The organism is Pseudomonas sp. TR47, from assembly GCF_044143025.1.
Taxonomy (GTDB): Bacteria; Pseudomonadota; Gammaproteobacteria; order Pseudomonadales; family Pseudomonadaceae; genus Aquipseudomonas; species Aquipseudomonas putida_E.
The window spans coordinates 57,672-112,708 of record NZ_JBHFCS010000003.1 but is presented as its reverse complement, the minus strand read 5'-3'; the positions used below and the strand labels follow the sequence as shown (position 1 = coordinate 112,708).

Here is a 55,037-nt window from a genome sequence, read left to right as displayed (position 1 = left end):
GCTCAGGGCCAGGTCGTTCTGCCAAGTGACCTGGTCGCGATAGGTGTTGAACACCGAGCGTTCGTCACTGAGCTTGTCGCGCTTGTCGTCGCGGTTTTCGCTATGGCCCAGCTCCAGGCGTGAATGCCACACGTCATTGAGCTGTGCATCGAAGTAAGTACCCAGGCTGCTGACGCTGAAGTCGGTGTAGGGCTTTTGCCCGAAGCTTTCGAAGGTGACCGGGTCGAAGCCACCGAACGGATTGTCGTACTCGCTGCGCCCTCGGCTGTCGAGCAGGTTCAGGCCGGCTTCGAAACGTTCGCCAAAGGTGTGGCTCAGGCTCAGGTTGAACGACTTGTTGCGGTAGGCGTCATGATCGCCGTCGCTGGCGAAGGACGGGCCGGTCGAGTCGATGCCTGCCGTTTCGTCCAGGCTGGCGCCCAGGTTGAAGCGGGTCGCGCCCTCGCCTCCGGACAGGCCCAGGCTGCGTTGCCAGGTCTGGTTGCTGCCTGCCGCCATGCGCAGGCGCGGCTGCAGGCCCGTGCCGTTGCTGCGACGGGTGAAGATCTGAATGACACCGCCGATGGCATCGCTGCCGTAGATCGCCGAGCGTGAGCCGCGCAGCACTTCGACACGCTCGATCTGGTCGACGTGGAGAAACTGCAGGCCGCTGTCGCCCGAGGTGGCGTTGGCGATGCGCACGCCGTCGACCAGCACCAGGTTCTGCGCGGCCTTGGTGCCGCGGATGAAGATACCCGGCAGGCTACCGCGGCCACCGGTGGGCGCGACTTGCACGCCGGGCACGCGGGCGAGCAGGTCGGTGACGCTGGTCGGTTGCAGGCGGTCGATGTCGTTGCGGGTGAAAACGGTGTTGGCGGCGCTGGTGGCGGTGCGTGATTCGACCTGGCGGTTGGCGCTGATCAGCACGTCGGGGAGCTTCAGGGCGTCGTCGCGTTCGGCGGCCAGCAGCGGCAGGGGCAGGCAGAGCAGGGTGGCGAAGGTTGAGGTTTTCATGGGCAGTACCAGTTTGCGAGGGCTGCGCCCTCGATCGCGACACGAGTCCGCGGTCCTGTGTAGGAGCGGCCTTGTGTCGCGATGGGCCGCAAGGCGGCCCCAGGGATTACAGGCCGAGCCTGGCCATGCGGGCCTTCACCGAAGCTTCGATGCCGGCCGCATCCAGCCCACATTCAGCCAGCATCTGCGCAGGCTTGGCGTGCTCGACATAGATATCCGGCAGGCCCAGGTGCAGCAGCGGCTTGATCACGGCCTGGCTGGCCAAAAACTCACCCACCGCAGCCCCCGCACCGCCCATGATGGCGTTCTCTTCGAGGGTCACCAGCAGCTCATGACTGCCTGCCAGCTCCAGCACCAGTGCCTCGTCCAGCGGCTTGACGAAACGCATGTCGACCACGGTGGCGTTGATTTGCCCGGCAACCTGCAGGGCTTCGGCCAACTGCACGCCAAACACCAGCAAAGCGACCTTTTCGCCCTGGCGACGGATGACGCCCTTGCCGATTTCCAGCGGTTCCAGGTCACCACTGATCGGCGCGTTGGGGCCGGTGCCGCGTGGGTAGCGCACCGCTGCCGGGCCGTTGTACAGGTGGCCGGTGCTGAGCATCTTGCGCAGTTCGTTCTCGTCGCTGGGCGTCATCACCAACATGCCCGGGATGCAGCGCAGGTACGACAGGTCGTAGCTGCCCGCGTGGGTCGGGCCGTCTTCGCCGACCAGGCCTGCCCGGTCAATGGCGAACAGGACGTCGAGGTTCTGCACCGCCACGTCGTGGATCAGCTGGTCGTAGGCGCGCTGCAGGAAGGTCGAGTAGATCGCGACCACCGGCTTGCTGCCTTCGCAGGCCATGCCCGCCGCCAGCGTGACGGCATGCTGCTCGGCGATGGCCACATCGAAGTAGCGCTCGGGGTAACGCTCACTGAAGGCAACCAGGTCGGAGCCTTCCTTCATTGCCGGGGTGATGCCCACCAGACGGTTGTCGGCAGCGGCCATGTCGCACAGCCACTGGCCGAATACCGCAGAGTACTTCGGTCCGCTGGCCTTCTTCGGCGCGGCCGGCTTGTCGGCAGGCTCGAGCTTGGTGATGGCGTGGTAGCCGATCGGGTCGATCTCGGCCGGCGCGAAGCCTTTACCCTTCTTGGTCACCACGTGCAGGAACTGCGGGCCTTTGAGGTCACGCATGTTGCGCAGGGTGGCGATCATGGTCGGCAGGTCGTGGCCATCGATCGGGCCGATGTAGTTCCAGCCCAGCTCTTCGAACAGGGTGCCGGGTACCAGCATGCCCTTGGCGTATTCCTCGGTGCGGCGGGCAATCTCCCAGGCACCTGGCAGGCGCGACAGCACTTTCTTGCTGCCCTCGCGCATGCTTGCGTAGGTGCGGCTGGAAAGAATCTTGGCCAGGTAATTGGACAGCCCGCCAACGTTGCGCGAGATCGACATGTCGTTGTCGTTGAGAATGACCAGCATGTCGGCGTTGACTTCCTGGGCGTGGTTCAACGCCTCGAACGCCATACCGGCTGTCAGGGCACCGTCACCGATCACTGCAATCGACTTGCGCGCGCTGTTCTGCAGGCGGGCGGCAATGGCCATGCCCAGTGCGGCGCTGATCGAGGTGCTGGAGTGGCCGACGCCAAAGGTGTCGTACTCACTCTCGCTGCGGCGCGGGAAGGCGGCGATCCCGTCCTTCTGGCGCAGGCTCAGCATGCGGTTGCGCCGGCCGGTGAGGATCTTGTGCGGGTAGGCTTGATGGCCGACGTCCCACACCAGCCGGTCGTCCGGGGTGTCGAAGACGTAGTGCAGGGCGATCGTCAGTTCGATCACGCCCAGGCCGGCGCCAAAATGCCCACCGGTCTGACCCACGGTGTAGAGCAGCTCCTGGCGCAGCTCGTCGGCCAGGTGCTCAAGGTCGGCTTCGGCCAGCCGGCGCAGGCCGGCAGGCGTGTCAGCGCGGTCGAGCAGCGGCGTGACCGGGCGTTCGCGGGGGATCTCTTGAAACGTCGTGGGCATCAGGCGAGTCGTTATAGATGTTAAGACGCGGCAGTTTACCCCATTGTGGGAAAAGTGCCCATTCGACCAGAGGTTGCAGCCCCCTGTGTGCGGGTTTGGAACCAGTGCTTCTTAATGGCGGCGTTCGACGATGTAGCGCGCCAACGCCCGCAGAGGTTCTGCGTTTTCACCAAACCCTTCAAGTGCGACCAGCGCCTGGTCGCGCAGTTCGATCGCATAGGCCTTGGCCGCTTCCAGGCCAAGCAGGGCCGGGTAGGTCGGTTTGTCACGGGCGATGTCGGCACCCTGGCGCTTGCCGAGGGTGGCGGTGTCGCTTTCCACGTCGAGGATGTCGTCCTGCACTTGGAATGCCAGGCCAATGGCCTGTGCATAAGTCTGCAGGGCGTCCAGCTGCGCCTGCTCGGCGCGGCCGCTGGCCAGGGCGCCAAGGCGCACGCTGGCTTCGATCAGCGCGCCGGTCTTGTGCCTGTGCATGAACTCCAGGGCCTGCTGGTCCAGCTTCACGCCGACCGAGCCAAGGTCGATGGCCTGGCCTCCGACCATGCCGGCAGGGCCTGCAGCTTTGGCCAGGGCCTGGACCATGGCCAGGCGGATGGCGTCGGGCTGCGGGCTCAGCCGGGGGTCGAGCAGGGCGCTGAAGGCCAGGCTCTGCAGGCCGTCGCCTGCGAGGATCGCACAGGCTTCATCGAAGGCTTTATGGGTGGTCGGCTGGCCACGGCGCAGGTCGTCATCGTCCATGGCCGGCAGGTCGTCATGCACCAGCGAATAAGCATGGATCAGCTCCACCGCGCAGGCGGCGCCGTTGGCCTGCTCGGCCGGTGCGCCCAGCGCTTGGCAAGCCGCATAGGCGAGCAGCGGGCGCACGCGCTTGCCGCCGTTCATCACGCTGTAGCGCATCGCGGCGTACAGCCGCTCAAGCTCCTTGGTGGGCGCAATGAACAGGGGTTCAAGGGCCGCATCGACGCGCGCCTGGCTGCTGGCCTGGTAGGCGCCGATCATGCCTCTGGCTCCGCATCGAAGGGCTGAGCGGCGAGCTCGCCGTCGCGTTCCAGCAGTATCTGTACTTTTTGCTCGGCCTGGGCCAGGGCGCCCTGGCAATCGCGGGTCAGGGCGATACCTTGCTCGAAGGCGGCCAGCGAGTCTTCCAGCGACAACTCGCCGTTCTCCAGGCGTTCGACCAGGGCTTGCAGGTCGGCGAGGGATTGCTCGAAATCGATGGAGGCTTTTTTGCGGGCCATGGCGACGGGTCTCGGTGGCTGTTCAGAACGGCGCGACACTAGCAGAGCGGGGCGGGGGGAGCAAACTTGAGGGTGGTTTTTCCGGCCAACAGGTACAGCACAATGCCAGAAGGCTGTGCTGAACCTGTTGGAGCCGGCTTGCCGGCGATTGGGCCGCAAAGCGGCCCCGTCGATCAATCAGGCTGGCACAGCTTCCAGCTCCACCATTGCCTCGCGGCAGCGTGCCAGCTCGGCAATGGTCAGCACCGGCAGATTGTACTGGCGGGCATAAACCGCCACCTGCTCGCCGCGGGCCATGCTGCCGTCGGGGTTCATCAGCTCGCACAGCACCGCTGCCGGGCGCAGGCCTGCCAGGCGAGCCAGGTCCACCGAGCCTTCGGTATGGCCGCGACGGGTCAGCACCCCACCATCACGCGCCCGCAGCGGGAACACGTGGCCGGGGCTGACGATATGCCGTTGCTGCGCCGTCGAGCGCAGCGCTGCTTCGATGGTGGTGATGCGGTCCTGGGCGCTAACGCCGGTGCTCACACCTTCTGCCGCTTCGATGGTCACGGTGAAGCCGGTGCCATGACGCGCCTGGTTGTTCGCCACCATCGGTGCCAGTTGCAGGGCCTCGACGGTGGCTTCGTCCAGGCACAGGCAGACGATGCCGCTGCAATCGCGAATCATCATGGCCATGGTCTGCAACGACAGGTTTTCGGCGGCGGCAACGATATCTGCTTCGTCCTCGCGGTCGTCATCGTCGAGCAGCAGCACGGGGCGGCCTGCCTGGAAGGCGGCGATGGCAGCGGACACATTGGGGAATTGCTGGTGATGCTTGGGGGACATGAAACGCTCCTCGTGAATGATCGATGAACGTCTCGGGGCGAACAAAATGCGCGCGCAAGGGCGCCCGAATGGCCCTTGCCTGACGCCTTCTTTCATCCGGACTATGACCGTCGGCTCTGGAGTCGCACCAGATCTGCTGACCCCCGGCATGGCCGGGGCGCTCGCGGGCTCATCTTTCGATTTACCGCCGGTGGGGACTTTCACCCCGCCCTGAAGACCGGGCAAGCATACCGCACAGTGCCACCCTGCTGACAAGCCGATGATCTGCGACCTTTGGCGTATCAGGGGTGACAGGCCTGATGGAACGCGCAGGTCTAGCGAGACATATCCTCAATTACTTCTTGCAATGAAGCTGGCAGCATCGGCCCATGCCCCACCCCCTCGAACCGCTCGAAACGCACCTGCAACCCCGGCACCTTGGCCAGGTAAGTCGCCAGCTCCCGTGTCGGCCGCTCTACATCGCCTTGCACCGGTGCGCGCGGGCTCGACGGTTCGTCGCCACCGCGCATGAGCAACAGCGTCGGTCGGTTATTGCCCAAGCGCTGCTGTAGCCCCTGCGCTTGCCGAACGATAGCTCCATCGTGCCACCACAACGACGGGCTGGCCGCCGCATAGTCGCTGAACGCTCCAGGCCGAGTGAACAACGTGTGCAACACCGCCAAGCCGCCATAGGAATGCCCCCACAGCGTCTGCCGCTGCGCGTCGATGGGCGCCACACCGGCTACCATCGGCCGCATGCGCTCGGTAAGCAAGTCCAGGAATGCATCCACGCCACCGCTGGGCAGGTGGGTCAGCGGATCGCGCTGTTCTGCAAGCCCGGCAATTGCCGGTGTGTAGTCGTAGGTACGCCCGGTTCGCTCGATGCGCTGCTCGGTCTGATACCCAACCGCCACCAGCAGTGGTGCCTGGCCCGCTGCGAGTTTGCCCAGTTGCGCACTGTCCAAAGCACCGAGTGCGGCATTGCCGTCGAGCATCCACAACACCGGATAACCTGCGGCGGGCGCCGGGCGGTTTGGCTTGCCGACCCACAAGCGGTAATGGCGCTGGCCATCGGCCGAGTCCAGGTCGAGGTGGCTGAAACGATAGGCCAGGTCCTGGCGCTGCAGCAGTGAAGTGTCCATCTTCTGCTCGCGTTGCGGCTGCGCCAGGGCAAGCGGGGCCGCAAGGGCCAACGCCAATGCCAGGGACAGGGTGATCTTGCTCATCAGGCGCCTCATCGATGCTTTGCAAGGAGCGCAAGGCGGGAGAGCCCAGATGATAATCAGTCCTGATTGGGCGTAAAGCGTATTAACTTTCTAAACATTCCTGGGCAACAGGCAGCAACAGGTGCAGGCAAAGGCCGGGATGACCACTGCTGGCCCACAGCCGGCCGCCTTGCAGTTCGACCGCGCGGCGGGCGATGGCCAGCCCCAGGCCGAAACCTGCGCCGCTGTCGGGCAAGCGCTGGTAGGGCTTGAAGATGCGTTCGAGTTCAGCGTGAGGCACGCCGGGGCCCTGGTCACTCAGGCGCAAATGCCAGTGGTCGCCCTCACGCCAGCCATCGAGGCTGACCCGGCCATCGGCAGGCGAATGGCGGATGGCATTGCGCATGAGGTTTTCCAGCGCCTGGGCCAGGCTGTCCAGATGGGCCTGCACCACGCATTCGATGCCGAGCGAGCAGGGCAGCCGTGCACGGTCCCAGCCGCTCTCGAAGCAGGCGTCCTGGCATAACGCTTCCCACACGGACACCATCAGCACCGGTTCGGTGCGTAACTGCGGCTGCTCGGTGTCCATCCAGGCGAGGTCCAGGGTGCCCTCGAGCAGCTTCTGCATGTCATTGACCTCGTGGCCCAGGCGCTCGCGCAACTGGGCGGGGGGCAAGTCACTGTCATGGGCGATGCGCAGCCGCGCCAGGGGCGTGCGCAGTTCGTGAGACAAAGTACGCAGCAGCAGGCGTTGCTGCTCCAGGCTTTGGCGCAGGCGCCCGGCCATGTGTTCGAAGGCCTGCGCCAGTTCGCCCAATTCATCGCGGCGATCCCGCAGGGGCAGGCCAGGGCTGTCCAGGTCGTCCGCGCGCAAGGCGTCGGCGCGGTCGCGCAGGCGGTTGAGCGGTACCACCAGGTGCCGATAGATCGCCAGGCCAAGTAACAGCGCCAGCAGTGTGGGTGCAACGCCGTGAGTGATGAGGTGGGTCCAGGGGGTCAGGCCAGTGGGTAGCAGGCGCTCGGGCAGCTGCAACACCAGCCGGCCGTGTTCTGGATGCTGCGGGAACTCGATGCTGACGTAGGGCAGCTCATCCTGCAGGCGCCGGCTCATCGGCCAGTCGAGTTTGCGCATGAAGGTCAGGCGGCTGGCCTCGTCGGCATTCAGCGGCGCGGTGCCGAGGCTTTGCAGGTGCGGCCCGATCAATACCGCCCAGGTGTTCTCGGCGTGCTGCAGTTTTCTGCGAAAGGCTTCGGCGCCGGCCGCACCGCCTTGCTGCCAGGCCTGTTCAGCCTGCTGCGCATAGCGCGCCAGATAATCCTGGTCGGCCTGGGACAGAAAATAAGTGCTGCGCTCCACCGACAGGCCCCAGGTCCAGATCAGCCAGGTCATCAGCAGGCAGAAGCTGACTTGCAGTGCGGCCAGTTTCCACAGCAGGGGGTGGCGGCGCATCACAGGTGTTCCGTGTCGACCAGGATGTACCCTTGGCCACGTACTGCCTGTATCTGCACATGCTGGGCACCGATATCGGCCAGCTTGCGGCGCAGGTTGCACACATGCACGTCCAGCCCACGGTCCAGGCGGGTGTAGGCGCGGTGCAATACGGTCTGGTAGAGGAATGCCTTGCTCAAGGCCTCACCGGGGTGGGCGCTCAAGGTGGCCAGCAAGCGAAACTCAGAGGCAGTGAGGCCGGCAGCCTTGCCGTGGTGAATGACATCCTGATGGTCCTGGTCGAGCATTACCTTGCCGGTTTCGCTTGGTGCCGCCGGCCTGCGGTCAAAGGCCACCCGGCGCATCAGGGCATCGACCCGCGCGTCCAGTTCCGCCAGGCTGAAGGGCTTGGGCAGGTAATCGTCCGCCCCGCGGGTAAAGCCACTGATGCGGTCCTGCTCGGCCCCCAGCGCCGACATCAGTATCACCGGAACTGCCTGCTGGCGGCGCAATTCGTCGAGCAGGCTGAGGCCGTCCAGGCCTGGCAGCATGATGTCCAGCAACACCAGATCGAAGCCATTGTGTTGCACCGCGTTCAACGCCTGAAGGCCGGTGGCGCAGGCGTTGACCCCAAAGCCCCGGTTGAGGAAGTGGCGCTGGAGGTCCTCACGCAGGCGTGGGTCATCTTCGACGAGCAGGAGTGAGGTTGGCATTGGCAGTCTTGAATGAGAATTCGTATCAGTTGGCGATCATCCCATTGCAGGCAGGGGAAGGGCAATCGCCCCGTGCCGGGCCTAAGTGTTAAGAAGGTTAATCCTGCTGCACCCCTAGTTTTCGTCCGGTATCGTTCGCAAAAAGCAACGTGTTTCGTTTGCGATTAAATATCATTTGGGCGGAAGGTGTGTCATGAGCGGTTTCAAAGGTGTGGGAAGCCCCCGACGGGTGCGGGGCTGGCTGATGCTGGGGTTGTTGGCGCCGTTTTCTTTGTCGGCACTGGCCGAAACGGTCGCCAGTGAGGTTGCTGCGGACAGCTCGCTCGACCTGCCGGCGCTGACCATCGAAGGCAACCGCCTGTACGACATGCTGCCTTCGGAAGAAACCGGCGGTTACAGCGTCGACGCTGCCACGGTGGGCACCAAGACCCCAGCGTCGCTCAAGGAAATACCGCAGTCGGTCACCGTCTACACCCAGGACTACGTCAAAGACCGTCAGTTCGTGCACCTGGATGACCTGGCCAAGTACACCGCGGGGCTGCGCACCCTGACCAACGACAGCGGGCGGTCATCGATCTATGCCCGTGGTTACGAGTACAGCGAGTTCAACATCGACGGCCTGCCGGCGCCCATGGCCAGTATTTTTGGCACCGTGCCGTCGCTGGCGGCATTCGACCGTGTGGAGATCATGCGCGGCCCGGCGGGGTTGTTCAGCAGCACCAGCGAGCTTGGCGGTATCGTCAACATGGTGCGCAAGCGCCCGACCGCCGAGTTTCAGGGCCACGTCGAAGCCAGCTACGGCACCTGGGACACCAACCACGAAGAAATCGACCTGGGCGGGCCGCTGGATGATGCAGGCCGAGTGCGCGGGCGATTCGTTGCATCGCGGGACGACACCAATGGTGAAGTGGACTACAACGCCAACACCAGCAACAGCTACTACGGCGCGCTGGACATCGACCTTGATGACGACACCCAGCTGTCGTTCGGCCTGATCCACGAAGTGAAGAACATCACCCCGCACAACGGCTACCCGGCAACGCTGTCTGGTGAGGTCCCGGATTTCAGCCATTCGAAGTTCCTTGGCGCTGACTGGAACTACTTCGACGGCAAGACCACCGACCTGGTTGCCGAGTTGACGCACCGCTTTGACAACGGTGGTTATGGCCGTATCGCCGCCCGTGGCTCGCACCGCGACACCAACTACCTCTATGCCTTCACTGCGACCAATGCCACCACCGGTGCCAACTCCGAGCGCGCCAGCGCCCGAGACTTCACCCAGGATACCTATTCGCTGGATGCCAGCTACAGCCAGCCGTTCGAAACCTTCGGCCAGGTCAGCGAATTCGTGGTGGGTACCGACTACAAGAACTACGACACCGAGTACCTCAACGGCACCACCAACCTGGGGGCCATCAACGTCAACAGCTACTCGCCGACCCAGTTCGCCAAGCCGTCACCGAACTACAGCACCGAAACCGGTATGCAGGAGGAAGAGTACGGCCTGTACTCCAAGGTCACCTTGCGCCCGGTCGAGCGTTTGGCGCTGATTGCTGGTGGCCGCTTCAGCTGGTATCGCGGTGATTTCTACACCACTACCCTGAGCACTGCTTCGACTGTCGATGACAACAAACGCGTGGATGGACGGTTCACGCCGTACGGTGGCGTGGTCTACGACCTGACCGAAAACCATGCGCTGTATGCCAGCTATTCGCAGGTATTCAAGCCGCAGTCAGATACCGACAGCAATGGCCGCGTACTCAAACCGCGTGAAGGCGAGCAGTATGAGTTTGGCCTCAAGAGCAGTTACTTTGGCGGCGACCTCAATACGCGTGTCTCGGTATTCCGTTTGACCGACGAGAACCGCGCCAGCACCGAATATGATGAAGATGGCGTAGACACCGGTTTCTCCGTGGCATCGGGCAAGACCCGGGTGAAGGGCGCCGAAGTGGAAGTCAGCGGCAAGCTGACGCCGAACTGGGAGCTGCTGGTGGGCTACACCTGGATGGAAACCGAAACCCTCGACGGTGATGCCGAAACTACCTTCTTCATCATGCCGCGCAACCAGGCGTCGCTGTGGAGCAAGTACACCATCAGCCAAGGGCCTTTGACCGGGCTGGCCATTGGTGGCGGCGTCTCGGCGATGAGCAACTTCCATTCCGAGAGCGGCGGCGTGCGCATCGATGCACCGGGTTATGCCACGGTGGATGCGATGCTGTCGTACCCGGTCACCTCGAAGCTGACGGCCACCTTCAACGTCAACAACCTGTTCGACCGCGATTACCTGTCGCGGGTGGGGTCGACTTCGACGTTCAACTTCTATGGGCCTTCGCGCAGCATGATGGTTGGTGCACGTTACGATTTCTGACGTATTTCCCAGGAAATATTCAGATTTTTACCGTTGCTTGTAGTCCATTTCTGAAATAGCTTGCTACCGCCTTTTCGGCATTGTGCTGCTTTTCTCTGCGGCCTAGTCTGGGCCCGTCGTTGCCAAATCAGCGACCGGGCCTGCAAGCCCGCAGACGAATCCCAGCGCTATCCGAGGTGCCTAGTGTCGGCAGCTTCGGCCAATGGTGGCTGCGTGCTGGAGATCTTCGGATCTGCCGGTTCTCGTCTGTCCGGTCTTGCAGACCTGCACGTAGCCGCCACCCATCAAATGCAAGTGATGTCGTGGTGGTCCATCAGGACACAGACGAGATTACATCATGCTAAAAATTGTCCCCGATCCGCCCCACGATACCCATTCCCTTGAAGACACCCTGATCCAGGCCACGGACTATGCGCTGTGCGCCACGACCGTGGTGCACCAGGCACTGCTGCTGCACCCCAAGTCCCCGGTATCGATCTTGATGATGACCTCGCTGCATGAAATGGAGGCGCTACGGGTTTTGCTCGAATCGGCGCTGATCCAGGTGCAGATGCCCACAGGCCCTCGGACCTTGCATTAAGGCTTAAATGATCTGCCGCCTGAGCCGGCCCACAGGGTTCAGCAGCGCTGCGGGCATTGTAGGAGCCGGCTTGCCGGCGATGAGGCCAGGCCGGGCAGCGGAAATTTCAAGGAGATTGAGCAATGACCACTCACACGACCAAATTCACTGTCGGCAAGACCACCTTCTTCCAAGGTGAAGACCACAGCCACCCACTGTTCCGCATCGAAGCCGGCATTCCATGCCAGGATGCCCGGGAGCAAGCGTCGGAGTTGATGGGGTATGTGCGGGAACTGACCATAATCGGCCTGATGGATGAGAAACCCATGATGATCTGGGCTTCGCATTACCTCAGTGCCATGGCCAAGGCGCTGATGGATGATGCCGAGTTGGGCATGATGCATTAACAGCAGGCATTAAAAAGCCGGCTTGTGGCCGGCTTCTCGGGGACGCTTCCGGCTAATTTATGGTAAGCCGCAACCGCCTTAACTGTGTGGCCATCAAGGGCCTGAAAGAGATGGCGAACGTTCGTGTGAAACGTTGCCGAGCCCTCTGGACTGCGGCTTGCGCCGGTCGGGGCTGAATGTGGCGCGTAGCATACAAGGGCCTGCCCGGGATGCCCAGCAAAAAATGGCACACGGTGTTTCATTCGGGGCGTTGCTGACAAAAATGCGACCAGTGGAAAACCCAGCCGAGTATCTTCAAGTGCTGTGCCTGGCGCTGGGCAGGGGTGAAGCGTTCCACGGTGTAGTTGCGCCGGTCATGGCTGTGCAGGCACAGGGTGCCCTTGTGGCCGAGGCTGAGGCTGTTCACCCTGAGTGCGCCATTGTGCAGCAGGGCATAGGTTTCACCGTCCTTGACCCGGGTCTGGCTGACGTCAATGGCCAGTATCGCGTCGCGTGGCACCCACGGCGCCATGTTTTGGCTTGGCATGGCCAGGCAGACGACATTTTCTGTTGCCACGCCCAAGGCCTGCAGCGCTTCAATTGGGAGTTGCAGGTATTTGCCGTCCAGAGCCACCAGCTTGCCGTCGTGCACTTGCTGAAACGGCACTTGCAAGAGCCGGGTAGCCCGGGTCGATAGTGAGGTGGGCGAATTGTCCGAGGCGGGCGGCAGGGCGCAGGTGCGCAGGATCGAGCTGGGGTGTTTGGGGCCTTCGCCACAGCGTAGCCAGCGCCGGTGAACGCAGAACAGGTCGGCCAGTTCGTCCAGGCGAGCCAAGGGAACGCCGCGTTTGAACCAGTTGTTGACGTGCTGGGGCGTCACACCGCGCTGGGCGGCGAAGTCGGAAGGGGTCAGGCCACACTCGTGGAGGAGGGCCTTGAGGCGGTCACCGGAGGTTTTCATGCAGCCGAGTGTAGCGGCGCGGTGCCAGCAGGGATATGAACCGGGTGTTGACGTGATGTGTACGAAAAACGCCTAACGGTAGGACGCTGGATTAGGACTGCGTAGGATTTTTTACCATTACGGGGCGCGCACAAAAAAGCCCCGCCGAGGCGGGGCTTGGTGCAACCGGTATCAGCCCTTGTAGGCAGCGACCGATTTGGTGATCGCGGCGCGGGCGGCGTCGGCGCCTTCCCAGCCTTCGATCTTGACCCACTTGCCCTTCTCGAGATCTTTGTAGTTCGCGAAGAAGTGCTCGATCTGCTGGATCAGCAGTGCTGGCAGGTCGGTGTATTCCTTCACGTCAACGTACAGCTGCGACAGCTTGTCGTGCGGAACAGCGATGACCTTGGCGTCGCCGCCGCCGTCGTCGGTCATGTTCAGAACGCCGACCGGGCGGGCGCGGATGACCGAACCTGGGGCGACCGGGTAAGGCGTAACCACCAGCACGTCCAGCGGATCACCGTCGTCGGCCAGGGTGTTCGGGATGAAGCCGTAGTTGGCCGGGTAGAACATCGGGGTAGCCATGAAGCGGTCGACGAACAGGGTATCGCTGTCCTTGTCGATTTCGTACTTGATCGGCGCGTGGTTGGCCGGGATCTCGATGGCGACGTAGATGTCGTTCGGCAGGTCTTTGCCAGCCGGAATCTTGCTGTAGCTCATTGGGCAGTGCCCCCGTGTTTGATCAAAAAAGTGGCGGCGATTATAGGCACATTCGGCCAGGGCATGCCACGCCCGACCTGATGCGCGGGCGCCTCAGGCGTGGCTTTCGCGGTAGTCCGGGTGCTCGGCCTGCAACCGCGTCAGGCGCGCCAGAGGGTCCTGGCGGTAGAACAGCGAGAGTTGCCGGTACACCTGTGGATAAGCCTGCTGCAAGAGGTCGGGGGCGCTGAAGAAGTACTCGCTGGTGACGGCAAAGAATTCTGCCGGGTTTTCGGCCGCATAAGGGTCGATGGCCGTTTGCGTTTCAGGGTCGGCGTCCAGCTGGCGGTTGAGGTCGTCATACGCCTGCTGCATGGCCGTGGCCCAGTCTTCAACCTGCATGTCGCTGTGCAGCGGTGGCAGGCCATTGGCATCGCCATTGAGCATGTCGAGCTTGTGCGCCAGCTCGTGGATCACCAGGTTGTAGGCTTCCCAGCCGCCGCTGGCCAGCACCCCGGCCCAGGCCATGATCACCGGGCCCTGCTGCCAGGCCTCACCGCTGTGTTCACCATCCCAGACATGCTCCACGCCACTGGCGTCGCGATGGCGCTGCGGGCTCTTGAAGTCGTCCGGGTAGAGGATGATCTCGTGAAAACCCTGATACCAGTTGAGTTCCCCCAGGTGCAACAGCGGTAGCTGGGCCTGGGCGGCGAGGAACAGGCGTTGCTGGTCATCCAGCTCGACGCCGGGCAGGGTGGTCAGGTGCTTGTCGAGCAGGAACAGGATGCAGGCATCACGTAGCCGACGGTCTTCGTCGTCGCTGATGCCGTCGAGCATCGGCAGGCGTTCACGGACCACCTGCCATTGCTGTGGATCGACCGGGTAGCGCGCCAGCGTGCGCTTGCGCCGCCAGGCGCTGAAGGACCACATGGCGTTCGTCAGTGTGCCTTGGCGGTGCGGCCCAGGCGCCCGCGCAGCAGGCCCAGAACCATGGGTACCAGCGACAGGAAGATGATGCCGACCACCATCAGCGAAAGGTGCTGCTTGATGAACGGCACGTTGCCGAAGAAGTAGCCGAGGGTCACCAGGCCGCCGACCCACAACAGCGAGCCTGCAACGCTGAAGGCCAGGAAGCGTGGGTAATGCATGTGGGCGATGCCAGCGACGAACGGCGCGAAGGTGCGCAGGATCGGCAGGAAGCGCGCCAGGGTCACGGTTTTGCCACCATGGCGTTCATAGAATTCATGGGTGCGCTGCAGGTAGTCGCGACGGAAAATTTTCGAATCGGGTTTGTTGAACAGCCGTTCACCTGCCGTTCGCCCGATCACGTAATTGGTACTGTCACCCATGATTGCCGCGGCCATCAGCAGGCCGGCCAGCAGTACCGGGTCCATGCCGCCACCTGCGGCCACCGCGCCGGCGATGAACAGCAGTGAATCACCCGGCAGGAAGGGCATTACCACCAGGCCGGTCTCGCAGAAAATCACGGTGAACAGGATGGCGTAGATCCAGGGGCCGTAGTTGGTGACCAGCAGATCAAGGTAGGCATCGAGATGCAGGATGAGGTCCAGCGGGTTGAAATCCATGTACAGCACCTGTGTTCTTGACCCGCAGCTACGGGCGAGCGGACTTGCGGTAGGGTAAATTTTCAGACATGCCAGGAGCAGGCATTATACGGCCAAGTCGCGAGGATGCCCGGAGAGTTTGTAGCGGGGGGTTACTGAGGGTGCCGGTACTGGCCCGATCGCCGGCCAGCCGACGGTCGGGCCAGTACTGATCAGTCCTGGCTGATCGGCAAGATGTAGCTTTCGAACTCGGTATCCTTGCGAAAACCGATGGACTCATAGGTCCTCTGCGCCACCTCGTTGTTGGCGCTGGTCGAAACCCGCATGCGCACGGCCTGGGTGTCCTTGGCCATCTTCTTGGCTTCACGGATCAGGTGGTCAGCCACCAGCATGCGCCGTGAGTCTTCGGCCACATAGATGTCATTGAGAATCCACACCCGCTTGAGCGACAGCGACGAGAAGCTCGGGTAGAGCTGGCAGAAGCCCAGCAGTTTGGCGTCGTCATCGTCCGGCAGTGCCAGGTAGATGACCGACTCGTCGCGCTTGAGGCGCGTTTCCAGGAATTTGCGCGAGCTGTCCGGGTAGGGCAGTTGCCCATAGAACTCGCGGTATCGGACGAACAGCGGGGTGAGCAGGTCGAGGTGTTCCAGGGTTGCCTTGATGATGCGCATGTGCGGCCCTCAGAGTCCATTTGGGAAACAGCGGAATGCCAGCAGCTTTCAATCGCATGCTGCCCAATGCTGGCCAGAAGCGCAATCCGCCGTCCGTGACATGTTCTTTACCCTTCACCGAGTAGGAAATTGCCTTTTTGATTAGAGGTGTTTTCACTGTCGATGGTATGGACCTCCGCTTCGTCCTTGAGGTTCACGCCAGACAGCTGTCGGCGACAGGCCTCGCGCATCAGGTATAGCAGGCGATGCGCGGCCATGCCGTAGCTCAGGCCTTCCAGGCGCACGTTGGAGATGCAGTTGCGGTAAGCGTCGGTCAGGCCCACCTTCGGCGCGTAGGTGAAGTACAAGCCCAGGCTGTCGGGTGAACTGAGCCCGGGGCGCTCGCCGATCAGCATCACGGTCATGCGCGCCCCCAGCAGTTGGCCCACTTCGTCGGCCACGGCTACCCGGCCTTGCTCCACCAGCACCACCGGTGCGCTGGTCCAGCCATCGGCGGCGGCCTGCTCCTCGAAACGGGCCAGGAACGGCAAGGTGTGGCGATGCACGGCCAGGGCCGAGAGGCCGTCGGCCACCACGATGGCAAGGTCGCAGCCGCCAGGGTAGGTCTGGGCGTGCTGGCGCAACTGTTCCACCGAGCGCTCGTTCAGGCGCCGGCCCAGGTCGGGGCGTTGCAGGTACTGGTTGCGGTCGCTGGCGGCGCTGTGCAGTACCAGGCTGTCACGCCCGCGTTCCTTCAATTGTTCGCTCAGGGCCGCGTGGTCGAATGCCAGGTGCACGGCATCGCGGGCCTGGGCGTGGGCGAACTGGAAGTCCAGCTGGGCGCCGGTTGGCAGGCTGATGCCGCTACGGCCAAGGGCGATACGTGCCGGGGTCAGGCTGCGAAGGGCCTGCCAAGGGTTTTCGGGGGTGGGCGTCTGATGGGCCATGGTCACCTCTATGCCAACTGCGCCAAGGCCTGGCGGAACGCCGGCGGCAGGTTGTCGCCGAAGCGCACCCGGCCATCGGCCTGGGTGAATATGCCGGTGCGCTGCAACCATGCCTCGAACTCAGGCCCGGGCTTGAGGCCCAAGGTCTGGCGCGCATACAGCGCGTCATGGAACGAGGTGGTCTGGTAGTTGAGCATGATGTCGTCGGAACCGGGGATGCCCATGATGAAGTTGATCCCAGCCACACCCAGCAGGGTCAGCAGGGTGTCCATGTCGTCCTGGTCGGCCTCGGCGTGGTTGGTGTAGCAGATGTCGCACCCCATCGGCACGCCCAGCAGCTTGCCGCAGAAGTGGTCCTCAAGGCCGGCACGGATGATCTGCTTGCCGTTGTACAGGTACTCCGGGCCGATGAAGCCGACCACGGTGTTGACCAGAAACGGTTTGAAATGGCGGGCAACGGCGTAGGCGCGGGTTTCGCAGGTTTGCTGGTCGACGCCGTGGTGAGCGTTGGCCGACAGGGCGCTGCCCTGGCCGGTTTCGAAATACATGAGGTTCTGCCCGAGCGTGCCGCGCTTGAGCGACAACCCGGCCTCGTAACCTTCCTGAAGCACGTTGAGGTTGATGCCAAAGCCGGCGTTGGCCGCCTCGGTGCCAGCAATCGACTGGAACACCAGGTCCAGCGGCACGCCGCGGTTGATTGCCTCGATCGAGGTGGTGACGTGGGTCAGCACGCAGGCCTGGGTGGGAATGTCATAGCGCTGGATGATGGCGTCGAGCATTTCCAGCATGGCGCAGATCGAGGCGATGCTGTCGGTGGCCGGGTTGATGCCGATCATGGCGTCGCCATTGCCGTACAGCAGGCCATCGAGAATGCTGGCGGCAATCCCGGCCGGCTCGTCAGTGGGGTGGTTGGGCTGCAAGCGGGTCGACAGGCGCCCGCGCAAGCCCATGGTGCCGCGAAAACGGGTGACTACACGGATCTTCTGCGCCACCAGTACCAGGTCCTGTACGCGCATGACCTTCGATACGGCAGCGGCCATTTCCGGGGTCAGGCCAGGCGCCAGGGCGCGCAGGCTGTCCTCGTCGGCTTCGTCACTGAGCAGCCAGTCACGCAGGCCGCCGACGGTGAGGTGGCTGACCGGGGCGAAGGCCTGGGCGTCGTGAGTGTCGATGATCAGGCGGGTAACTTCGTCCTGCTCGTACGGGATGAGCGCTTCGCTGAGGAAGTGGCTGAGCGGAATATTGGCCAGTGCCATCTGCGCCGCCACCCGTTCACCATCGTTGGCGGCAGCAACGCCAGCCAGGTAATCCCCGGAACGTGCGGGGCTGGCTTTGGCCATCACGTCCTTGAGGCTGTCGAAGCGGTAGACCAGGTGGCCTACCGTGTGTACGAAACTTGCCATACAGAATCTCCAGAGTGCCGCGGGCGTGCCCGCGGCAGGTGTCGGCAATCAGTGCAGGGCCTCTTCGGCCTTCTGGATCGCGGCGAATTCCTCTTCCGGCGTACCCGCAACCAAGTGGTGGCGGCTGTAGAACGCAAAGTAGGCAATCAGTACTGCATAGATCACTGCGGCGCCAATCACCACCCGTGGGTCGACCAAAAAGCCTGCGACCACGGCGATGCATGCCAGCACCAGGGCTACGCCCGAGGTGAAGATGCCACCAGGGGTGCGATAGGGGCGTTCCATCTTGGGCCGGCGGATGCGCAGGGTGATGTGCGCGGCCATCATCAGTACATAAGACAGCGTCGCACCGAACACTGCAACCAGGATCAGCAGGTCGCCCTGGCCGGTCAGTGACAGGCCGAAACCGATGATGCCAGGGATGATCAGGGCCAGTACCGGGGCCTTGCTCTTGTTGGTTTCGGACAGCTTGCGCGGCAGGTAGCCGGCGCGGGAAAGGGCGAAGATCTGCCGCGAATAGGCATAGATGATCGAGAAGAAGCTGGCAATCAGACCGGCCAGGCCAACCAGGTTGACGAAGCCGCCCATCCAGGTGGAGCCGCCATACGCCTTGGAAAGTGCTTCTACCAGTGGGTTGCCGGAGGCTTTGAGCGCTTCGGAGCCCGCACCACCCGGGCCTACCACGAGGATCAGCAGGGCAAACGCCAGCAACACCAGCATTGCGCCAATCAGGCCGCGTGGCAGGTCACGTTTCGGGTTCTTGGTTTCCTCGGCCGCCAGCGGCACGCCTTCTACCGCCAGGAAGAACCAGATCGCGTAGGGTATTGCCGCCCACACGCCAACATAACCGAACGGCAGGAAGCTACTGGCGCCGACCGCGTCGGTCTGGGCGATGTCGAACAGGTTCGCCGCATCAAAATGGGGCACCATGCCCACAAGGAAGACAGCCAGGGCGATGGCGGCGACGGCGGTGATGATGAACATCAGCTTCAGGGCTTCACCGACCCCGAAGATGTGGATGCCGATAAAGACGATGTAGAACGCCAGGTAGATCATCCAGCCGCCAATGCCGAACAGGGACTGGCAGTAGGCACCGATGAACACCGCGATGGCTGCCGGAGCGATGGCGTACTCGATGAGGATCGCCGTGCCTGTCAGAAAGCCGCCCCACGGCCCGAAGGCGCTGCGGGCAAAGCCATAGCCGCCCCCGGCGGTAGGGATCATCGAGGACAGTTCGGCCAGCGAAAAGCACATGCACAGGTACATGGTGGCCATCAGCAGGGTGGCAAGGAACATGCCGCCCCAGCCACCTTGGGCGAGGCCGAAGTTCCAGCCGGCATAGTCGCCGGAGATCACGTAGGCGACGCCCAGGCCCACCAGCAGGACCCAGCCGGCGGCGCCTTTTTTCAGTTCACGTTGCTGGAAATAGTCCGAACCGACCTTTTCGAAATCGACGGAAGCGCCTGCCGGTGCGCCGGAGGATTGATCGCTTGGCATAGTTTCACCTGTTCTTTTTCTTGGTGGCCGGAAGGGTTCCGGCCGATGGTGATGGGTACTGCAGGAAGCGAGCCATGCAAGCTACAAGCCGCAAGCTACAAGCCTGAAGAAAAAGCAGGTCGGCGTTCTATCCGCTTTTTCTTGCAGCTTGCAGCTTGCCGCTTACCGCTTAGAAGAAGCCCAGCGGGTTGATGTCGTAGCTCACCAGCAGGTTCTTGGTCTGCTGATAATGGTCGAGCATCATCTTGTGGGTTTCACGGCCCACGCCGGACTTTTTGTACCCGCCGAACGCGGCGTGCGCCGGGTACAGGTGGTAACAGTTGGTCCATACGCGGCCAGCCTTGATGCCGCGGCCCATGCGGTAGGCGCGGTTGATGTCGCGGGTCCATACACCGGCGCCAAGGCCGAACTCGGTGTCGTTGGCGATGGCCAGTGCCTCGGCTTCGTCCTTGAAGGTGGTGACGCTGACCACCGGGCCGAAGATTTCTTCCTGGAACACGCGCATCTTGTTGTTGCCTTTGAGCAGCGTCGGCTGGATGTAGTAACCGGTCGCCAACGCGCCTTCCAGCTTCTCCACCTTGCCGCCGGTCAGCAGTTCGGCGCCTTCGTCCTGGGCGATCTGCAGGTACGACAGGATTTTTTCGAACTGTTGTTGTGAAGCCTGGGCGCCGACCATGGTGTCGGTGTCGAGCGGGTCGCCGCGCTTGATCTGCAGCACCTTCTTCATCACCACTTCCATGAACTGCGGGTAGATCGACTCTTGCACCAGCGCCCGCGACGGGCAGGTGCATACCTCGCCCTGGTTGAAGAACGCCAGCACCATGCCTTCGGCAGCCTTGTCGATGAAGCTCGGCTCGGCCTGCATGATGTCTTCGAAGTAGACGTTGGGTGATTTGCCGCCCAGCTCGACGGTAGACGGGATGATGTTCTCGGCGGCGCATTTCATGATGTGCGAGCCGACCGGGGTAGAACCGGTGAAGGCGATCTTGGCGATGCGCTTGCTGGTGGCCAGTGCTTCGCCGGCCTCGCGGCCATAGCCCTGGACTACGTTGAGCACGCCGGGCGGCAGCAGGTCGCCGATCAGCTCTACCAGCACGGTGATGCCCAGCGGGGTTTGCTCGGCCGGTTTGAGCACCACGCAGTTGCCAGCGGCCAGGGCCGGGGCCAGTTTCCAGGCGGCCATCAGGATCGGGAAGTTCCACGGGATGATCTGCCCGACCACGCCCAGTGGCTCATGGATGTGATAGGCCACGGTATTTTCGTTGATCTCGGCGGCACCGCCCTCTTGGGCGCGTATGCAGCCGGCGAAGTAGCGGAAGTGATCGACCGCCAGCGGGATGTCGGCGTTGAGGGTTTCGCGGACCGGCTTGCCGTTGTCCCAGGTTTCGGCGATGGCCAGCACTTCCAGGTTCTGCTCGATGCGGTCGGCGATCTTCAGCAGCACGTTGGAGCGGTCCTGCACCGAGGTGCGGCCCCAGGCATCGGCGGCAGCGTGGGCGGCGTCGAGCGCCTTGTCGATGTCTTCGGCAGTGGAGCGGGGGAATTCAGCGATCAGCTTGCCATTCACCGGGGAGGTGTTGTCGAAATACTGCCCCTTGACCGGAGCTACGAATTCACCACCGATGTAGTTGCCGTAGCGGCTCTTGAAGGAAACCTTCGCGCCTTCGGTACCGGGATGTGCATAACGCATGGTGTGTCTCCTGGTTAATTGTGTTTGTTGAGGAGTTGGAAAGCGTAGAGCAAAGGTTGGGCCAGCGTGGGGAGGGCCATTGGAATCAAGGGGTTGCGCAGTTTCTGGATGAGCCTGCAGAGTGGGCTGTCCCAGGAGTGGCACGGCCTGGGTGACACTTTGTACCGTTTGCGACACGCTTGATTGCGGTGCATTGCAAAGCCCGGGCGGGTGGAGGATGCTGGCAGGACGCTCTATCTGCGGAGAACAAAAACCAATGCAGAGCCACCACCTCAGTCGGCATGCCCAGCAAGTGCATACCGTTGCCCACGGCGAAGCCGGCGGTGCGGGTAGCGACCCGTCGATTGCCCGATCCTGGCTGCGATGCCTGGAGGACTATCATCTTGATCCCGAGGTGCTTGCAGCGCCGGTCGTGCTGGAGCACGGCCGCCTGCTCGAAAGCCGTGAGCGCCTGAACCAGGTGCTGAAAATCGCCGACAATGAAATGAACAGCCTGCACCAGCAGCTATCAGGTGCCGGGCACGCGGTACTGCTGACCGATGCGCGCGGTGTCATCCTCAATTGTGTCACCGCACCCAGCGAACGGCGCATTTTCGAGCGTGCAGGGTTGTGGTTGGGCGCTGACTGGAGCGAGGCGCGCGAAGGCACCAACGGCATCGGCACCTGCCTGGTCGAGCGCCAGGCGCTGACGATCCATCAGAACGAACACTTTCGCGGTCGGCATACCGGGCTGACCTGTTCGGCCAGCCCTGTTTTCGACCCGCATGGCGAGCTGCTGGCAGTGCTCGATGTGTCATCGGCGAGGCCGGATGTCTCGCGTCAGAGCCAGTTTCATACCATGGCGCTGGTCAACCTTTCGGCAAAGATGATCGAGAGCTGTTACTTCCTGCGCCACTTCGAGCAGCAATGGTTGCTGCGCTTCCATCTGCAGGCCGAGTCGGTGGGGTTGTTCAGCGAAGGGCTGCTGGCGTTCGACGCCGATGGCCGTGTCTGCGCGGCCAACCAGAGCGCCCTCAACCTCTTGGGCACCGTCCGTGGCGGGGTGCTGGGCAAGCCGCTGGAAATGTTTTTTGCCTGTAACCATGATGAGCTCTTCAGCCGTGCCATGCCCAATGGCAGCCCGGCCTGGCCGCTGTATACACGTGATGGTCGCCAGGTATTTGCCAGCTTGCGCGGTCAGGCGAAGGCACCGGTGTGGGCGGTGCCGGCGGGTTTGCCCGAAGCCCGGCCAGAGGCTGCCCCCGGCATTTGTCTGATGGACCCGGCACTGCAGGGTGACTTCCGGCGTGCGCTGCGGGTGTTCGAGCGTGATGTGCCACTGCTGGTGTCGGGCGAGACCGGTTGTGGCAAGGAAGCCTTCGCCCAGGCAGTGCACCAGGCTAGCCAGCGGCGCGGCAAGCCGTTCGTGGCAGTCAACTGCGCCTCGATTCCCGAAAGCCTGATAGAGAGCGAGTTGTTCGGTTACCGCGGCGGCAGTTTTACCGGGGCGCGCAAGGAAGGCATGCGCGGCAAGCTGCTGCAGGCCGATGGCGGCACATTGTTGCTCGACGAGATCGGTGACATGCCGCTGGCGCTGCAGACCCGTCTGCTACGGGTGCTGGAGGAACGTCAGGTGGTGCCGATCGGTGGTGAGCCGCAAGCGGTCGATGTGCGGATCGTCAGTGCTACCCACCGCGACCTGCTTGAGCGGGTGGAGCAGGGCACCTTCCGCGAGGACCTGTATTACCGGCTCAATGGCCTGGAAGTGACGATGCCGGCGGTGCGTGAGCGCAGTGACAAGGCTCAGTTGCTGGATTTCCTGTTGCGACAGGAAGCGCAAGGCCAGGCCATTGAAATCGAGCCAAGCGCCCGCCAGGCGCTACTGGATTTTGCCTGGCCGGGCAATGTGCGCCAGATGCGCAACGTGCTGCGTACGTTGGTGGCATTGTGTGAGGATTGTCATGTCGCGTTTGCGGATCTGCCCGCAATCGTGCGCAACACCTCCAGCCCTGTAGGAGCGGCCTTGTGTCGCGAAAGGGCCGCTGAGCGGCCCCAGGATTTCGATAGCGCTGCCCAGTTTGCGGGGGCCGCTTCGCAGCCCTTTCGCGACACAAGGCCGCTCCTACAGGCGGAGGGCCAGGCCCTGTTATCCGTACTGGAGGCAAACCGCTGGCACCTGACCCGTGTCGCCGAGCACTTGGGTATCAGCCGCAATACCTTGTATCGCAAACTGCGCAAACACGGCATCGCCAGGGGCGTCTGAGCGAAACAGCGAGTGCGATTTCCCGCGCCCTGGGCTACCCTGCCTCGAAGTTTTGCGAGGTCGACCATGCATATTCATATTCTCGGTATTTGCGGCACTTTCATGGGTTCGCTGGCGGTGCTGGCCAAAGAACTCGGCCACCGTGTGACCGGTTCGGACGCCAACGTCTACCCACCGATGAGCACCCAGCTCCAGGCCCAGGGCATCGAGCTGACCCAAGGCTATGACCCGGCCCAGCTGGACCCGGCACCGGACCTGGTGGTGATCGGCAACGCCATGTCGCGGGGCAACCCGGCGGTGGAGCATGTGCTCAACAAAGGCCTGCCTTATGTATCCGGCCCCCAGTGGCTGGCCGACCATGTGCTGCAGGGGCGTTGGGTGCTGGCCGTGGCCGGTACCCACGGCAAGACCACCACCAGCAGCATGCTGGCCTGGGTCCTGGAGCATGCCGGCATGAGCCCCGGCTTCCTGATCGGTGGCGTGCCGCAGAACTTCTCGGTGTCGGCACGCTTGGGCGATACGCCGTTCTTCGTGGTGGAGGCCGACGAATACGACAGCGCGTTCTTCGACAAACGTTCGAAGTTCGTGCACTACCGTCCGCGCACTGCGATTCTTAATAACCTTGAGTTCGATCATGCGGACATCTTCCCGGATCTGGCCTCCATCGAGCGCCAGTTCCATCACTTGGTGCGCACCATTCCGAGCGAAGGCCTGGTGATCCATCCGACCACCGAACAGGCGCTGGAGCGGGTAATCGGCATGGGTTGCTGGACGCCAGTGCAGACCACCGGCGAGGGTGGCCAATGGCAGGCGCGCTTGCTCAGTGCCGACGGCTCGCGCTTCGAAGTGCTGTTCGAGGGGCAAGCGCAAGGCGTTGTGGACTGGGCCCTGACCGGCCAGCACAACGTTGCCAACGCGCTGGCAACATTGGCCGCTGCCCGTCACGTGGGGGTGGTGCCTGCCATGGGCATTGCAGGCCTGAGCGCGTTCAAGAGCGTCAAGCGGCGCATGGAGAAGGTCGCAGAAGTTCAGGGCGTGACCATCTATGACGACTTCGCTCACCATCCGACGGCTATCGCCACCACCCTCGACGGCCTGCGCAAGCGGGTGGGCGAGGCACCGGTGATCGCCATCATCGAGCCTCGTTCCAACTCCATGAAGCTGGGCGCGCACCGTGACGGCCTGCCGGAAAGCGTCAACGATGCCGACCAGGTAGTCTGGTATGCGCCAGCCAACCTGGGCTGGGACCTGGCGGCGACTGCGGCGCAGTGCAAGGTGCCGAGCGTGGTCGCCGACAGCCTCGAAGCGATCATCGAGCGGGTCAAGGGCCAGGCGCGGCCGGGCACACACGTGGTGATCATGAGCAACGGCGGCTTTGGCGGCCTGCATGGCAAATTGGCCGAGGCCCTGAAGTGAGCGGGCCGGAACGCATCACCCTGGCCATGACCGGCGCCTCCGGCGCGCAGTATGGCTTGCGTCTGCTCGATTGCCTGGTGCGCGAAGACCGTGAGGTGCATTTTCTCATCTCCAAGGCCGCGCAATTGGTGATGTCCACCGAGACCGACGTGCTGCTGCCGCCCAAGCCCCAGGCCATGCAGGCCTTTCTGACCGAGTACACCGGTGCTGCCTATGGGCAGATCCGCGTGTATGGCAAGGAGGACTGGATGTCGCCGGTGGCCTCGGGCTCCGGCGCACCGGGGGCCATGGTGGTGGTGCCGTGCTCCACCGGCACCTTGTCGGCCATCGCCACCGGGGCCTGCAACAACCTGATCGAACGTGCCGCCGACGTGACCCTCAAGGAGCGTCGCCAGCTGATCCTGGTGCCGCGCGAGGCGCCATTCTCGACCATCCATCTGGAGAACATGCTCAAGCTCTCGCAGATGGGGGCGGTGATCTTGCCGGCGGCGCCCGGCTTCTATCACCAGCCGCAGACCATCGATGACCTGGTCGACTTCGTCGTGGCGCGCATTCTGAACCTGCTGAACATCCCGCAGGACATGTTGCCGCGCTGGGGGGAGCATCATCTTGGGGCGGATGATTGAAACGCACGTTGCCTGCAATGCTGGCCGTCCTGTTGCTCAACGGCTGTGCCACGGTGCGCACGCTTGATGCCAACAAGCCGGGCGCGCCGGTGGTGTATGCCGGCACCCGGCTGGACTTGTACGTGATCAATGGCGGGTGCTGCCCCAAGGATCATTTCGGGGCTCAGGCGCCGGCGTATCCGCGGCTGGACCTGCCTGGGAGCATGCTGCTCGATACCCTGCTGCTGCCATTATCGTTGCTGACGGCTGCCGGGATCGGCTTCCAGGCCACTGGCGGTCTGTAACGGCCCTGTCGCCGGCTTGCCGGCGACAGGGCCGTTCAGGCGGGCGCTATTTCTTGCCTAATCTACGCAGCTCATCCGACTCGACAACCCGAATCCCGTCCTCTTCCTCCAGCGCCAGGCGCCATAGCGCCCGCGCCAATGTGCAGGCTTCGATGCCCCGATACTTGCCCGGCATCAACCGCGCAAACGGGGAAGCCAGCCGTTCGCCCAAGCGCGGCGCAATGCGCTCACCCAGCAGCAGCGAAGGCCTGACAATCGTCAGTTGCGGCCAATCCTGCGCCTTGAGCGCCTCTTCCATTTCACCTTTGACCCGGTTGTAGAAGATCGACGACTTGGGATCGGCGCCGATGGCGCTGACCACCAGCAGGTGGCGCGCCCCCATCTCCCGTGCACGCTTGCTGAAGGCCACCACCATGTCCAGGTCGACGGCGCGGAACGCCTGCTCGGAGCCGGCCTGCTTCAAGGTAGTGCCCAGGCAGCAGTAAGCGATGTCCACGCGCCCGGCCAGTTGCGGTAGGAACACCGCAGGGTCACCGACCGGGTTTTCCAGGTGTGGGTGTTCGGCCAGGGGGCGGCGGGTGGGTGCCAGAACGCGGCTGATGGTGGGCTCGTTGAGCAGGCGGTCAAGCAGGTGTTCACCCGTCAGGCCCGTGGCTCCGGCAAGCAGGACATGCTGAGGCGTCAAGTACATGATGTCTCTCCTGTGTTACACACAAGTCTAGTGCGGGGCTGGCCTTTTTTCCTGCCCCTGCGAAGTCGCTTGTGCGGCATTGCGTAAGGCTTTTTCAGCTTGCTGCTGGCGCAAGCGTTGCCAATGTGCCAGTACGGTTGGTGGTGCCCAGATCTGTGGCTCGGAGGCTTCGAAACCTTCCCTCTGCTCCCGTTCGGCAACACTGCTGCGCGCCAGTTCGAACGCTTGTTCGAGGTCGTCGGTCTGGTTCAGCGCTTGGGCAAACAGAGCCTCGCCGAAATAGGTGAAATCGGCCTCTTCCGAGCAGCCGAATGACACCCTGTCCGCCCGTGCGGCAGTCATGATGATCGTCCGCTCATCTTTGAGCGGGGCGATGTAGCCCCCTGAATAGCAGGCGGAGATGACGATCACCTTGTCGCGCTCTTTGAGCGGCGCCAAGGCGCTGGCCAGTTCGTCGGCGGACAGGTCGGCAAGCTGCAGGCGTGGTTGGTCGAATACCAACTGGTGGTCCTGGCTGCCATGGCTGGTCAGGTAGATGAACACCAGGTCCTGCGGGCCGGTGCGCTCAGCCAGTGTGCGGGCGGCGCGGGTAAGGTTCTCGCGGGTTGCCATGGGGCGTGTGGACATCTGGTCGCGGTGGTTGACCAGCGTGATCTGGCCGTGGGCACCGAAGCGCACCTTCAAAAGATTGCTGACGTAGTCGGCCTCGCGCAGAAATACACTCTGCTGGCCGTCACCAGCGACCACCAGGCTATACAGCTCAATGGGCGGCGCGGAGCGCGGTACGCGCGCCAGCGCCTCATCCAGTAGCTTGCCCTGATTGAGCAGGGCCAGTTCCAGCGGGTCGGGGAGCAGTTTGCCGTTGTGGTCGCGAACGCGCACACCATTGACCCAGTAACCGCTTTGCACCTTGCCACTGGCCAGGGTCAGTTTACCCTGGCCCTGGTAGGCGTCGTTTTCGAAACCGCCGACGTAGCGGCTGCCATCGGGCAGTTGCAGGCTGCCCTGGCCGGCCAGGCGCCAGTCGACGAAGCTGCCCTTGTAGTGGCTGCCATCGCTGCCCAGCATTTCCCCCTCGCCAAGCAGCGAGCCGTCCTTGAACTCGCCGATCCAGACATCGCCTTCGGCGTTTTCATAGCGGCCACGACCTTCCAGGCGGTTGTCCTTGAACTCGCCGATATATTGCTCGCCATCGACGCTGTCGTAGGTGCCGCTGCCCTGCAACAGACCGTCGACGAAACGGCCACTGAACTGATTGCCGCTGGCATCGCTGCGTACGCCGGCACCATTGGGCTTGCCGCTGGCAAACAAGCCCTGGTAACGGCTGCCGTCCGCCAGTTCGAGCTCACCCGCGCCATGGTACTGATCGTCCTTGAACTGGCCGCGGTAGGTCTGGTCCGCCTGCTTGAGCGTACCTTCGCCGTCGCGACGGCCGTGGCTGAAGGTGCCTGCATAGTGGCTGCCGGGGGTGGTCAGGTCGCCCACGCCCTGGAACAGGCCGGCGGCGAACTGGCCGCGATAGACCTCGCCATTGCTGCCATGCCACTCGCCCTGACCATGCCATTGGCCATCCTTGAAGCCGCCGGCGTACCAGCTGCCGTTGGGATAGTCGATGCGCCCTTCGCCTTGCAGCAAGCCGTCAACCACCTGGCCCCTGTAGCGACCGCCGTCGGGCAGGCGCGCATCCGGTGGCAACAGCGATTCGCCATCGCCACAGGCAGCGAGCATCAGGGTCAGGGTGAGAGGCAACAGAGCACGCATGGCCGAATCCGGGCAAAAGTTATGCCGAGTATGCCGCACAATGGGGCGGATGAGACAGCCATGGCAGGGGCCGCGTGGCGACCCCCAAAAAAAGATCAGACGAAGCAGAGCGAAAGCGGCTCGGCGATATAGGCCGGCTTCTCTTCGCCTTCGATCTCCAGTGTCGCGGTAGCCTTGAGCAACCACTGCCCAGGTTTCTTCTCGGTCACCTCACCCAGATCCACCTTCAGGCGCACCTTGCTGCCGACTTTCACCGGCTGAATGAAACGCACACTGTCGAGCCCGTAATTGACCACCATCTTCAGGCCTTCAGGCAGCACCAGTATGTCTTCCATCAGCTTTGGAATCAGCGACAAGGTCAGGAAGCCATGGGCAATGGTGCAGCCAAAGGGTGTCTTGGCCGCTTTGTCAGGGTCGACATGGATGAATTGAAAATCGCCCGTGGCCTCAGCGAACAGGTTGATGCGTTGCTGGTCGATCTTCAGCCAGTCGGAACGTCCCAGTTCCTTTCCAACGTACTGCGAAAGCTCGGTAACCGGTACATAGGGCATCGCGACTCTCCAAGTTGTCATTTGGTACGAGTGTGCAAGATCAGCACGGCGAACAATTACAGTCAAGTTGCCAGCATCAGGGCGAATATCCGCCCATAGCCTTGCGCGTGCTTATAATGGCCGGCATGGCCGAAAGGAGATCCTTATGCTGTTGCGTGGTTTGACCTGGCTGGTGCTGTTCCAGCTGCTGGGTACGGCGCTCAATCATCTGTTGGTGCCGATACTGCCCGGGCCGATCATCGGCCTTTTGCTTTTGTTGTCGTTCCTCATGGCCCGCGGTGAGGTCGGCAAGCCGTTGAACGAGGCGGCGAGCAGTCTGTTGCGTTACCTGCCGCTACTGTTGGTGCCGCCAGCAGTGGGTGTGATGGTGTATGCCAAGGATATCGCTGCAGACTTTTGGGCCATCGCCGGCGCGCTTCTGATCTCCTGCCTGGCCACCTTGGTCTTTGTCGGCGTATTGATGCAGAAACTCATGCATCGCCAGGGCAAGCGCGGGGAGCAGCCATGATCCTCGATTGGCAGGGCGCGCTCGATGCGGTTGTCCACCATCCGCTGTTTGGCATTGGCATTACGCTGGGTGCCTATCAGGTGGTGTTAGCAGCTTACGAGAAAACCCGCTGGATCTTCCTGCAGCCGGTACTGGTGTCGATGGTCATGGTGATCGGTGTGTTGCTGGTCTGTGGTATCGACTACCGTGAGTACCGCAAGAGCACCGAGATCATGAACATCCTGCTGGGGCCGGCCACGGTGGCCTTGGCCGTGCCGCTCTACCTCAACCTGCGGCGTATCCGTCAGCTGTTCTGGCCGACATTTACTACGCTGGTAATCGGAGGCCTGTTCGCCACGCTCTGCTGCCTGTTGCTGGGCTGGTGGTTCGGCGCCGAACACATGATCCTGATGACCATGGCGCCGAAGTCGGTGACCTCACCGATTGCCATGCTTGTGGCCGAGCAAATTGGTGGTGTGGCGGCCCTGGCGGCGGTCTTCGTGTTGATCACCGGGGTGATCGGGGCCATTTTCGGCCCTGCGCTGTTGAGCCGTTTTGGTGTGCATAGCCCCGAGGCGCGCGGCATGTCCCTGGGCGTGACCGCGCATGCCGTGGGTACCTCGGTGGCCTTGCAGGAAAGTGACGAGTGCGGCGCGTTTGCCGCACTGGCGATGAGCCTGATGGGGGTGGCCACGGCGGTGTTCCTGCCGTTGGCGGTCAGCCTGGTGGCTTGAGGAGTTGTGATGACGCTACCGCTGTTTCCCCTCAATACTGTGTTGTTTCCCGGTTGCCTGCTGGATTTGCAGATATTCGAAGCCCGCTACCTGGACATGATTGGCCGCTGCATGAAGCAGGGCACAGGCTTTGGTGTGGTGTGCATCGTCGAAGGCGAGCAGGTCGGCAAGGCGCCGCCTGTGGTTGCATCGATCGGGTGCGAGGCGCTGATCCGTGATTTTGTCCAGCAGGACAACGGCTTGCTGGGTATCCGTGTGGAAGGTGTGCGGCGCTTCGAGCTGGGTCAGACCGAGGTGCAGAAAGACCAGTTGCTGCTGGGCGAGGTACATTGGCTGGCGGAGCAGGCGGACAGCCCGCTGACCGATCAGGACGATGACCTGCTGGCCCTGCTGGTGGCGTTGGGTGAGCACCCGATGGTCGAGGCACTGGACATGCCCCGTGACGTCGCGGGGCGCCAGGCACTGGCCAACCAGCTGGCTTATCTGCTGCCGTTCATGGAAGAGGACAAGCTGGACTTGCTGGCGATCGACTCGCCGTCACAGCGGCTGGCAGAAATCCAGAGGCTGCTGGAGCGGATTCAGGGTGAGTTGTTTGCCTGATAGAGGGTGGTTGCCTTTATGGCCCTATCGCCGGCAAGCCTGCTTGCCGGCGATAGGGCTGTACAGGCAGCGTCAATATTGGTAACGCTCCAGGGCCAGCGGCAAGGCATACAGGGCAAAGAAAGCCAGCAACGCGATACACGCCGGTAATACCAGCCACCATACGCGTTGTGGCAATGCATTGAGCGGCTGGCGATATTGCACCAGCGTCAGGCTGAGCGCGCAGACGCAGCAGGCCAGCAAGGCTCCGGCCAGGATGTCGGTCGGCCAATGCGCTCCCAGGTAAACGCGCGACAGGGCAATCGCCAACGCCGGAATGCACCCCAGCATCACCCAGGTCAGGCGCATGCGTGGCGGCTGGCTACGCCCGGCCAGCACCGCCATCACCAGGAAGAACGCAAAAGAGGCCGAGCTATGGCCGCTGGGCATGCTGTAACTGGTCAAGGGGTCGGTCAGCACCTCCGGTCGCGCCCGGGCGAACAGCCATTTCAGCGAGCCATTGGCAATTGCCGTACCCATCAAGGCGCCACCGGCGAACAGTGCATGCCGCCATTGTCGGGCGAGCAGCAGCAGGCCGGTGAGCAGCCCGCCCAGGAACAGCTGGGTGCGGAAATCGCCCAGGCGGGTTACCAGCACCATGGTGCCGTCCAAGGCTTGGCTGCGATGCTCCTGCACCAGGGTCATCACGCCCTGGTCGAACTCATGAAAATACGGCCATCCCAGAAACACCCCGGCCAATGCCAGAAAGCTCAAGCCGGCGATCAGCCGCGTCCCGTGACGCTGGTCGCGTACGCTGCTGTTCAGGCTCAGCCCGATCAGCACCGCCAGGGCGCCGGCGATGATGCCTGCATCCAGCCAGAACCCTTCCGGCAAGGGCAGGCGCATGGCCGCCCCGGTAGCCCAGCCCGGCAACAGGTAGGCGACCGACCAGCCGGCACCGGCCAGCACGCTGACCGCGATGAAGCGCGGCAACGGCATGTCGAACATGCCCGCGACCATCGGCAGCATCGGCCGCAGCGGGCCGATGAAACGGCCAACCAGCAAGCTGGCGATGCCGTAGCGCTGGAAGTAGGTTTCAGCGCTGCCGATCCATTCCGGGTGGTGGCGCAACAGGGGTAGGCGGCGGATGTTCTGGTGGAAGTACTTGCCTATCGTGTAAGACAGGGCGTCACCGAGCAGGCCACCGAGGAACCCCAGCAGCAATGTTTCGCCCAGGCTGAAGGTGCCGCTGCCGGCCAATACCGCGACGGCAAACAGCAGTACCGTACCAGGTACGATGATGCCGGCGATGGCCAGGCATTCGATGCAGGCCACCAGAAAAATTGCCACGCCAAGCCACTGCGGGTTGGCGCTGAGCCAGCCGGTCAGGCTGTCGAGCCATTGGCCCATGTTTCAGCTTCCTTGTTTGAGAATGAAAAAGTCTTGCCCTTCGACTTGCCCCCGGCGCAGCGGGTTCCGGGTGCAGAAGCGGGCGTATTCGGCGTCGATGAAACGGTACGGCAGGTGCTCATCGCGGCCATGGGGGATACCCAGGCGCGCGGCCTGGACCACTTTGGGCACGGTGATGGCACAATCCTCGACGTACAGGCGTTCAGGGTCGAAGCGCTGGCCATCCCACTGCGCTACCTTCAAGCCCAAGGCCCGGCAGAGCAGGGTCTGGCCGGCGCACAAGCGTTCGGCTGGGCGCAGCTTGCCGCTGGCGTCGGGGTTGTTCAACTGCATTTGCGCCAGGCTGTTGGCACCGGAAAGGGCGTCCACCCAGGGGTAGGCCGACTTTATGAGCACTGCATTGCCCGGGCCGTGTGCGCTGAAGTTGAGCGAGTCACCTCCGCGGGCGTAATACATGTAGATATGCCCGCCATCGAGAAACAGCGCCCTGCGTTTCTCTGTGTAGCCAAGCGAGGCATGGCTGCCCTTGTCAGTCAGGTAATAGGCCTCGGTTTCGATGATCCGTGCGGCCAGCCACAGGTCGCCATGCCGATGGCGGATGACCTTGCCCAGCAGGGCTTTGGCCAGGGTCTGGGCGTCTCGGTCGAAGAAGCTGTCGGGCAAGGCGCGGGCAGGGCAGGGGGTCGTGTCTGGCATGCTGGCGGTTCGTCGTGGTCAGGCGCGGATGATAGCAACGATTGGCTTAATCGAGGCTGAACCAAGACAGTTCGATAAGGCCGGTTACATCTTTCCTACAGATTCTTGTCTGCCATTTTCTACCATCCGCCACCCGCCGCTGGGCGTATACCTGCGCGGCAGTTATAATCAGCCGATTTCCCCTTCGCCAAGACACCGAACCCATGACTGAGTCCGTTCTTGACTACATGACCCGTTTGGGTCGCGCCGCTCGCCAGGCCTCCCGGGTGATCGCCCGCGCCAGCACTGCGCAGAAGAACCGCGCCCTGCAGGCTGCTGCCGATGCACTGGACGCCGCGCGTGCCGAGCTTACCGCAGCCAACGAACAGGACCTGGCCGCCGGCCGTGCCAACGGTCTGGAGCCTGCCCTGCTCGACCGCCTGGCCCTGACCCCTGCGCGCATCGACGGCATGATCACCGGCCTGCGCCAGGTGGCCAGCCTGGCAGACCCGGTCGGCGCCATCCGCGACATGAGCTATCGCCCGTCGGGTATTCAGGTCGGCAAGATGCGCGTGCCGCTGGGGGTGATCGGGATCATCTACGAATCGCGCCCGAACGTGACCATCGATGCCGCCAGCCTTTGCCTGAAGTCAGGCAACGCCACCATCCTGCGCGGCGGCTCCGAGGCCATTCACTCCAACCGCGCCATCGCCACCTGCATTCAGCGTGGCCTTGCCGAGGCCGGCCTGCCGGCCGCCGTGGTTCAGGTGGTCGAGACCACCGACCGTGAGGCGGTTGGCGCGCTGATCAGCATGCCTGAGTTTGTCGATGTCATCGTCCCGCGGGGCGGCCGTGGCCTGATCGAACGCATCAGCCGCGATGCCCGTGTGCCGGTCATCAAGCACCTGGACGGCATCTGTCACGTCTATGTTGCCGAGCACGCGGACCTGGACAAGGCCTGGCGCGTTGCTTTCAACGCCAAGACTTACCGTTACGGTATTTGCGGTGCGATGGAAACCCTGCTGGTCGACCAGCGTGTGGCTGAAGGTTTCCTGCCGGAAATGGCCCGCCGTTTCCAGGAAAAGGGCGTCGAACTGCGCGGGTGCGAGCGTACCCGTGCGCTGATCGAGGCCAAGCCGGCCAGCGAAGACGATTGGCACACCGAGTACCTCGACGCCATCCTGTCGATTCGTGTGGTCGATGGCCTGGACCAGGCCATCGAGCACATCAACCACTATGGCTCGCATCACACCGATTCGATCATTACCGAACACCAGGGCCAGGCCCGTCAGTTCATGGCCGAGGTGGACTCGGCATCGGTGATGCTCAACACCCCGACCTGCTTCGCCGACGGCTTCGAGTATGGCCTGGGCGCGGAGATCGGTATTTCCACCGACAAGCTGCACGCCCGCGGCCCGGTCGGCCTGGAAGGCCTGACCTGCGAGAAGTACGTAGTGATCGGCGATGGCCAACTGCGCGGCCAGGAGTCCTGCTGAGTTGAGCAAGGCCCAGGCAGTCCGGCGCATCGGCATTCTTGGCGGTACTTTCGACCCCGTGCACATCGGCCACCTGCGCAGCGCGCTTGAGGTCGCCGAGTTCATGGGGCTGGAAGAGATGCGCCTGTTGCCCAATGCCCGGCCGCCACACCGCGACACCCCGCAGGTGGCGGCCGAAGATCGCCTGGCGATGGTGCGTGGGGCCGTGCAAGGCGTCGAACGCCTGAGCGTGGATGCCCGCGAGCTTGAGCGCGACAAACCGTCCTACACCATCGATACGCTGGAGTCGGTCCGCGCCGAACTGGGCGCTGCTGACCAGCTGTTTCTGGTGTTGGGCTGGGATGCCTTCTGCGGCTTGCCTGGCTGGCACCGCTGGGAAGAACTGCTGCAACACTGTCACATCCTGGTGCTGCAACGCCCGGATGCCGACGTTGAACCCCCTGACGAGCTGCGCAACCTGTTGGCCGCGCGCTCCGAGAGCGATCCCACCGCCATGTCCGGCCCGGCGGGTAGTATTTCGTTCGTCTGGCAGACACCGCTTGCGGTGTCGGCTACACAGATCCGACAGCTGCTGGCCAGCGGCAGGTCGGTGAGGTTCCTGGTGCCGGACGCCGTACTGGCCTACATCGAGGCGCATGAACTGTATCGTGCGCCTAACTGACGGTGCCCTGTGGGCGCCTCATCCAACGAGTTGAACGAGTTTTATATGAGCAAGCAGAAAATCAATGGCGAAGAACTGGTCAAGCTGACCATCAGCGCGCTGGAAGACGTCAAGGCCCAGGATATCCAGGTCATCGACGTTCGCGAGAAGCACAGCCTGACCGACTACATGATCATTGCCACCGGTACCTCCAATCGCCAGATCAACGCGATGCTGGAAAAGGTCCGTGAAGCGGTCAAGAAAGAAGGTGCGCAGCCGCTGGGCGAAGAAGGCAAGGGCGACAGCGACTGGGTACTGCTGGACCTGAACGACGTCATCGTGCACATGATGACCGCCGCTGCCCGCCAGTTCTACGACCTGGAACGCCTGTGGCTGGGTGCCGAGCAGAGCCGCGCCGCCGATGCCAAGCACCACAGCCCGGAAAACGCCAGCGACTACTTCACCGACAAGCTCAAAGACCGGGAATAAGGAAGCGTCGTGCGTCTGCGCCTGATCGCGGTCGGCTCGCGCATGCCCAAGTGGGTCGAGGAAGGCTGGCATGAATATGCCAAGCGCCTGCCCCAGGAGCTGTCGCTGGAGCTGGTGGAAATTCCGCTGAACACCCGTGGCAAGAATGCCGACGTCGCCCGCCTGATTCGTCAGGAGGGTGAGGCCATGCTGAGCAAGGTTCAGCCCGGGGAACGCATCGTCACCCTCGAGGTCCATGGCAAGCCCTGGAGTACCGAGCAATTGGCGACCGAGCTGGACCGCTGGCGGCTGGATTCGCGCACGGTGAATTTGATGGTGGGCGGCCCGGAAGGGCTGGCGCCTGAGGTTTGTGCGCGCGCCGAGCAACGCTGGTCGCTGTCGCCGCTGACCCTGCCGCACCCGTTGGTAAGGATACTCATCGGCGAGCAGATCTACCGCGCCTGGACCGTGTTGTCCGGGCACCCTTACCACAAATGAGCCTGTAAGCAGTCCGATGTCGCAGCCGATCCGCCTCAAGGACCACGAGAAAGACGCCCGCCTGGTGCGTAACCGCGTCGTGGTCGGCGCCGTCGCGATCATGCTGCTTGTCTGCGTGTTGATCGCACGCCTGTACTACCTGCAGATCATCCAGTACGACTACCACTCCACGTTGTCAGAGAACAATCGGGTGCACGTGCAGCCGATCCCGCCGACGCGCGGGCTGATCTTCGACCGCAATGGGGTGATCATCGCCGATAACCGGCCGAGCTTCAGCCTGTCCATGACCCGTGAACGTGCGGGTAACTGGCAGGAAGTGCTAGACAATATCGTGGAAGTGCTGGAGCTGACGCCGGACGATCGTGCACTTTTCGAAAAACGCATGAGGCAGGGGCGAAGGCCGTTCGAGCCAGTGCCGATCCTGTTCGAGCTGAACGAAGAGCAGATCGCCCGCGTGGCGGTCAACCAGTTCCGTTTGCCTGGCGTCGAAGTGGTCGCCCAGTTGGTGCGGCATTACCCGCAAGGGGCGCATTTCGCCCATTCGGTAGGGTATGTCGGGCGGATCAACGAGAAAGAGCTCAAAAGCCTAGATCCTGTGAACTACAGCGGCACCCACCATATCGGCAAGACCGGTATCGAGCGCTTCTACGAAGCCGACCTGCACGGCCAGGTCGGTTACGAGGAAGTCGAGACCAACGCTCGCGGGCGCGTGCTGCGGGTCCTCAAGCGTACCGACCCGAAACCTGGCAAGGACATCGTGCTGAGCCTGGACATCAAGTTGCAGGAAGCTGCCGAAGCGGCCCTGGGTGGGCGCCGCGGTGCGGTGGTAGCGCTCGACCCGCGCAACGGCGAAGTGCTGGCGATGGTCAGCCAGCCGAGTTTCGACCCCAACCTGTTCGTCACCGGCATCAGTTTCAAGGCCTACGCCGAGTTGCGCGACTCGATCGACCGGCCGCTGTTCAACCGCGTGCTGCGCGGCTTGTACCCGCCGGGTTCGACCATCAAGCCGGCGGTTGCCATCGCCGGCCTCGACAGTGGTGTGGTCAACGCCGGCAGTCGTGTGTTCGACCCGGGGTATTACCAACTGCCCAACTACGATCACAAATACCGTAACTGGAACCGCAGTGGTGATGGCTGGGTCGATCTGGATACCGCAATCATGCGTTCCAATGACACCTATTTCTACGATCTTGCCCACAAGATGGGTATCGATCGGCTGTCCATCTACATGAACAAGTTCGGCATCGGCCAGAAAGTTGCCCTGGACATGTTCGAGGAGTCGGCCGGGCTGATGCCGTCGCGTGAATGGAAGCGCGCCACCCGCCGCCAAGCCTGGTTCCCCGGTGAAACCCTGATTCTGGGCATCGGCCAGGGCTACATGCAGGCAACACCGCTGCAACTGGCCCAGGCCACAGCGCTGATCGCCAACAAAGGCGTTTGGAACCGTCCGCACCTGGCCAAGACCATCGAAGGCCAGCCGCCCGTGGACCCGAACCCGATGGAAAACATCATCCTGCGTGACAAGTCCGACTGGGCCAAGGTCACCCACGGCATGGAGCAGGTGATGCACAACGCCCGCGGTACTGCACGCAAGGCTGCGGCCGGTGCCCAGTACCGCATTGCCGGCAAGAGCGGTACCGCGCAGGTGGTAGCGATCAAGCAGGGCGAGAAATACGACCGCAACAAAATTCAGGAGCGCCACCGCGACCATGCGTTGTTCGTCGCCTTCGCCCCGGCCGACGATCCGAAGATCGTGGTTTCGGTGATGGTCGAGAACGGCGAGTCCGGCTCCGGTGTAGCCGCACCCGTGGTGCGGCAGATCATGGACGCCTGGCTGCTCGACGAGAACGGTCGGCTCAAGCCTGAGTTCGCTCCTGCCACTGTCGCCCAGGAAACGGCCCCGTGAAGAACAATTTCGATCGCATGCTCTCCAGCGAGGACGTGATGCGTCGACGCGCCAGCTTCCTGCAGCGCATCCACATCGACGGCCCCTTGCTGGTCATCCTGCTGACCCTCGCCGCCGGCAGTCTGTTCGTGCTCTATTCTGCCAGCGGCAAGAACTGGGATTTGCTACTTAAGCAGGCCACTTCATTCGGTATCGGGCTGGTGTCGATGTTCGTCATCGCTCAGCTTGAACCCCGCTTCATGGCGCGCTGGGTGCCTCTTGCCTATCTCACTGGGGTGCTGCTGCTGGTCGTGGTGGACGTCATGGGGCATAACGCCATGGGCGCCACGCGCTGGATCAACATACCCGGGGTAATACGCTTCCAGCCCTCGGAGTTCATGAAGATCATCATGCCGGCGACCATCGCCTGGTACCTGTCCAAACGCACCTTGCCGCCTCATTTGAAACACGTGGCCATCAGCCTGGTGCTGATTGGCGTGCCGTTCATCCTCATCGTCCGCCAGCCGGACCTAGGTACGGCGTTGCTGATCCTTGCCTCCGGCGCCTTCGTGCTGTTCATGGGCGGCCTGCGCTGGCGCTGGATCCTCAGCGTGCTGACGGCGGCCGTACCTGTGGCGGTAGCCATGTGGTTCTTCGTCATGCACGACTACCAGAAACAGCGTGTGCTGACGTTCCTCGACCCTGAAAGCGACCCGCTGGGCACCGGTTGGAACATCATCCAGTCCAAAGCGGCGATCGGCTCGGGTGGCGTGTTCGGCAAGGGCTGGCTGCTGGGCACCCAGTCGCACCTGGACTTCCTTCCCGAGAGCCATACCGACTTCATCATCGCCGTGCTCGGCGAGGAGTTCGGCCTGGTCGGCATCTGCCTGCTGCTGATCGTTTACCTCTTGCTGATCGGTCGTGGGCTGATGATCACGGCTCAGGCGCAGACCTTGTTCGGCAAGCTGCTTGCAGGCAGCCTGACCATGACCTTCTTTGTATATGTATTCGTCAATATCGGTATGGTCAGCGGCCTATTGCCCGTGGTGGGCGTGCCGCTGCCCTTCATTAGTTATGGCGGAACTTCGTTGGTGACGCTGCTGTCAGCGTTTGGCGTTCTCATGTCGATCCATACGCACCGTAAATGGATCGCACAGGTTTGAAAAAGGTGAAGAATTTCATGCAAGCAGTGCGTAACTGGGCTGCCCGTTTTGCGCCGTGGTTCGGCGCGGTGGGCCTGTTCGCCGCTGTCCAGCAGGCGCATGCCGGCGATTATGACGGCTCGCCTCAGGTGGCCGAATTCGTCGGTGAGATGAGCCGCGACTATGGCTTTGCCAGCGAGCAGTTGATGGGCGTGTTCCGCGAGGTTCAGCGCAAGCAATCGATCCTGGACGCCATATCGCGGCCGGCCGAGCGGGTAAAACCGTGGAAGGATTACCGACCGATGTTCATCACCGACGCGCGCATCGCCCGCGGTGTGGACTTCTGGCGCCAGCATGAAGCGGTGCTGGCCCGGGCGGAGCAGGAGTACGGCGTACCGGCGCAGTACATCGTCGCGATCATCGGTGTGGAAACCTTTTTTGGCCGCAACACTGGCAACTACCGTGTGATCGATGCCTTGTCGACCCTGGGCTTCGATTACCCGCCGCGCGCCGAGTTCTTCCGCAAGGAGCTGCGTGAATACCTGCTGCTGTCGCGCGAAGAGCAGCTCGACCCGCTGACCCTCAAAGGTTCATACGCCGGTGCCATGGGCCTGCCGCAGTTCATGCCGAGCAGCTTTCGCAACTACGCGGTGGACTTCGATGGCGATGGCCACATCAATATCTGGAACAACCCTGACGATGCCATCGGCAGTGTCGCCAGCTACTTCAAAGAGCACGGCTGGGTGGCTGGGCAGGGCGTGGTCAGTCGCGCCCAGGTCAGTGGTGCGCGGGCAGACGAAGGCCTGACCACGGGTATCGAGCCGGTGAAAACGGTCGCAGAGTTGCAGGCGCTTGGCTGGTCGAGTCATGATGCGTTGCGCGGTGATCTGCCAGTCACCGCCTTCCGTCTGGAAGGCGCAAACGGGCCTGAATACTGGTTGGGCCTGAAGAATTTCTACGCGATCACTCGCTACAACCGCAGCGTGATGTATGCCATGGCGGTGCATCAGCTTTCGGAACAGCTGGTCCAAGCACGGGGCGTCAAGTAATGCGCGCAATGATTTCTGCCAATACCTTCAAGTTGCTGGCCTGCATGGCCGTCGGCATGCTGCTGGTCAGTTGCTCCTCCAGCCGGCCGGCCCCCCAGAAAAGCGGCAATACCGTTCGTGCGCAGCCTGGCCTGGATATCAATCGTGCCCACAAGGACGGTGCGCCGTGGTGGGACGTGGATGTGAACAAGATCCCGGACGCGACGCCGACCGTGCACACTGGCAACTACAAGGCCAACCCTTACACGGTGCTGGGCAAGACCTACTACCCCATGCAGGACTCGCGCAACTACCGTGCCGAAGGCACCGCCTCCTGGTACGGCACCAAGTTCCACGGGCAGAACACCGCCAACGGTGAGCTGTACGACCTGTATGGCATGAGCGCAGCGCACAAGACCCTGCCGCTGCCGGCCTACGTGCGGGTGACCAACCTCGCCAACGGGCGCAGTGTGATCCTGCGGGTCAATGACCGCGGCCCGTTCTACTCCGACCGCATCATCGACCTGTCCTATGCCGCAGCCAAGAAGCTCGGCTATGCCGAGAGCGGCACCGCGCATGTGCGGGTCGAAGGTATCGATCCCCAGCAATGGTGGGCTCAGCGTGGCCAGCAGCCGCCGTTGATGCTCAAGGAGCCTAAGGCCACCCAGCCTCAGGCGATTGCGGCCAGCACCGGGCGTGTCGAGCAATGGTCGCCGCCGGCGCAGCAACACGCAGCGCCCGTAGTGCCAGTGCAAGTGGGTGGCAACAATGTGCCGGCAGGCAACGGTGGCAGCTTCCTGCAGGTGGGCGCATTTGCCAACCCGGACGCCGCCGAGCTGTTGCGTTCGAAGCTGAGCACCATGGTCAGCGCACCGGTGTTCATCAGCTCCATCGTGCGCAACCAGCAGACCCTGCACCGCGTGCGCCTGGGGCCGATCAGCAGCCAGGGCGAAATCCAGCAGGCGCAGGACAGCATTCGCCTGGCGAACCTTGGCCAGGCCAAGCTGGTCACAGACTGACGGCAGCGGCAAGCGGCAAGCTTCAAGAAGAAGCCAAGGTGCGCGTCGCCTTGTCTTGCAGCTTGAAGCTTGAGCCTCTAGCTGTCTGTTTTGTCATGAATTGACGGGCGCGGCCATGTACAATGTCCGCTTTTGCCCGCAGCGACATAAAGCCGCACTTCCTGGGCTCGGCCCTGAGCCGCAAAAACTAGACTGACTGGCGCTGGGCACACGATGTGGCCCAGGGAACATCTCAGACCATTAGCGATTTTCGAGAGACGGATGAACATCACCAACCTTGCCAAACGACTTTGCCTGCCCGTACTGCTGATGATCACGCCTGCTGCCTTTGCGGCAGAGCAGATGATGCCGGCACCACCGCAACTGGCAGCCAAGTCCTACGTACTCATGGACGCGTCCAGCGGCAATGTGCTGGTCGAGAACAACGGTGACGAGCGCCTGCCGCCGGCCAGCCTGACCAAGCTGATGACCGCCTACATCGCCACCCTGGACATCCGCCGTGGCCAGATCGGCGAGAACGATCCGGTCACCGTCAGCGAGAATGCCTGGCGCACCGGTGGTTCGCGCATGTTCATCAAGGTCGGTAGCCAGGTCACCGTCAGTGACCTGCTGCATGGCATCATCATCCAGTCGGGCAACGACGCATCGGTCGCCTTGGCCGAGCACATCGCTGGCAGCGAAGATGCCTTTGCCGACATGATGAACAAGACTGCCGCCGACCTGGGTCTGTCCAACAGCCACTTCATGAACCCGACCGGTCTGCCGCACCCGGACCACTACTCCTCGGCCCATGACATGGCTACCCTGGCACGCGCGATCATCAACGTCGACCCGGCCCACTACGCCATCTACTCGCAGAAAGAGTTCTTCTGGAACAACATCAAGCAGCCAAACCGCAACCTGCTGCTGTGGCGTGACAAGACGGTCGATGGCCTGAAGACCGGCCACACCGAAGAAGCCGGCTACTGCATGGTGGCCTCGGCTGTACGCGACGGCCAGCGCTTGATCGCGGTGGTGTTCGGCACCAACAGCGAGCAGTCCCGTGCTGCCGAAACCCAGAAGCTGCTGACCTATGGCTTCCGCTTCTTCGAAACCCAGACCTTCTATCAAAAGGGCACCGAACTGACCCAGGCCCCGGTCTGGAAAGGCGCCACCAGCATCGTCAAGGCCGGCCTGGCCGACGACCTGACCCTGACCATGCCCAAAGGCCAGATGAAGCGCCTCCAGGCGTCGATGACCATGAACCCGCAGCTCACCGCACCGATCGCCAAAGGTGACGTGATCGGTAAAGTGGAAGTCAAACTGGACGAGAACGTGGTTCACAGCGCCGACCTGATCGCCCTCGATGGCGTAGAGGAAGGTGGTTTCATCCGTCGTATGTGGGATAGCATCCGTCTATTCTTCTACGGGTTGTTCAACTGATACGTGACCTGCACGCCCCCGTAATCCTGCGGGGGCGTTGTTGTTGCCACGGCTTACGAGGCCGTTTCCGCCATGAGCGAACCTGACGTCAAGTCGCACAAGATCGAATTCCCCTGCGCCGATTACCCGATCAAGGTCATCGGCGATACCGTTGTCGGCTTCAAGGACATGGTGATCGAGGTCCTGAGCAAGCATGCCAAGGTCGACCTCGCCACTTTGGCCGAACGCCAGAGCAAGGAAGGCAAGTACACCACGGTGCAGTTGCACATCGTTGCCGAGAGCGAAAATCAGCTGCACGATATAAACAGCGCCCTGCGTGCCACCGGCATCGTGAAAATGGTGCTCTGATGTCCCTTTGTCTCGGTTTTCGCGAGCTTGGCCTGCAGCCCTATGAACCGGTGCTGGAAGCCATGCGTCGCTTCACCGAGCAGCGTAGCCCGGACAGCCAGGATGAAATCTGGCTGGTAGAGCACCCCGCGGTTTTCACCCAGGGCCAGGCCGGCAAGGCCGAGCACCTGCTGGTACCGGGCGATATTCCGGTGGTGCAGACCGATCGGGGTGGCCAGGTGACCTACCACGGCCCCGGGCAACTGGTTGCCTACCTGCTGCTGGACGTGCGCCGCCTTGGCTTTGGTGTGCGCGAACTGGTCAGCCGCATCGAACAGACGCTGATCGAGCTGCTTGCCAGTTACGGTGTCAGCGCTGCGGCCAAGCCCGATGCGCCGGGTGTCTATGTCGATGGAGCGAAAATCGCCTCCCTCGGCCTGCGAATCCGCAATGGCCGTTCTTTTCACGGCCTTGCTCTGAACGTGGACATGGACCTTGCGCCATTCCGCCGAATCAACCCCTGCGGGTATGCGGGGCTGGCCATGACCCAGCTGCGTGACCTGGCAGGCCCGATCGAACTCGACGAGGTCAGGACAAGGCTGCGCGGACAGCTGGTCAAGCACCTCGACTATGCTGAGCAGACGACCCTGACGGGCGGAATCGACTGAATATGACAACTGTGCAAGAAGCCGTGCCGAACCTGATACCTACCCAGGATGCCACCCCGCGCCCAGCGCCGAAGAAGGTGGAAGCTGGGGTCAAGCTGCGTGGTGCCGACAAGGTGGCGCGCATTCCGGTGAAGATCATCCCTACCGATGAGCTGCCCAAGAAACCCGACTGGATCCGCGTGCGCATCCCGGTTTCCCCTGAGGTAGACCGCATCAAGCAACTGCTGCGCAAGCACAAGCTGCACAGCGTGTGCGAAGAAGCTTCCTGCCCGAACCTGGGTGAGTGCTTCTCCGGTGGTACCGCCACCTTCATGATCATGGGCGACATCTGCACCCGTCGCTGCCCGTTCTGCGATGTCGGCCACGGCCGGCCGAAACCGCTGGATGTGGACGAGCCAAAAAACCTGGCTGTTGCCATCGCCGACCTGCGCCTGAAGTACGTAGTGATCACCTCGGTGGACCGCGACGACCTGCGCGACGGTGGTGCCCAGCACTTCGCCGACTGCATCCGCGAGATCCGCGCGCTGTCGCCGGGCGTACAGCTGGAAACCCTGGTGCCGGATTACCGTGGCCGGATGGATGTGGCCCTGGAAATTACCGCGCAAGAGCCGCCGGATGTTTTCAACCACAATCTTGAAACCGTACCGCGCCTGTACAAGGCCGCACGTCCCGGTTCGGACTACGACTGGTCGCTGGACCTGCTGCAGAAGTTCAAGCAGATGGTGCCGCACGTACCGACCAAGTCTGGCCTGATGCTCGGCCTGGGCGAGACGGACGAAGAAGTGATCGAAGTGATGCACCGCATGCGTGAGCATGACATCGACATGCTCACCCTCGGGCAGTACCTGCAGCCTTCGCGCAGCCACCTGCCAGTGCAGCGTTTCGTGCACCCCGACACCTTCGCCTGGTTTGCCGAGGAAGGCTACAAGATGGGCTTCAAGAACGTCGCATCGGGGCCGTTGGTGCGTTCGTCCTACCATGCCGACCAGCAGGCTCACGAAGCCAAGATCAAGCTCTGATCCTGGTTTGAGCTGTACATGCCGATGCACGCCGAAAGGCGGCATCGGCATTTTTGTTTTTGTGCCCAGCGCTGCAAGGAGTTGCGATGAATTGCGCCGAAACGTTTGAACACCGCCTGCCCGCCGCGCTGCCGGACAATGCCTGCTTTGCCATTGTCGCTCCGGCCGGGCCGGCAAGGCTGGATGCGCAAAAGGCTGGCCAGTGGTTTGCCGAGCGCGGTTATCGCTGCCGGATCTACCCTGGAGTGAGCCAGGCCGAAGGCTATCTGGCGGGCTCCGATCAGCAACGGTTACAGGATCTGCACGATGCCTTCGCTGACCCGACCATCGACGCAGTCCTGTGCATGCGCGGTGGCTATGGCAGCATGCGCCTGCTCGATCAGCTCGACTTCGACCTGATCCGGCGCAACCCCAAGCCGCTGATCGGCTACAGCGATATCACTGCGCTGCACACGGCTATCTATCGTCATAGCGGCTTGATCAGCTTTCATGGAGCGATGCTCAACGCTGACCTGCTGGGTGCCAAGCTCGCACCGACCGAGTCGTCGCTGATGGCGCAGTTGAGTGGGGCGTTAGGGGAGGGTGATGCCATCGTGCACCCGGCTGAATTCGTCTTGAATTGCGTGGTGCCTGGTGTTGCCAGGGGGCGTTTGCTGGGCGGCAACCTGTCGATTCTGGGGGCGACCCTGGGAACACTGGCGCAGATCGATACGAAGGGCTGCATCCTGTTCATAGAGGACGTCAACGAGCCGCTTTACCGGGTGGACCGGCTGCTGACCCAGTTGCGTCTGGCAGGCAAGCTGGCGGGCGTGAAGGGGGTGCTGGTGGGGGATTTCGCCGGTATCACCGTGGCGGCGTTGACGCCCCTGTTGCTGGACATCTTCGCGCCGTTGGGTGTGCCAGTGCTGGCCGGGTGGCGCAGCGGGCATTGTGACCCGAACGTGTGTTTGCCGCTGGGGGCAGAGGTGGTGCTGGACAGCGAGGCGCGGAGCCTGGTATTGGCGCAGGATTTGTTCAAGGGGTGAGATTGTCGGGGCCGCTTTGCGGCCCTTTCGCGACGCAAGGCCGCTCCTACAGGGGGATGAGCGATTTCTCGTGTCGCGATGGGGCGCAAGGCGCCCCCGGCATTATCACTGTTGACGCAGGCTATCGAGCAACTTGTGCGTCGGGTACCCATCTGCTGGCCACCCAAAACCCTGCTGCGCATTGCGAATGGCCTTGCGGGTATTGGCACCGATGATGCCATCGGGGTTGCCCGCATCATGCCCGTTGGCGTTGAGCAGGTTCTGCAGCTCCATGCGCTCGCTGCGGCTCAGCGGCAAGTCTTCTTTGGGCCAGCTGCCTGCGATGAAGCCCCAGCCCGAGAAACGATCGCCCAACAAGCTCACGGCCAGTGCATAGGACGATGAGTTGTTGTACTTGAGAATGGCGCGGAAGTTGTCCAGCACCAGGAATGCTGGGCCACGGGCGCCGGCCGGCAGCAGCAGGGCTGCGGAAAGTTCGTTGCTGCCCATCGGCAGTTTGGTGCCCGCCGGCAGTTTCACACCCAATTGCAACCACTCACTGACGGGCTTGCGCAGCGCGCCATCGGCCAGCCAGAAGTCGAAGCCTGCAGGTACCTGAACCTCGAAGCCCCATGGTTGCCCGCGCTTCCAGCCGGAGCTTTGCAGGTAATGCGCAGTCGATGCCAAGGCATCCGGAGTGCTGTTCCAGATATCGCGGCGGCCGTCACCGTCGAAGTCCACTGCATGGGTGTTGTAGGTGGTGGGGATGAACTGGGTCTGGCCCATGGCGCCGGCCCAGGAGCCACGCATGGCCTCTGGCTGAATGTCACCATGCTGGATGATCTGCAGCGCGGCAATCAGCTGATCCTGGGCAAACTGCGGGCGGCGGCCTTCATACGCCAGGGTCGCGAGTGAGCGAATTACCGACTTGCTGCCTTGGAACTGGCCAAAGTTGCTCTCCATGCCCCAGACCGAGACCAGGACCTGACGGTCTACACCATAGCGCTGTTCGAGGCGGGCCAGCAGCTCGGCATTCTGCTCAAGCAGTTTCTTGCCGTTTCGCACTCGCAGTGGCGACAGCGCTCCTTCCAGGTATTCCCACACCGGGCGGGTGAATTCGGGCTGGCTGCGGTCTGCCTTGATCACATCCATGTCCGGCGTCACGCCAATGAACGCGCGGTCGAAAGTGCTTGCCGAGATACCAGCCTGCAGCGCTTGCTGGCGGAAGCCGGCCTGCCATTGGGCAAATGTTTGCAGCGGCTGAATTTCAGTGCTGACGTCGGGCGTGGCGCTGGGCAGAGTCACTACCGGCGCGGGCTGGGCGGGGGCCAGCGGCAGGGCGTCGGCGGCGGTGGGCTTTTCCGCGCAGGCGACGAGCAGGATTAAGCTGGAGGCCGCGAGCAGCTGGCGGGATTTCCAGCGAGGGGTAAGACTGAAGGGCATGCACAGATCCAGAATTTCAGGTCAGGTGCCGACCATATCATGCCTGCGCTTTCGATGCTTTCATGCGGCCAAAAAGTAAGAAGCCTCCCAATCTCTCGATTGGAAGGCTTCGCGGCGGTAGCTGCCTTTGCCCTTGTCCGGTCGCTCCTGGCGGCAGCGGAACAAGGGTTGGGCGACGATGGATTTGGCCTTGTTGGGGCCGTGCTTCTTCGGCTTTTTGCTCATGGCGGGATTCCCGGGTCGGGTGGGTTTCGGGGCGGACTCTAGGCCTGTAGAGAGGCCGGGGCCAATTGATTGTGTCAATGGTTTGAAATACCGGGGCTGCAAACAGGCTCCCAGTATTTGAGTCACTCAGGCGGTAGAGCCAACCGCTGCCCGGCCATGAGCAATGACAAGCGTGACAGCCCGGTCCATGGTAACCCCACGGCTTGCCCCTTGATCTGCGCATCGATGCGCTGGGCATCCTGCAGCAGCTGCGCCCAGCGCTGCGCCGACAGGCGCTGCAGGGCTTTGCTGACCAGCGGCCGGCGCTTGTCCCATACCGGTGGGCGGGCCTGGCTGAAGGCCTTGTCCAAGGGCACACCCTGGCTGAACTGCTGCGAAAGCCCCGCCAGCAGACGCAGTTCGCGCGCCAGGGCCCAGAGAATCACAGGTGGCTCCACGCCTTCACCGCGCAGGCCTTCGAGCATGCGCAGGGCATGCGCAGCTTCGCCATTGAGAATGGCATCGACCAGGCCGAAGACATCGAAGCGCGCGCTGTCGGCAACGGCCGCCTGCACCGTGTCTACGGTGACCTGGCTGCCGTCGGCGAGCAGTTTGAGCTTTTCGATTTCCTGGGCAGCAGCCAGCAGGTTGCCTTCGACACGTGCGGCAATGAGGTCGACCGCATCACGCTGGGCCGAAAGGCCGGCCTGTGCCAAACGCTGGTTGATCCACTGCGGCAACTGCTGGGCATCCACCGGCCAGATCTGGATGAACTGGCAATGGCTGCCCTCGATCAGGGCCTTGCCCCATTTGGTCTTCTGCGCACTGCCATCGAGTTTGGGCAGGCTGACCAGCAGCAGGGTGTCCTCGGCAGGGTTGGCGCAGTATTCCATCAACGCCGCAGCGCCTTTGTCACCAGGCTTGCCCGAGGGCAGGCGCAGTTCCAGCAGCCTGCGTTGGGCGAACAGGGACAGGCTGGCGCCCGCCTGCAGCAGGGTGCCCCAGTCGAAACTGGCGTCGGCGCTGAACACCTGGCGCTCGTCAAAGCCCTGCTGACGCGCAGCATTGCGTATGGCGTCGGCGGCTTCCTGGCACAGCAGCGGATCGTCGCCACTGACCACATAGACAGGGGCCAGAGCGCCTTGCAGGTGCTTGTTGAGTTGGGCGGGGGCGAGCTTCATCGGAAACAGGCGGGGCACCGGAGTGCCCCGCACGGGCTTAATTGCCCGGAATTTCCAGCGGAGATTGCTGCGGCGTTTCCGCCTGCTGGCTGCGCGCGGCCTCCAGTGCGGCGGCTTCGGCCTTGGCGCGTTCGTCAGCTTCGCGCTGCAACTGGTCCAGCTGAGGCGGCGTCAGCATCTGCAGGCGCACGACCATGGCGTTGACCAGGTCGCGGCGCATTTCTTCGCGGGCAACAGTGGCTTCCTGGTCGGAACCGGTGATGTTGCCGCCGTCGCGTACATAGATTTTGCGCACTTCCAGCTTGTCGCTCATCAGCTCCAGGTTGTTCAGGCCAAGGATGCTGTAGCTGAGCACTGTGGTCAGTTCGTACTCGGCAGATTGGTTGCTGCTGGCGTAGGACGCTGCGCGCTGGGTTTGCTGTTCGTTGGTCAGTACCAGGCGATACGGGGCGCCGGTGTGCACATTGACGCCGCTGCGCTCCAGTACTTCGCGCAGTTGAGTCACGGTCGGGCCGTAGGCATCACGTGCACTGACGTCCATTTCCTTGACGCTGAGCTCGGAGGTGCCGGTGCCGCGCAGCTGGAAACCGCAGGCGCTGAGCATGATGGCCAGGCCCAATACCAGCAGATTGCGTTTGATCATGTTGTTGCTCCCTTGTGGGCCGATACCGCCCACCCGCACTGGCTGCAGGTGGGCGTTGCCATCAGTTGGCGACGATGTTGACCAGCTTGCCTGGCACTACGATGACCTTGCGGATGGTCAGGCCATCGATGAAGCGCAGGACATTTTCGTTGTTGCGGGCGGCGGCTTCGATTTCTTCGCGGCTGGCGGCTGCAGGCATTTCTACCTGGCCACGCAGTTTGCCGTTGACCTGGACCACCAGGGTTACGGTGTCCTGCACCAGAGCGCTTTCATCGACAACTGGCCAGCCAGCATCGATAACCGCTTGCTCATGGCCCAGCGCCTTCCACAGTTCGTGGGAAATGTGCGGGGTGATCGGGGCCAGCAACAAGGTGACGGCCTCCAGGCCCTCTTGCAGCAGCGCACGGTCTTGCTCGGTGCCCTGGGGGGCCTTCTCCAGGACGTTCATCACGGTCATCACCTGGGCGATGGCGGTGTTGAACTTGTGGTACTGGCCCACATCGGTGCTGGCCTGCTTGATCGCGGCGTGAATTGCACGGCGGATGACCTTCTGCTCGTCGTTCAGCGTGGCGAGGTCCAGTTTACCCGGCAGGCCCTGGTTGACGTGGCCCTGGGCCAGGCGCCAGACACGACGCAGGAAGCGGCTTGCACCTTCGACGCCAGAGTCCGACCATTCCAGGCTCATGTCGGGCGGCGAGGCGAACATCATGAACAGGCGGCAGGTGTCGGCGCCGTAGGCTTCGATCATCGACTGTGGGTCGACGCCGTTGTTCTTCGACTTCGACATCTTCTCGGTGCCGCCGATTTCCACCGGCAGGCCGTCGGTCTTCAGGCGTGCGCCAATGATCTTGGCCTTGGCATCGCGCTCGATTTCGACGTCGGCCGGGTTGAACCAGTCCTTGCCACCGTTGCTGGCGACGCGGTAGTAGGTATCGGCGACCACCATGCCCTGGGTCAGCAGGTTCTTGAACGGTTCATTGGAGGTGACCAGGCCTTCGTCACGCATCAGCTTGTGGAAGAAGCGCGCGTAAAGCAGGTGCAGGATGGCGTGTTCGATACCGCCGATGTACTGGTCGACCGGCAACCAGTGGTTGGCCGCTTTCGGATCGACCAGGCCTTTGTCGTAGTTCGGTGAGGCGTAGCGGGCGAAGTACCAGGACGACTCGACGAAGGTGTCCATGGTGTCGGTTTCACGCTTTGCCGCGGCGCCGCATTTCGGGCAGCTGCACTCGTAGAACTCAGGCATGCGCGCCAGGGGCGAACCGGCGCCGTCCGGCACCACGTTCTCTGGCAGGGTGACCGGCAGCTGGTCTTCCGGCACCGGCACGTCGCCGCAGGACGGGCAGTGGATGATCGGGATCGGGCAGCCCCAGTAACGCTGGCGGCTGATGCCCCAGTCGCGCAGGCGGAACTGGGTGCGGGATTTGCCCAGCTCCTTGCGGATCAGGGCCGCCTCGATGGCGTCGAAGGCGCCAGCGAAGTCCAGGCCGTCGAACTCGCCGGAGTTGATCAGCTGGCCGTGCTCGCCGTAGGCCGCCTGCCATTCGCTGCCGACTTCGTCGCCGGCGCTGGTGCGCACCACAGCCTTGACCGGCAGGTTGTACTTGTGGGCGAACTCGAAGTCGCGCTCGTCGTGGGCCGGTACGGCCATTACGGCACCGTCGCCGTAGTGCATCAGCACATAGTTGGCGACCCATACCGGCAGCTTTTCACCGCTCAGGGGGTGCTCGACCAGCAGGGAAGTGGGCATGCCCTTCTTCTCCTGGGTGGCCATGTCGGCCTCGGCAACGCTGCCGCTCTTGCACTCGTCGATGAATGCCTGCAGCGCCGGGTTGCCCTGGGCGGCCTGGGTAGCCAATGGGTGCTCGGCGGCAACGGCAACGTAAGTCGCGCCCATCAGGGTGTCCGGACGGGTGGTAAAGACTTTCAGCGTACCTTCGTGGCCGATGCTCGCCTGATCGTACGGGAACTGTACTTCCATGCCGCGCGACTTGCCGATCCAGTTGCGCTGCATGGTCTTGACCTGCTCAGGCCAGCCCGGCAGCTCGTCGAGGCTTTCCAGCAGCTCGTCGGCGTAGTCGGTGATGCGGAAGTAGTACATGGGGATTTCGCGCTTTTCGATCAGCGCGCCCGAACGCCAGCCGCGGCCGTCGATGACCTGCTCGTTGGCGAGCACGGTCTGGTCGGCCGGGTCCCAGTTCACGGTACCGTTCTTGCGGTAGATGATGCCTTTTTCGAACAGGCGGGTGAACAGCCACTGTTCCCAGCGGTAGTAGTCCGGCTTGCAGGTGGTGACTTCACGTGCCCAGTCGATGGCAAGGCCCAGGCTCTTGAGCTGGGTCTTCATGTAGTCGATGTTTTCGTATGTCCACTTGGCCGGGGCGACGTTGTTTTTCATCGCCGCGTTTTCCGCTGGCATGCCGAAAGCGTCCCAGCCCATCGGTTGCAGGACGTTCTTGCCCAGCATGCGCTGGTAGCGGGCAATCACGTCGCCGATGGTGTAGTTGCGCACGTGGCCCATGTGTAGCTTGCCGCTCGGGTACGGGAACATCGATAGGCAATAGTAGGTGTCTTTGCCTGGCTGTTCGGTAACAGCGAACGACTGTTGCTCGTCCCAGAAATGCTGGGCGGCGGCTTCGATATCACGGGGCGTGTATTGTTCGTGCATGGCTACTTTTGGCTGAGAGAGAAGAGACCTTGTTCCAGGCAGCGGAACCTCGCTGCGTCCGGCACTCCGGTGTCGTGAGAGTGAACGCCGTAGCATACAGTAGCGCCGCGCATCGTGGGAAACCCTGATTGCGAATGGCCGCTGGTCGCTGCATCGGGCTGCTTTTCGAAGCGGCGCTAAGCTCAGGTGTGGGGGGAGATATTCTTTATCTTCAATGAGGTGAACGGATGGGAGAGACGCAGCTACCCGCAATCAAACCGGAGCTTTACGAACGCCTGATCGACCGTCTTGGCCTGGCCCTGGAAGTCGCCAGAACGTCGGTACGATTGCGCGACGAGATGCCAGCCGAGCTGGAGTTGCGTGGCCTGAGCCATGCAGAGTTCGAAGTGATCAAGGCTTACCTGGACTCGGTCCCGGAACGCCGTAATGCCTGCGCCGGTAGTTACCCGCATGCGGAACCGACATCGGCGAAGATCATCTGGCTCAAGGACAAGAAACGCCCCGCCACGACGGCGACACCCAGGACGCTGCCACATCGCTAGCCGTTCAGGGCGCCCGGCGCAGGCCATCGCGCCCCGGTAATTCAACAAACACTTCACTCGATCGGCGCCGGCAGCGCACTTGTTGACCGGCGCCGATCCTCATAGGCTGCACGCCTGCCAAGGAGGTGTAGCCGATGCCGATTCGATTTTTCATCAAACAATGGTTGATGCCGCCGGGCATCCTGTTCCTGCTGTTGCTGGCGGCCTGGTGGTTGCGCGCCCGGCGCCCGCGGCTGGCGGCGCTGTGCTTTGTGCTGGGGCTGGGTGGGTTGTGGTTGATGAGCCTGCCGCTGGTGGTGCAGCACGGTGCGCGCCTGCTGGAAACCGAGCCCCCGCTGGCATCCGGCGATTGGGCCAGCCTGGCGCGCAGGGCGGATGCCATCGTCGTGCTCGGCGCAGGGCGTGAGCGCGGTGATCCGGCCTGGGGCGGTGAGGACCAGCCCTCGGCAACGGCGCTTGAGCGTATGCGCTTTGCCGCGCGACTGGCCAAGGCTTCGGGCTTGCCGGTGCTGACCAGTGGCGGTTTGCACTACGATACCCCGCCGAGCGAGGCGCGGCTAATGGCGGATCGGCTGCGTGAAGATTTCGCTGTCGAGGTCAAATGGAAGGAAGAGGCCAGCCGAACCACGTGGGAAAATGCCCAATTCAGCGCGCAATTACTCAAGCCACTGGGTATTGGGCGTGTGGTGCTGGTGACCCAGGCGTGGCACATGCAACGTTCGCGCTGGAGCTTCGAGCAGGCCGGGTTTGAAGTGATACCGGCGCCGATGGGGTTCCTTGGGCGGGACCATGCGCGGCCGTTTGCCGGGTTGCTGCCGGAAAGCCGGGCGATGTGGCAGAGCGGGCAATTGCTGAATGAAGCGGTAGGGTTGGCGGGGTATCGGTTGTTCTATTGATTCAAGAGAGCACTCGAGCCGGTGTAGGAGCGGCCTTGTGTCGCGAAAGGACTGCGCAGCAGTCCCAGGATATCTGTGGCGCCGCTGATATCCTGGGGCCGCTTCGCAGCCCATCGCGACACAAGGCCGCTCCTACGGCCTGATCAGACGGTTTTGGCTATGCGCCCCGCCAGCAATGCCCAACCCAGCAGCAAGGCACAGACAATCGCCAGCGGCCACGAGCGCCATTGCAGGTACGGCGTCAGTTGCTGCATCGGTACCACTTCGCCATACAGCACGGCCCGCTGGAACTGCGGAACCTGGGCCGTAATCCGGCCAAACGGGTCGATCAGGGCGGTGACGCCGTTGTTGGTGGCGCGGATCATCCAGCGGCCGGCTTCCAGCGCGCGCATCTGCGCCATCTGCAGGTGCTGCAGCGGGCCGATCGAGGTGCCGAACCAGGTGTCGTTGCTGATGGTCAGCAACAGGTCGCTGCGCGCCGCCAAGCCCGCAGCGAACTCGGGGTAGACCACCTCGTAGCAGATGTACGGGGCAATCTGGTAACCCTTGGCCTGGAGCAGTGGCTGGTCCTCAGGGCCGCGGGCGAAGTCCGACATCGGCAGGTTGAAGAACTCGATCAGGCCGCGAAGCATGTCCTGCAGTGGCACGTATTCGCCGAAGGGCACCAGCTTCTGCTTGAGGTAGGTGCCATCGCCTTCGCCTGTCACGGTCACGCCGTTGTAGTAGCGGCGTTGCTGATGCACCACTTCGCGCACCGGCACGCCGGTGATAAGTGCCGAATGCCGGTCGGCGGCAAAACGCCCCATCACGTCGATGTAGCCTTGGGCCTGGTCCTTGAGGATCGGCACGGCTGTCTCTGGCCAAACCAGCAGATCCACCGGTTTTGAACTGAAGCTCATGTCGCGGTACAGCGCCAGTTGTGCATCGATGTGCGCCGGGTCCCATTTCAGCTCTTGTTCGACGTTGCCCTGCAGGGCTGCGACCGTCAGTGGGTCGCCAGCAGGCTTGGTCCAGGCGTGGTCTTTGAGGGCCATGCCGACAACCCAGGGAGCCAGCAGCAACAAGGCTCCCACGGCAAGGAACGATGGGCGTGCACGCAGGCGGTGCAGGTTGCACAGCAGCGCCGCGCTCAATGCCAGAGCGAAAGAGATCAGCCACACGCCGCCCAGCGGCGCCAGGCCAGCCAAAGGCCCGTCCAGTTGGCTGTAGCCGGCATAAAGCCAGGGGAAGCCGGTCAGGAACCAGCCACGGAAAGCCTCTTGCAGCAGCCACAGGGCGGCAAAGCACAGCGCATCGGCCAAGGGGGCTTCATTGCGGCGCAGCCAGCGCGCCCACAGCCAGGTGGGCAGGGCAAAGAACCAGGCAAGGGCGGCGAAGAACGCCACCAGCAGCACGATCGCCAGCAGCGGCGAGGCGCCGCCGTAGGTGTTCATGCTGACGTAGATCCACCAGGTGCCGGCCCCGTACAGGCCAAACCCGAACCACCAGCCGCGCCACATGGCCTGGCGCGGGGTGAGCTCGCGCAGGCCGAGGTAGAGCACCGCGATGGACAACAGGGCCAGCGGCCAGATGTCGAATGGCGCCAGGGCCAGAAGGGTAGAGGCGCCGGCCGCCAAGGCCAGCAGGTTACCGGGCCAGCCGGGGCGGGTGATCCAACGCATGTTTGTCCTTAGCGGGTGATCGGGGTCAGGCGCAGCAAGTGTATCCGCCGGCTGTCGGCATTGAGAATACGGAACTTGTAGGGCCCGATCTCAGTGGTCTCGTTGCGCTTGGGCAGGTGGCCGAAAGCGCTCATCACCAGGCCGCCAACCGTGTCGAACTCATCATCGGAAAACTCGCTGTCGAAGAACTCGTTGAAGTTCTCGATCGGCGTGAGCGCCTTGACCAGGAAGTCGCCGCTGGGCAGTGGCTTGATATAGCTGTCTTCCTCGACATCATGCTCGTCTTCGATGTCGCCGACGATCTGTTCGAGCACGTCCTCGATGGTGACCAGGCCCGCCACGCCGCCGTACTCGTCGATGACGATGGCCATGTGGTTGTGGTTGGCGCGGAACTCGCGCAGCAGCACGTTCAGGCGCTTGGACTCGGGCACGAACGTGGCCGGGCGCAGCAGGTCCCTGATGTTGAAGCTGTCGCCGTTCTCTTTGAGGATCAGCGGCAGCAGGTCCTTGGCCAGCAGGATCCCGAGCACATCGTCATGGCTTTCGCCGATCACCGGGTAACGCGAGTGCGCGGCGTCGATGACGGCCGGCAGGAATTCGCGAGGCGACTGGGTAGCCTTGATGCTGATCATCTGC

At 63.0% G+C, this 55,037-nt stretch carries 54 protein-coding genes and 1 riboswitch (2 of these 55 cut by a window edge); of the genes, 25 read left to right on the top strand and 29 right to left on the bottom strand.

Annotation, left to right across the window (positions count from 1 at the left end; translation table 11 throughout):
* From ACEWE8_RS04635 to ACEWE8_RS04600, 8 genes are all read right to left on the bottom strand, one after another.
* Positions 1-993, bottom strand: partial view of a TonB-dependent receptor domain-containing protein gene (locus tag ACEWE8_RS04635; RefSeq protein ID WP_046785103.1) — the 5' portion only. It extends 879 nt beyond the left edge of the window; only the first 993 of its 1,872 coding nucleotides appear in the window; its start codon is at positions 991-993; the stop codon falls past the left edge of the window.
* Between the two features lie 106 nt (positions 994-1,099).
* Complete coding sequence (gene dxs / locus ACEWE8_RS04630; RefSeq protein WP_395589226.1) at positions 1,100-2,995, bottom strand: 1-deoxy-D-xylulose-5-phosphate synthase; 1,896 nt, start codon at positions 2,993-2,995, stop codon at positions 1,100-1,102.
* 111 nt (positions 2,996-3,106) lie between these two features.
* Positions 3,107-3,994, bottom strand: a complete 888-nt coding sequence (gene ispA / locus ACEWE8_RS04625; protein ID WP_046785104.1) for a (2E,6E)-farnesyl diphosphate synthase — start codon at positions 3,992-3,994, stop codon at positions 3,107-3,109.
* Positions 3,991-4,233, bottom strand: coding sequence for an exodeoxyribonuclease VII small subunit (locus tag ACEWE8_RS04620; protein ID WP_008092375.1), 243 nt, complete (start codon positions 4,231-4,233; stop codon positions 3,991-3,993). Before ACEWE8_RS04620 ends, ispA begins: the two co-directional genes overlap by 4 nt.
* Before the next feature lie 177 nt (positions 4,234-4,410).
* On the bottom strand, positions 4,411-5,061 hold the full coding sequence (gene ribB / locus ACEWE8_RS04615; RefSeq protein WP_046785105.1) for a 3,4-dihydroxy-2-butanone-4-phosphate synthase: 651 nt from the start codon (positions 5,059-5,061) through the stop codon (positions 4,411-4,413).
* Positions 5,062-5,141: 80 nt separating this feature from the next.
* Positions 5,142-5,283, bottom strand: a riboswitch (FMN riboswitch).
* Positions 5,284-5,375: 92 nt separating this feature from the next.
* Positions 5,376-6,266: an alpha/beta hydrolase gene (locus ACEWE8_RS04610; protein ID WP_046785106.1), complete on the bottom strand. Its 891-nt coding sequence runs from the start codon at positions 6,264-6,266 to the stop codon at positions 5,376-5,378.
* A gap of 82 nt (positions 6,267-6,348) precedes the next feature.
* Positions 6,349-7,695 (bottom strand): sensor histidine kinase, encoded by a 1,347-nt coding sequence (locus tag ACEWE8_RS04605; protein WP_046785107.1) that lies wholly within the window; start codon positions 7,693-7,695, stop codon positions 6,349-6,351.
* Entirely contained in the window at positions 7,695-8,387 is a 693-nt protein-coding gene (locus tag ACEWE8_RS04600; protein ID WP_046785108.1) for a response regulator transcription factor, read from the bottom strand. Before ACEWE8_RS04600 ends, ACEWE8_RS04605 begins: the two co-directional genes overlap by 1 nt.
* 193 nt (positions 8,388-8,580) lie before the next feature.
* Here ACEWE8_RS04600 and ACEWE8_RS04595 point away from each other — a divergent pair, with 193 nt between their 5' ends.
* The 3 genes from ACEWE8_RS04595 to ACEWE8_RS04585 all read left to right on the top strand — a co-directional run bounded on the left by ACEWE8_RS04595 (position 8,581) and on the right by ACEWE8_RS04585 (position 11,721).
* Entirely contained in the window at positions 8,581-10,755 is a 2,175-nt protein-coding gene (locus ACEWE8_RS04595; protein WP_046785109.1) for a TonB-dependent siderophore receptor, read from the top strand.
* 337 nt (positions 10,756-11,092) lie between these two features.
* A complete protein-coding gene (locus tag ACEWE8_RS04590; RefSeq protein ID WP_046785110.1) occupies positions 11,093-11,335 on the top strand; it encodes a hypothetical protein in 243 nt (80 codons plus the stop codon).
* A gap of 122 nt (positions 11,336-11,457) precedes the next feature.
* Positions 11,458-11,721 carry a DUF3077 domain-containing protein gene (locus ACEWE8_RS04585; protein WP_046785111.1) on the top strand — a complete coding sequence of 88 codons (264 nt, stop codon included), beginning with the start codon at positions 11,458-11,460 and terminating at the stop codon, positions 11,719-11,721.
* A gap of 238 nt (positions 11,722-11,959) precedes the next feature.
* Here ACEWE8_RS04585 and ACEWE8_RS04580 read toward each other — a convergent pair whose 3' ends face one another.
* The 9 genes from ACEWE8_RS04580 to ACEWE8_RS04540 form a co-directional block, all read right to left on the bottom strand.
* A complete protein-coding gene (locus ACEWE8_RS04580) occupies positions 11,960-12,661 on the bottom strand; it encodes a helix-turn-helix transcriptional regulator (RefSeq protein ID WP_046785112.1) in 702 nt (233 codons plus the stop codon).
* A 171-nt stretch (positions 12,662-12,832) separates the two neighbouring features.
* The gene (ppa, locus tag ACEWE8_RS04575) at positions 12,833-13,360 is read right to left on the bottom strand and encodes an inorganic diphosphatase (RefSeq protein WP_003255365.1); all 528 of its coding nucleotides are present in this window, start codon (positions 13,358-13,360) and stop codon (positions 12,833-12,835) included.
* Positions 13,361-13,453: 93 nt separating this feature from the next.
* Positions 13,454-14,269 (bottom strand): zinc-dependent peptidase, encoded by an 816-nt coding sequence (locus ACEWE8_RS04570; protein WP_046785113.1) that lies wholly within the window; start codon positions 14,267-14,269, stop codon positions 13,454-13,456.
* Between the two features lie 8 nt (positions 14,270-14,277).
* Positions 14,278-14,925 carry a DedA family protein gene (locus ACEWE8_RS04565; RefSeq protein ID WP_012312530.1) on the bottom strand — a complete coding sequence of 216 codons (648 nt, stop codon included), beginning with the start codon at positions 14,923-14,925 and terminating at the stop codon, positions 14,278-14,280.
* 191 nt (positions 14,926-15,116) lie between these two features.
* Positions 15,117-15,575 carry an N-acetyltransferase gene (locus ACEWE8_RS04560; protein ID WP_012312531.1) on the bottom strand — a complete coding sequence of 153 codons (459 nt, stop codon included), beginning with the start codon at positions 15,573-15,575 and terminating at the stop codon, positions 15,117-15,119.
* Between the two features lie 107 nt (positions 15,576-15,682).
* The gene (gene eutC / locus ACEWE8_RS04555) at positions 15,683-16,501 is read right to left on the bottom strand and encodes an ethanolamine ammonia-lyase subunit EutC (protein ID WP_046785114.1); all 819 of its coding nucleotides are present in this window, start codon (positions 16,499-16,501) and stop codon (positions 15,683-15,685) included.
* 8 nt (positions 16,502-16,509) lie between these two features.
* Positions 16,510-17,904 carry an ethanolamine ammonia-lyase subunit EutB gene (locus ACEWE8_RS04550; protein WP_046785115.1) on the bottom strand — a complete coding sequence of 465 codons (1,395 nt, stop codon included), beginning with the start codon at positions 17,902-17,904 and terminating at the stop codon, positions 16,510-16,512.
* A gap of 48 nt (positions 17,905-17,952) precedes the next feature.
* Positions 17,953-19,401: an ethanolamine permease gene (gene eat / locus ACEWE8_RS04545; protein ID WP_039604782.1), complete on the bottom strand. Its 1,449-nt coding sequence runs from the start codon at positions 19,399-19,401 to the stop codon at positions 17,953-17,955.
* A gap of 169 nt (positions 19,402-19,570) precedes the next feature.
* Complete coding sequence (locus ACEWE8_RS04540) at positions 19,571-21,091, bottom strand: aldehyde dehydrogenase family protein (protein WP_046785116.1); 1,521 nt, start codon at positions 21,089-21,091, stop codon at positions 19,571-19,573.
* Between the two features lie 256 nt (positions 21,092-21,347).
* Here ACEWE8_RS04540 and ACEWE8_RS04535 point away from each other — a divergent pair, with 256 nt between their 5' ends.
* From ACEWE8_RS04535 to ACEWE8_RS04520, 4 genes are all read left to right on the top strand, one after another.
* Entirely contained in the window at positions 21,348-23,333 is a 1,986-nt protein-coding gene (locus ACEWE8_RS04535) for a sigma-54-dependent Fis family transcriptional regulator (RefSeq protein ID WP_046785117.1), read from the top strand.
* A 66-nt stretch (positions 23,334-23,399) separates the two neighbouring features.
* Entirely contained in the window at positions 23,400-24,749 is a 1,350-nt protein-coding gene (gene mpl / locus ACEWE8_RS04530; RefSeq protein ID WP_046785118.1) for a UDP-N-acetylmuramate:L-alanyl-gamma-D-glutamyl-meso-diaminopimelate ligase, read from the top strand.
* The gene (gene ubiX, locus ACEWE8_RS04525) at positions 24,746-25,375 is read left to right on the top strand and encodes a flavin prenyltransferase UbiX (RefSeq protein ID WP_046785119.1); all 630 of its coding nucleotides are present in this window, start codon (positions 24,746-24,748) and stop codon (positions 25,373-25,375) included. The genes mpl and ubiX overlap by 4 nt, the downstream gene beginning before the upstream one ends.
* A 17-nt stretch (positions 25,376-25,392) precedes the next feature.
* Positions 25,393-25,659 (top strand): YceK/YidQ family lipoprotein, encoded by a 267-nt coding sequence (locus ACEWE8_RS04520; RefSeq protein ID WP_371316849.1) that lies wholly within the window; start codon positions 25,393-25,395, stop codon positions 25,657-25,659.
* 46 nt (positions 25,660-25,705) lie between these two features.
* On the opposite strand, the gene ACEWE8_RS04515 is transcribed toward ACEWE8_RS04520, so the two are convergent.
* The 3 genes from ACEWE8_RS04515 to ACEWE8_RS04505 all read right to left on the bottom strand — a co-directional run bounded on the left by ACEWE8_RS04515 (position 25,706) and on the right by ACEWE8_RS04505 (position 28,662).
* Complete coding sequence (locus ACEWE8_RS04515) at positions 25,706-26,350, bottom strand: oxidoreductase (RefSeq protein WP_012312540.1); 645 nt, start codon at positions 26,348-26,350, stop codon at positions 25,706-25,708.
* A gap of 27 nt (positions 26,351-26,377) precedes the next feature.
* A complete protein-coding gene (locus ACEWE8_RS04510) occupies positions 26,378-28,111 on the bottom strand; it encodes a C13 family peptidase (protein ID WP_046785121.1) in 1,734 nt (577 codons plus the stop codon).
* Positions 28,112-28,206: 95 nt separating this feature from the next.
* Entirely contained in the window at positions 28,207-28,662 is a 456-nt protein-coding gene (locus tag ACEWE8_RS04505) for a MaoC family dehydratase (protein ID WP_046785122.1), read from the bottom strand.
* A gap of 145 nt (positions 28,663-28,807) precedes the next feature.
* On the opposite strand from ACEWE8_RS04505, the gene ACEWE8_RS04500 reads away from it, so the two are divergent.
* Genes ACEWE8_RS04500 through ACEWE8_RS04490 form a run of 3 tightly spaced genes read left to right on the top strand, consistent with a single transcriptional unit; the run spans position 28,808 to position 30,483 of the window.
* Positions 28,808-29,170: a CidA/LrgA family protein gene (locus ACEWE8_RS04500; protein WP_046785123.1), complete on the top strand. Its 363-nt coding sequence runs from the start codon at positions 28,808-28,810 to the stop codon at positions 29,168-29,170.
* Positions 29,167-29,883 carry an LrgB family protein gene (locus ACEWE8_RS04495; RefSeq protein ID WP_046785124.1) on the top strand — a complete coding sequence of 239 codons (717 nt, stop codon included), beginning with the start codon at positions 29,167-29,169 and terminating at the stop codon, positions 29,881-29,883. Before ACEWE8_RS04500 ends, ACEWE8_RS04495 begins: the two co-directional genes overlap by 4 nt.
* Before the next feature lie 9 nt (positions 29,884-29,892).
* Positions 29,893-30,483: an LON peptidase substrate-binding domain-containing protein gene (locus ACEWE8_RS04490; RefSeq protein ID WP_046785125.1), complete on the top strand. Its 591-nt coding sequence runs from the start codon at positions 29,893-29,895 to the stop codon at positions 30,481-30,483.
* A gap of 72 nt (positions 30,484-30,555) precedes the next feature.
* Here ACEWE8_RS04490 and ACEWE8_RS04485 read toward each other — a convergent pair whose 3' ends face one another.
* Both ACEWE8_RS04485 and ACEWE8_RS04480 read right to left on the bottom strand, forming a co-directional pair.
* Entirely contained in the window at positions 30,556-31,872 is a 1,317-nt protein-coding gene (locus ACEWE8_RS04485; RefSeq protein WP_046785126.1) for a bifunctional DedA family/phosphatase PAP2 family protein, read from the bottom strand.
* Positions 31,873-31,875: 3 nt separating this feature from the next.
* A complete protein-coding gene (locus tag ACEWE8_RS04480; protein ID WP_046785127.1) occupies positions 31,876-32,568 on the bottom strand; it encodes a DNA-3-methyladenine glycosylase in 693 nt (230 codons plus the stop codon).
* A gap of 203 nt (positions 32,569-32,771) precedes the next feature.
* Here ACEWE8_RS04480 and ACEWE8_RS04475 point away from each other — a divergent pair, with 203 nt between their 5' ends.
* The 13 genes from ACEWE8_RS04475 (at position 32,772) to ACEWE8_RS04415 (ending at position 45,184) form a co-directional block, all read left to right on the top strand.
* Positions 32,772-34,043 (top strand): glutamate-5-semialdehyde dehydrogenase, encoded by a 1,272-nt coding sequence (locus ACEWE8_RS04475; protein ID WP_046785128.1) that lies wholly within the window; start codon positions 32,772-32,774, stop codon positions 34,041-34,043.
* Entirely contained in the window at positions 34,012-34,704 is a 693-nt protein-coding gene (gene nadD, locus ACEWE8_RS04470; protein WP_046785129.1) for a nicotinate-nucleotide adenylyltransferase, read from the top strand. The genes ACEWE8_RS04475 and nadD overlap by 32 nt, the downstream gene beginning before the upstream one ends.
* Positions 34,705-34,749: 45 nt before the next feature.
* A complete protein-coding gene (gene rsfS, locus ACEWE8_RS04465; RefSeq protein ID WP_012312550.1) occupies positions 34,750-35,172 on the top strand; it encodes a ribosome silencing factor in 423 nt (140 codons plus the stop codon).
* A gap of 9 nt (positions 35,173-35,181) precedes the next feature.
* Complete coding sequence (gene rlmH / locus ACEWE8_RS04460; RefSeq protein WP_008090421.1) at positions 35,182-35,649, top strand: 23S rRNA (pseudouridine(1915)-N(3))-methyltransferase RlmH; 468 nt, start codon at positions 35,182-35,184, stop codon at positions 35,647-35,649.
* Positions 35,650-35,665: 16 nt separating this feature from the next.
* Entirely contained in the window at positions 35,666-37,555 is a 1,890-nt protein-coding gene (mrdA, locus tag ACEWE8_RS04455) for a penicillin-binding protein 2 (protein ID WP_046785130.1), read from the top strand.
* A gap of 38 nt (positions 37,556-37,593) precedes the next feature.
* Positions 37,594-38,697, top strand: coding sequence for a rod shape-determining protein RodA (gene rodA / locus ACEWE8_RS04450; RefSeq protein WP_042111868.1), 1,104 nt, complete (start codon positions 37,594-37,596; stop codon positions 38,695-38,697).
* A gap of 17 nt (positions 38,698-38,714) precedes the next feature.
* Positions 38,715-39,725: a lytic murein transglycosylase B gene (gene mltB, locus ACEWE8_RS04445; protein ID WP_046785178.1), complete on the top strand. Its 1,011-nt coding sequence runs from the start codon at positions 38,715-38,717 to the stop codon at positions 39,723-39,725.
* The gene (locus ACEWE8_RS04440; RefSeq protein WP_046785131.1) at positions 39,725-40,723 is read left to right on the top strand and encodes a septal ring lytic transglycosylase RlpA family protein; all 999 of its coding nucleotides are present in this window, start codon (positions 39,725-39,727) and stop codon (positions 40,721-40,723) included. Before mltB ends, ACEWE8_RS04440 begins: the two co-directional genes overlap by 1 nt.
* A 261-nt stretch (positions 40,724-40,984) precedes the next feature.
* A complete protein-coding gene (locus ACEWE8_RS04435) occupies positions 40,985-42,145 on the top strand; it encodes a D-alanyl-D-alanine carboxypeptidase family protein (RefSeq protein WP_046785132.1) in 1,161 nt (386 codons plus the stop codon).
* Positions 42,146-42,217: 72 nt separating this feature from the next.
* A complete protein-coding gene (locus tag ACEWE8_RS04430; protein WP_012312556.1) occupies positions 42,218-42,493 on the top strand; it encodes a DUF493 domain-containing protein in 276 nt (91 codons plus the stop codon).
* Complete coding sequence (lipB, locus tag ACEWE8_RS04425; protein WP_012312557.1) at positions 42,493-43,140, top strand: lipoyl(octanoyl) transferase LipB; 648 nt, start codon at positions 42,493-42,495, stop codon at positions 43,138-43,140. Before ACEWE8_RS04430 ends, lipB begins: the two co-directional genes overlap by 1 nt.
* A 2-nt stretch (positions 43,141-43,142) precedes the next feature.
* Entirely contained in the window at positions 43,143-44,159 is a 1,017-nt protein-coding gene (gene lipA / locus ACEWE8_RS04420; protein ID WP_012312558.1) for a lipoyl synthase, read from the top strand.
* A gap of 86 nt (positions 44,160-44,245) precedes the next feature.
* A complete protein-coding gene (locus tag ACEWE8_RS04415) occupies positions 44,246-45,184 on the top strand; it encodes an LD-carboxypeptidase (RefSeq protein ID WP_046785133.1) in 939 nt (312 codons plus the stop codon).
* Between the two features lie 105 nt (positions 45,185-45,289).
* Here the strand turns inward: ACEWE8_RS04415 and ACEWE8_RS04410 are convergent, their stop codons facing one another.
* The 5 genes from ACEWE8_RS04410 to leuS all read right to left on the bottom strand — a co-directional run bounded on the left by ACEWE8_RS04410 (position 45,290) and on the right by leuS (position 51,302).
* A complete protein-coding gene (locus ACEWE8_RS04410) occupies positions 45,290-46,606 on the bottom strand; it encodes a lytic murein transglycosylase (RefSeq protein ID WP_046785134.1) in 1,317 nt (438 codons plus the stop codon).
* Positions 46,607-46,666: 60 nt separating this feature from the next.
* A complete protein-coding gene (arfA, locus tag ACEWE8_RS04405) occupies positions 46,667-46,831 on the bottom strand; it encodes an alternative ribosome rescue factor ArfA (protein WP_016489355.1) in 165 nt (54 codons plus the stop codon).
* Positions 46,832-46,953: 122 nt separating this feature from the next.
* On the bottom strand, positions 46,954-47,991 hold the full coding sequence (holA, locus tag ACEWE8_RS04400; RefSeq protein WP_046785179.1) for a DNA polymerase III subunit delta: 1,038 nt from the start codon (positions 47,989-47,991) through the stop codon (positions 46,954-46,956).
* A 37-nt stretch (positions 47,992-48,028) separates the two neighbouring features.
* Positions 48,029-48,634: an LPS assembly lipoprotein LptE gene (lptE, locus tag ACEWE8_RS04395; protein WP_012312563.1), complete on the bottom strand. Its 606-nt coding sequence runs from the start codon at positions 48,632-48,634 to the stop codon at positions 48,029-48,031.
* Positions 48,635-48,695: 61 nt separating this feature from the next.
* The gene (gene leuS / locus ACEWE8_RS04390; protein WP_046785135.1) at positions 48,696-51,302 is read right to left on the bottom strand and encodes a leucine--tRNA ligase; all 2,607 of its coding nucleotides are present in this window, start codon (positions 51,300-51,302) and stop codon (positions 48,696-48,698) included.
* 227 nt (positions 51,303-51,529) lie between these two features.
* Here leuS and ACEWE8_RS04385 point away from each other — a divergent pair, with 227 nt between their 5' ends.
* On the top strand, positions 51,530-51,844 hold the full coding sequence (locus ACEWE8_RS04385) for a hypothetical protein (protein ID WP_012312565.1): 315 nt from the start codon (positions 51,530-51,532) through the stop codon (positions 51,842-51,844).
* Positions 51,845-51,978: 134 nt separating this feature from the next.
* Positions 51,979-52,740, top strand: a complete 762-nt coding sequence (locus tag ACEWE8_RS04380) for a YdcF family protein (protein ID WP_046785136.1) — start codon at positions 51,979-51,981, stop codon at positions 52,738-52,740.
* A 143-nt stretch (positions 52,741-52,883) separates the two neighbouring features.
* On the opposite strand, the gene lnt is transcribed toward ACEWE8_RS04380, so the two are convergent.
* Together lnt and ACEWE8_RS04370 are read right to left on the bottom strand one after the other, a co-directional pair.
* On the bottom strand, positions 52,884-54,401 hold the full coding sequence (gene lnt, locus ACEWE8_RS04375; protein WP_046785137.1) for an apolipoprotein N-acyltransferase: 1,518 nt from the start codon (positions 54,399-54,401) through the stop codon (positions 52,884-52,886).
* Between the two features lie 8 nt (positions 54,402-54,409).
* On the bottom strand, positions 54,410-55,037 hold the 3' portion of the coding sequence (locus ACEWE8_RS04370; RefSeq protein WP_046785138.1) for an HlyC/CorC family transporter. The gene runs 212 nt beyond the window's last position; 628 of the gene's 840 nt are visible here — the last part of the coding sequence; the start codon falls outside the window, past its right edge; its stop codon occupies positions 54,410-54,412.

What these genes read in the sequence shown, in the direction of transcription:
- ispA (WP_046785104.1), bottom strand. Translation starts at nt 3,994, where the DNA reads ATGATCGGCGCCTACCAGGCCAGCAGCCAGGCGCGCGTCGATGCGGCC.
- mrdA (WP_046785130.1), top strand. Translation starts at nt 35,666, where the DNA reads ATGTCGCAGCCGATCCGCCTCAAGGACCACGAGAAAGACGCCCGCCTG.
- ACEWE8_RS04490 (WP_046785125.1), top strand. Translation starts at nt 29,893, where the DNA reads ATGACGCTACCGCTGTTTCCCCTCAATACTGTGTTGTTTCCCGGTTGC.
- ACEWE8_RS04570 (WP_046785113.1), bottom strand. Translation starts at nt 14,269, where the DNA reads ATGTGGTCCTTCAGCGCCTGGCGGCGCAAGCGCACGCTGGCGCGCTAC.
- ACEWE8_RS04500 (WP_046785123.1), top strand. Translation starts at nt 28,808, where the DNA reads ATGCTGTTGCGTGGTTTGACCTGGCTGGTGCTGTTCCAGCTGCTGGGT.
- lipB (WP_012312557.1), top strand. Translation starts at nt 42,493, where the DNA reads ATGTCCCTTTGTCTCGGTTTTCGCGAGCTTGGCCTGCAGCCCTATGAA.
- ACEWE8_RS04580 (WP_046785112.1), bottom strand. Translation starts at nt 12,661, where the DNA reads ATGAAAACCTCCGGTGACCGCCTCAAGGCCCTCCTCCACGAGTGTGGC.
- eat (WP_039604782.1), bottom strand. Translation starts at nt 19,401, where the DNA reads ATGCCAAGCGATCAATCCTCCGGCGCACCGGCAGGCGCTTCCGTCGAT.
- dxs (WP_395589226.1), bottom strand. Translation starts at nt 2,995, where the DNA reads ATGCCCACGACGTTTCAAGAGATCCCCCGCGAACGCCCGGTCACGCCG.
- rodA (WP_042111868.1), top strand. Translation starts at nt 37,594, where the DNA reads ATGCGTCGACGCGCCAGCTTCCTGCAGCGCATCCACATCGACGGCCCC.
- mltB (WP_046785178.1), top strand. Translation starts at nt 38,715, where the DNA reads ATGCAAGCAGTGCGTAACTGGGCTGCCCGTTTTGCGCCGTGGTTCGGC.
- nadD (WP_046785129.1), top strand. Translation starts at nt 34,012, where the DNA reads ATGGCCAACTGCGCGGCCAGGAGTCCTGCTGAGTTGAGCAAGGCCCAG.
- ACEWE8_RS04620 (WP_008092375.1), bottom strand. Translation starts at nt 4,233, where the DNA reads ATGGCCCGCAAAAAAGCCTCCATCGATTTCGAGCAATCCCTCGCCGAC.
- eutC (WP_046785114.1), bottom strand. Translation starts at nt 16,501, where the DNA reads ATGGCCCATCAGACGCCCACCCCCGAAAACCCTTGGCAGGCCCTTCGC.
- ACEWE8_RS04520 (WP_371316849.1), top strand. Translation starts at nt 25,393, where the DNA reads ATGCTGGCCGTCCTGTTGCTCAACGGCTGTGCCACGGTGCGCACGCTT.
- ACEWE8_RS04485 (WP_046785126.1), bottom strand. Translation starts at nt 31,872, where the DNA reads ATGGGCCAATGGCTCGACAGCCTGACCGGCTGGCTCAGCGCCAACCCG.
- ACEWE8_RS04440 (WP_046785131.1), top strand. Translation starts at nt 39,725, where the DNA reads ATGCGCGCAATGATTTCTGCCAATACCTTCAAGTTGCTGGCCTGCATG.
- ACEWE8_RS04430 (WP_012312556.1), top strand. Translation starts at nt 42,218, where the DNA reads ATGAGCGAACCTGACGTCAAGTCGCACAAGATCGAATTCCCCTGCGCC.
- ACEWE8_RS04535 (WP_046785117.1), top strand. Translation starts at nt 21,348, where the DNA reads ATGCAGAGCCACCACCTCAGTCGGCATGCCCAGCAAGTGCATACCGTT.
- ppa (WP_003255365.1), bottom strand. Translation starts at nt 13,360, where the DNA reads ATGAGCTACAGCAAGATTCCGGCTGGCAAAGACCTGCCGAACGACATC.
- ACEWE8_RS04385 (WP_012312565.1), top strand. Translation starts at nt 51,530, where the DNA reads ATGGGAGAGACGCAGCTACCCGCAATCAAACCGGAGCTTTACGAACGC.
- ACEWE8_RS04605 (WP_046785107.1), bottom strand. Translation starts at nt 7,695, where the DNA reads ATGCGCCGCCACCCCCTGCTGTGGAAACTGGCCGCACTGCAAGTCAGC.
- ACEWE8_RS04590 (WP_046785110.1), top strand. Translation starts at nt 11,093, where the DNA reads ATGCTAAAAATTGTCCCCGATCCGCCCCACGATACCCATTCCCTTGAA.
- ACEWE8_RS04550 (WP_046785115.1), bottom strand. Translation starts at nt 17,904, where the DNA reads ATGGCAAGTTTCGTACACACGGTAGGCCACCTGGTCTACCGCTTCGAC.
- ACEWE8_RS04495 (WP_046785124.1), top strand. Translation starts at nt 29,167, where the DNA reads ATGATCCTCGATTGGCAGGGCGCGCTCGATGCGGTTGTCCACCATCCG.
- ACEWE8_RS04610 (WP_046785106.1), bottom strand. Translation starts at nt 6,266, where the DNA reads ATGAGCAAGATCACCCTGTCCCTGGCATTGGCGTTGGCCCTTGCGGCC.
- lptE (WP_012312563.1), bottom strand. Translation starts at nt 48,634, where the DNA reads ATGATCAAACGCAATCTGCTGGTATTGGGCCTGGCCATCATGCTCAGC.
- ACEWE8_RS04560 (WP_012312531.1), bottom strand. Translation starts at nt 15,575, where the DNA reads ATGCGCATCATCAAGGCAACCCTGGAACACCTCGACCTGCTCACCCCG.
- ACEWE8_RS04410 (WP_046785134.1), bottom strand. Translation starts at nt 46,606, where the DNA reads ATGCCCTTCAGTCTTACCCCTCGCTGGAAATCCCGCCAGCTGCTCGCG.
- ACEWE8_RS04540 (WP_046785116.1), bottom strand. Translation starts at nt 21,091, where the DNA reads ATGCGTTATGCACATCCCGGTACCGAAGGCGCGAAGGTTTCCTTCAAG.
- lnt (WP_046785137.1), bottom strand. Translation starts at nt 54,401, where the DNA reads ATGCGTTGGATCACCCGCCCCGGCTGGCCCGGTAACCTGCTGGCCTTG.
- ACEWE8_RS04515 (WP_012312540.1), bottom strand. Translation starts at nt 26,350, where the DNA reads ATGTACTTGACGCCTCAGCATGTCCTGCTTGCCGGAGCCACGGGCCTG.
- ACEWE8_RS04505 (WP_046785122.1), bottom strand. Translation starts at nt 28,662, where the DNA reads ATGCCCTATGTACCGGTTACCGAGCTTTCGCAGTACGTTGGAAAGGAA.
- ACEWE8_RS04595 (WP_046785109.1), top strand. Translation starts at nt 8,581, where the DNA reads ATGAGCGGTTTCAAAGGTGTGGGAAGCCCCCGACGGGTGCGGGGCTGG.
- ACEWE8_RS04480 (WP_046785127.1), bottom strand. Translation starts at nt 32,568, where the DNA reads ATGCCAGACACGACCCCCTGCCCTGCCCGCGCCTTGCCCGACAGCTTC.
- arfA (WP_016489355.1), bottom strand. Translation starts at nt 46,831, where the DNA reads ATGAGCAAAAAGCCGAAGAAGCACGGCCCCAACAAGGCCAAATCCATC.
- ACEWE8_RS04415 (WP_046785133.1), top strand. Translation starts at nt 44,246, where the DNA reads ATGAATTGCGCCGAAACGTTTGAACACCGCCTGCCCGCCGCGCTGCCG.
- mpl (WP_046785118.1), top strand. Translation starts at nt 23,400, where the DNA reads ATGCATATTCATATTCTCGGTATTTGCGGCACTTTCATGGGTTCGCTG.
- rsfS (WP_012312550.1), top strand. Translation starts at nt 34,750, where the DNA reads ATGAGCAAGCAGAAAATCAATGGCGAAGAACTGGTCAAGCTGACCATC.
- ACEWE8_RS04565 (WP_012312530.1), bottom strand. Translation starts at nt 14,925, where the DNA reads ATGGATTTCAACCCGCTGGACCTCATCCTGCATCTCGATGCCTACCTT.
- ribB (WP_046785105.1), bottom strand. Translation starts at nt 5,061, where the DNA reads ATGTCCCCCAAGCATCACCAGCAATTCCCCAATGTGTCCGCTGCCATC.
- ACEWE8_RS04380 (WP_046785136.1), top strand. Translation starts at nt 51,979, where the DNA reads ATGCCGATTCGATTTTTCATCAAACAATGGTTGATGCCGCCGGGCATC.
- ACEWE8_RS04510 (WP_046785121.1), bottom strand. Translation starts at nt 28,111, where the DNA reads ATGCGTGCTCTGTTGCCTCTCACCCTGACCCTGATGCTCGCTGCCTGT.
- ACEWE8_RS04600 (WP_046785108.1), bottom strand. Translation starts at nt 8,387, where the DNA reads ATGCCAACCTCACTCCTGCTCGTCGAAGATGACCCACGCCTGCGTGAG.
- ACEWE8_RS04435 (WP_046785132.1), top strand. Translation starts at nt 40,985, where the DNA reads ATGAACATCACCAACCTTGCCAAACGACTTTGCCTGCCCGTACTGCTG.
- lipA (WP_012312558.1), top strand. Translation starts at nt 43,143, where the DNA reads ATGACAACTGTGCAAGAAGCCGTGCCGAACCTGATACCTACCCAGGAT.
- ACEWE8_RS04475 (WP_046785128.1), top strand. Translation starts at nt 32,772, where the DNA reads ATGACTGAGTCCGTTCTTGACTACATGACCCGTTTGGGTCGCGCCGCT.
- holA (WP_046785179.1), bottom strand. Translation starts at nt 47,991, where the DNA reads ATGAAGCTCGCCCCCGCCCAACTCAACAAGCACCTGCAAGGCGCTCTG.
- leuS (WP_046785135.1), bottom strand. Translation starts at nt 51,302, where the DNA reads ATGCACGAACAATACACGCCCCGTGATATCGAAGCCGCCGCCCAGCAT.
- ACEWE8_RS04585 (WP_046785111.1), top strand. Translation starts at nt 11,458, where the DNA reads ATGACCACTCACACGACCAAATTCACTGTCGGCAAGACCACCTTCTTC.